Consider the following 53,743-nt stretch of genomic DNA (forward strand, 5'->3'; position numbering starts at 1 on the left):
TGGTGCTGGCGCCGGCCTCGGAGAGGTCCTGGCTCGGGGACGCGGTGGCCGTGCCCTGCTCGGTGGCGCCGGCCGGGGAGGAGGACGCCGGGGCGGAGGAGCCGCCGCCGCACGCGGTGAGCGCGAGGGCGGAGAACGCCGCGGTGAGGGTCAGGCTGAGCGGGCGGCGGAAGAGGCCGCCGGTCGTCGTCGACTGCATGATGTGCCTTTCACGAGGGGTGGCCCGCGGCATGCGCCGGCCGTTGCGTCGCCGACGTGGGCCCGTGGTGAGACGGCGCCTGCCCCCGTCGGCTGAAGGAGTCAGTCCCCAGGAGTGTAAACGCTTCCACTGTGATGCGCCACACAGAGGTGCACTCCCGCATGAACACGGGCATGCGGGAGTGGGGGCGGAGGTCAGGACCGGCTGAAACCGGAATGGAAGCGCTTCCACCACCGCGCCTGCCGTGCCGTACTCTGGTGCCACGCATCGACCCCGGCCCGCCGCCGTCGTGCACCCGCCCCGCCGCAGAACCCCATGAACCGGGAGGAGGACCGCCGATGGTCGGCATCAAGGACGTCGCCCGCATGGCCGGGGTCTCCACCGCCACCGCCTCCCGCGCCCTCACCGGCTCCGGCCCCGTGGCGGCCGCCACGCGCACCCGAGTCCAGGAGGCCGTCGCCACGCTCGGCTACGTGGCGGACTCCGCCGCTTCTTCGCTCGCCTCGGGCCGCACCCGCAACATCGGGCTGGTGACCCCCTCCGTCCACCGGTGGTTCTTCGCCGCCGTGCTCGAGGGCGCCGCGGACGAGCTCGTGCGGCACGGGTACGACCTCACGCTCTACGACGTCGGCCAGGACCCGGAACGTCGATCCACGGTCATCTCCGACCTGCTGCCCCGGCGGCGGCTGGACGCCCTGATCACCCTCTCGTTCCGGCTGAGCGTGTTCGAGTTCGCCGGACTCGAACGCCTCGGCCGGCCCGTGATCGCCATCGGTGGCCGCCTGCCGGCGGGCGAGACCCTGCCCGACTGGTTCACCGCGGTCCAGGTGGACCACGCCCGCGCCGCCCGGATGGCCACCGAGCACCTGCTGGAGCTCGGACACCGGGACATCGCCTACGTGGGCCGCGTGGACGAGGACATCGAGTTCCAGGTCAGCACCGAGCGCACCCGCGGGTTCCTGCACGCCCTCGCCGCCACCGGGGTGCGCACGCCGGCCGACTGGATGGTGCCCGCGGACTTCACCATCGGCGGCACCTACCACCAGGCGCGCGCCCTCCTCGCCGACCCGCGGCGCCGGCCGACGGCGGTCATGTGCATCTCGGACGAGATGGCCATGGGCACCTGGATGGCAGCCCACTCCCTGGGGCTGCGTGTGCCCGAGGACGTGTCCGTGATGGGCCTGGACGGCCACCCCGAGGCCGCCCGCCTGGGCATCAGCACCGTGGACCAGAACCCGCTCGAGCAGGGCCGCCGCGCCGTCCGCCTGGCGCTCGGCGCCCTCGACGGCGCCGCCCACCCCCACCGGATCATGCACCACCTGGCCCTGCGGCCGAGGGCGAGCACCGCGCCGCCGTAGACCGTCAGCCCCGACCCTCACCCACCCCTCTCCTTCACCTCGGACCGTCGGGCACGTACCTGCCCGTGAAAGGAACCCCACCATGGCCTCCGTGACCTTCCGCTCCGCCAGCCGCCAGTACCCCGGCTCCCCCCGCCCCGCCGTCGACTCCCTCGACCTGGAGATCGCCGACGGCGAGTTCCTCGTGCTCGTGGGCCCCTCCGGCTGCGGCAAGTCCACCTCCCTGCGCATGCTCGCCGGCCTCGAGGAGCTCTCCCACGGCAGCATCCTGATCGGCGACCGGGACGTCACCGACGTGGACCCCAAGGACCGGGACATCGCGATGGTGTTCCAGAACTACGCCCTGTACCCGCACATGACCGTGGCGGACAACATGGGCTTCGCCCTGAAGATCGCCGGCGTCCCCGCGGACGAGCGGCGCCGCCGCGTCGAGGACGCCGCGAAGCTGCTGGACCTGACCGAGTACCTGGACCGCAAGCCGAAGGCCCTCTCCGGGGGCCAGCGTCAGCGCGTGGCCATGGGCCGGGCGATCGTGCGCGACCCGCAGGTGTTCCTCATGGACGAGCCGCTCTCCAACCTGGACGCGAAGCTGCGCGTGCAGACCCGCGCCCAGATCGCCAACCTGACCCGCCGTCTGGGCACCACCACCGTGTACGTGACCCATGACCAGACCGAGGCCATGACCATGGGCGACCGGGTGGCGGTCCTCAAGGAGGGCCGCCTCCAGCAGGTGGACACGCCGCGCAACCTCTACGAGCGCCCGATGAACGTGTTCGTCGCCGGGTTCATCGGCTCCCCCGCCATGAACATCTTCCGCATGCCCGCCACGCACGAGGGCGTGCACTGGGGCGAGACGGTCATCCCCGTGCCGCGGGAGGATCTGGCCGACGCCGGCACGGCGGTGGACCTCGGCGTGCGCCCCGAGAACCTGGTGGTCAGCGACGACACCGCCGGCCTGCCCGTGGAGGTGGACACCGTGGAGGAGCTCGGGGCGGACGCGTACGTGTACGGTCACGCGACGATCGGCGGCGAGGAGCGGCTCATCACCCTGCGGACGGTGGGCTACACGGCGCCGGAGAAGGGGTCCGTGGTGCACGTGGTCCCGGACCCGGAGCGCGTGCACCTGTTCCACGCCGAGACCGGCGAGCGACTCAACCGCTGACGGCGGCGCGGGGCGCGCGACGGCGGCGGGCGGCGCCTGCCCTCAGCCCTGGCGCTCGGCCAGCTCCGCGAGCCGGTCGATCGACGCGCGGAGCTGCTCTTCGCCGGTCCGCAGCGCCTTCTGGACGCGTTTCGGGTCGGTGAGGGCGGTCCAGTCATAGGTGTGGGTGACGCGGCAGCCGCCCTCGTCGTCGCCCTCGACCTCCCACCGCCACAGCTGGCCGAACGGCTCCCCGCCGACCTCGGAGGGCTTCCAGGCGATGCGGCGGCCCTCCTCGAACTCGACCACGTGGTTCGCGCGGTCCACGCCCTTCTGCAGGGTCATGACGAACACGTCCCCGACGGCGGTCACCCGCTGCCCGGGGGCGGCCTCGGCCAGGTTGTCGTTGCCGTCCCACTCGGGCTGGCGGGAGGGGTCCGCGATCAGCTCGAAGACGACGCCGGCCGGCGCGTCGACGTGACGGGTCGCGGACACGACGCGGTCCTCAGGGGCGGGCAGGGCGGTCTCGTCGATGTGCTCCATGCCGTCACGCTAGACCTTCCCACACCGTCGTCGAGAGGGTCGGCGGACCGGGCCGGGTGCCCGGCCCGCCGACCCGGACTCACAGTCCGGCGGCATTGACGCCGTACTCGGCCTGGGAGGCGGAGTAGCCCTCGAACATGAGCTGGTCGATGAGACCGGCACGGGAGAACGCGGAGTGGCTCAGGTACGACTGGGCCTGCTTCGCGGCCTGCTCGTTGTAGTCGATGCCCAGGCCGTCGACGGCGGCCGTCGCGTCAGCATTCGAGTAGCCCTCGAACTCGAGCTGGTCGATCAGACCGGTCCGTGAGAACGCCGTGTGAGTCAGGTACGACTGGGCTTGCTTCACAGCCTGCGCCGCGTAGTCCACGTCCAGGCTGTCCACGGCCGCTGTGGCGTCGGCGTTCGAGAAACCCTCGAACTCGAGCTGATCGATCAGGCCGCTCCGGGAGAAGGCGGTGAAGCTCAGATACGACTGCGCCTGTCGCACGGCCTGCTGTCCCTCCGCTGACAGCCCGTCGCCACCCGCCGACGCGGCCGACTCCTCCTCGGCGGCCGCCACTTCGACTTCGGCCGATGCCTCCGCCTCACGCTCCGCTTCCGCCACGGCCTCGGCCTCGGCCTCGGCGGATCGGGACGCCTCGGCTGCGGCGGCCGCGGCGGACTTCTCGGCCTCCCTCGAGGCGGCAGCGGCACGGCTGGCCTCGGCCGCCTGCGAGGACTCCACGGCACGGCTGGCGCTCGCAACCGCAGACGACGAGCCGGCCGCGCGGGACGAGGAGGGCGCCGCGCCGTCGGAGACCCGGCCAGACGAGGACGCCCCACTCGAGGACGATGCGGCGGAGGGCGAGCCGGCGGACGACCCGGCTGCGGCGTCCCCATCGACGGAGCATCCGGTGAGCAGGGCGAGCGCGGCAAGGCCAGCGGTCAGGAGTGCGGTGGGGCGGGCAAGACGAGGACGGAGCATGGCGCTCTCCTTCGACGAGGGGAGGCGGTCGGCCTCCAGCGATAGGAAGCGAACACTCGGCGAGTGTTCACCATCCTCACAGTAACGACCCAGCGGACACGATAACGGTGTCCGCCCCGCGCAGGACATGGGCGCGGCCGTGATCCTGTGCGGTCTGGTCCTGGGTCTGGCGTCCACGCCGCGGTTCCTGTGCCGGGGCCGCGTGGCCCCTGACCTCAGATCAGGCCCGATGCGGTGAGCTTGGCCGCGGTCTCCTCGTTGGTCGGCTCCACCTGGTGGTCGCCGTCGGGGAACACGAGCACGGGGATGTCCTTCTGGCGCCGGGTGCGCAGGCAGTCGCGGCACCGGTCGGCGCCGTCGACGGTGAGAGCGGGGGCGGCCTGACTGATCCGGCCGTCGTGCTCAGGGGTGGGATGCTGGGGGCATGCCCGCCCAGCCCTCCCCCTCCGGCCACACCGTCCACCTGTCCACGTCGGGCGTGGACGCCCGCATCACCCCTGACGAGTTCGGCGGGTTCGTCCTGGAGATCGGCGGGGCCGTCCAGTCCCACGTGGACCTGGCCGACCCCGCGCGCATCCGCTACGAGTACCTGCGCCGCATGGCCCACGTGCTCGACGCAGCCTCCCCGACGGGCGCGCCGGTGCGGGTCCTGCACCTCGGCGCGGGCGCGCTGACCCTGCCGCGCTACCTCCAGGCGACCCGGCCCGGCTCGGAGCAGACGGTGGTCGACCTGGACCGGGAGCTCGTGTCCTTCGTGCTCGCCGAGCTGCCCCTGCCGGCGGGCACGGACCTCGTCTCCGTGGTCGCGGACGCGCGCCTGGCCGCCGTCGACCTCGCGATGGACGGGGAGCGGTTCGACGCCGTCGTGCTGGACATCGGCACCGGCGAGGAGGGCGCCGAGCACCTGCGCGGCGCCGTGTTCTACGGGGAGCTGCTCGAGCTGCTGACGGCGGGCGGGGTGCTGCTGGTGAACATCGGCGACGACGCCGGCCTGCGTTTCCTGGGCGCCGAGCTGGGCGCCCTCGAGGAGGCGGCCGCCGAGGCCGGGGTGCCCGGCCCGTGGACGCTCGCGGACCGGGGGATGCTGGAGCGCCTGGACTGGGGCAACGTCGTGCTGGCCGCGGGGGCGCCGCTGGGAGAGGCCGGTTGCACGGAACGCCTCGCCGCGGCGGGGCCGCATCCGGCGGCTGTGCTGGACCCGGCGGAGTCGGCCGCGCTGGCCTCCCGCATCCGTCGCGCCTGAGGGCGGGCGCGGTGCTCAGGGCCGGGGGTCCTCCGCACCGGGGCCCGTCTGCGGCCGGGGCCACGGGTGGCCCCGGCGCTCCTCCGCCCCCTCGTTGAATCGACGCAGGAGCCTGCTGAACTCGACGACGTCCTCCGCGGGCCAGGAGGCGACGATCTGCGCCACGTTGTCCGCGCGGGAGCTCAGCTCCGCGGCGAGGCGGGCGCGCCCCTCCTCCGTGGGGCGGTGCAGCCGGGCGGAGCCGCCGTCGGGGTCCGCCACCCGCTCGACGAGGCCGGCCTTCATGGCGGCGGCCACCTGCCGGTGGACGGTAGAGACGTCGAGGTCGAAGGCGTCGGCCAGCTCGGCGACGCTCATGGCCCCGCCCGCCTCCAGGCGGGCGAGCAGCACGGTGGCGCTGCGTTCCAGCGCGCTCGACCGGCCGTAGGGGGCCACCCCCTGCGTGGCCACCCGCAGCAGGAGCATGTGCTCGTACATGATCCCGCGGACCGGGTCGGCCCACGCCCCCTCAGATGATTGCATCATGCAAACAATGCTACCTTTTGCATCATGCAAATCGCCGAGCAGGAACGCATCGCCTCCCCCACTTTCGTCCTCGCCTGGGTGGTCTCCTTCCTCCAGTTCCTCGCGTTCTACGCCCTCGTCACCACCATGGCCGTGTACGCGGTCCGGCAGTTCGCCGCCTCGGACGCCGGGGCGGGGCTGGCCTCGAGCGCCTTCGTCATCGGCGCCACCCTCAGCCGCGTGGTCACCGGCCACGTGGTGGACCGCTTCGGCAAGCGCCGCGTCCTGGTGGTGGCCCTGGTCGCCGTCGCGCTGTCCTGCACGCTCTACCTCGTCGCCTCCTCGCTGCCGGCCCTCGTGGCGGTGCGCATGCTCCACGGCGCCAGCTACGCCTTCGCGAGCACCGCCGTCATGGCCCTGGCCCAGGCGGCCATCCCCGACGGGCGACGCGCGGAGGCCACCGGCCACCTCGCGCTGGGCACCACCCTGGCCACCGCGATCGGACCCGCCCTGGGGCTGTTCCTCGCCGGCTCCATCGGCTACGCGTGGCTGTTCCGGGTGACTCTGGGGATCACGGTGGTCAGCCTCGTGCTGGGCCTGCTGGTGCGCGAGGCACCCGCCGCTGCGGGTGTCGACGGCGAGCGCGCCGCCGGCGAGGTCCCCCTGGAGCACCCCGCCCCCGCGGTGGGCTTCCGCCTGCGCTCCGTGCTGCACCCGGCGGTGCTGCCGATCAGCGGCTTCATGCTGCTGGTGGGCCTGAGCTACGCCGGGATCCTCACCTACCTGAACGCCTACTCGGTGGAGCGCGGGCTCGCAGCCGGCGCCGGCCTCTTCTTCCTGGCCTACGCCGCGGCGATGCTCGTCATGCGCCTCACCCTGGGCACCCTGCAGGACCGCCGGGGGGACGACGCCGTCGTCTACCCCGCCCTCCTCTGCTTCACGGCCGCGCTCCTGGTGCTGGCCTTCGCCACGCGCGACTGGCAGGTGGTGCTGGCCGGGGCGCTGAGCGGCCTCGGCTACGGCACGCTCATGCCCGCGGCCCAGGCGATCGCCGTGAACGCGGTGCCCTCCCACCAGCTCGGCGCCGGCATCTCCACCCTCATGCTGTTCGCGGACGTGGGGCTGGGCCTGGGCCCCGTGCTCCTCGGCGGGCTCGTGGCCTCGGCCGGCTACGGCGCCATGTACGCGGCCCTGGCGGGTGTGCTGCTGATCGCCGCCGGGTACTACTTCGTGATGCACGGACGCCGACACGGACGGCGGGGGGCCGCGGCCCGCGCCTGAGGTCCCGCGCGGTGACGGCGGCCTGCCGCCGCGGGCGACGCTACCGGCGCCGCGCCGGCCACGACGCGAGCGTGACGGCGGCGAGGGCGCCCAGGGTGCCCAGCACCGTCGTCGTGGTGACCGTGGATCCGTCAGTGGGGGCCACCAGGTCCACCACGAGGGAGCCCAGGAGGTTGCCCGAGACCAGACCGAGGGTGGCGGCGAAGACGCCCAGGCGCGGGACGACCATGGCGCCCACCCCGATGAACACGCACCCCAGCGGGCCGCCGAGGTAGAGCCGCCAGTCGTGCGGCAGCGCGGGCAGGCCGTGGCCGGAGGCCAGGGCGATCCCGCCCCACACGATCCCGAGGAAGAGGACGCCGGCGGTGAAGTTGACCAGGGTCGCCGGGATGGCGGTGCCGTAGGCCGTGGTCTGACGGGCGTTGAACACCTGCTGTCCGGCGGTGGCCAGGCCGGCCAGCAGGGGCAGCAGGGCCAGCAGCGCCCAGCCGGGCCCGCCGCCGGCCTCGCCGAGCGAGGGCCACACCACGAGGGCGACCGCGGCCAGGGCGAGCGCGGCCCCCGTGACGCGCCGCGGCGTCAGGCGCTGCACCCCGGCGGGGCTGAGTCCGAGCCGGTCCACGACCATCCCGCCGACCACCTGCCCGGTGACCACGGCGACCGTGAACACGGCCACGCCGAGGGGACCGATCGTCGCGGACTGGGTGAGCACGAGGAGCCCGCCGATCACGCCCGCCACCGCATACCACGGGCGCACGGACCCCGCGGCGAGGGCCGGGCGGATGCGGGCCAGGCCCCGGCGGCCCCGCGGCGTCAGCACGCTCACGAGCACCATGACGACCAGGCCCGCCGCGAAGGAGCACAGCGCAGCGAGGACGGGGTCGCCCGTCAGGTGGGCGAGGCGGGAGTTGATGCGGCCCTGCAGCGGCATCACGGAGCCGGCGGCCACCGCGAGCGTGAACAGCAGGGCGGTCGCCCGCGGGGAGGGGGCGTCCGGGCGGGCGGCGGCGTCGGCCGGGCGGGGGCGGGAGGGTCCACGGCCGGCGGACGGGGCAGAGGATTCGGGTGGCATCCCCCCGTTCTACACCCCTAGGTTTACTGACCAGGGACGTTGATCGAAGAGCCACTGCATGAGATTCACCTCGACACTGGGTGATGGGATGGCGTGGGGATCAACATTCTGAGCGCCGTTGTCATCACGTACTGAATCGCCCCGGCGTCTCCGACCGGATGCTGTTTCACTAGGGGCTCGAGGGCTGTCGACCCCGGCGGCTGCGGATCCGGCGACGGGCTACCGGCATTTCCAGACCTGAGCACAACCCCGCAACGAACAAGGAGAACGTCATGTCACTGCGCCTGTCGCATACCACCTGGGATGCCCTCGACCCGTACGCCATCGCGGAGTTCTGGCGTCAACTGCTGGACTGGAGCATCACGGAGGCCGACACCTACAAGCCCGGATCAGACGAGTGCTACCTGACCAGCCCGCACGGGTACACAGTCCTCTTCTACCGCGTGCCCGACGCCAAGACCGTCAAGAACCGCGCACACATGGACCTCGCCCCCGAGGACTCCACGCGAGACGAACAGGTCGAACGCGCACTGGACCTCGGAGCAACCCTCGTCGACGACCGGCGCGAGGACCTCGGCTGGGCCGTCATGGCCGACCCGGAGGGAAACGAGTTCTGCATCCTCAGTGCATGACCCCACTGGCCGCGCCACTGAGGACAAGGCGCCGGAAGCCCCACACCGCTTCGGTGGCCTGAATTCGCTGTACGGATGAAGGGCACCTCAGCAAGACAGTGACGTGACCGTGGGTTCACGGTTCTCACTAGGCGGCCAGGCGCGCGTCGAGCCCGGCGCGCACCGCAGGCCATTCCTCGCGCACCACGCTGAAGTAGTCGACGTCGGCGATCGTCCCGTCCGCCGCCGGACGGAAGCGGCGCAGAGTGCCCTCGAACGTCGCCCCCAGGCGGGCGATGGCGGCGTGTGAACGGGCGTTGCGGTGGTCGCAGCGCAGGGCCACCCGCTCCAGCTCCCATTCCTCGAACGCGTGCCCGAACAGCAGCAGCTTGCAGCCGGGGTTCACGGAGGTGCCCCACACCCGACGGGCGTAGACCGTGTGCCCCACCTCCACCCGCAGCCCGGGCACCAGGTCATAGAGGCTCGTGCGCCCCACCAGCTCCCCGCCCTGCTCGACGGCGAAGGCGAAGGTGCCCTCCCGCTCGATCAGCTCGGCGAGGTGCGCGGACATGGCCACCCCGTCCACCGGCAGGGGCGCACTGTTCCCCGCCCACATGGCCGCGTCGACGAGCTCGCGCAGGGCGGGGCCGTCGTCGGGGGCGAGGGGGCGCAGGGTGAGGTCCCCGCGGGTGAGGACGATCTCGTGCTTCATGCACCCATCCTGTCAGCGGACTCGGGGTGATCTCCCGGCACGACGAGACCGAGCGCCACGGACGAGGGCGTCGCCCGGGCGACCGGCCGGCTCAGAGCGTGGCGGACCGGCGGGCGGAGGCCCTCATGGCCGCGGCCCGCTGCGCCACAGAGGCCTCCAGGGCGCCCGGCTGCAGGGCCGGGGCGAAATCGGCGGCCACCTCTCGGGCGACTCCCTCGAGGGCGGAGGCGTCCTGGGCGACCCAGGCGCGCAGCGTCAGGTGCTCCCGCATCCACGCCGTGAGCGTCTCCTCGGACTCCGGAGTCAGGGCGAAGCCCTCCCCCGCAGCACCCGGGCTGGTGCGCTCCACATCCAGGCCGAGCTCGCCCGCCAGCAGGGCGGCGAACGCCTGGCGCAGCGGTGAGACGCCGGTACGACCGGACTGGAAGGCGGCGCGCACCTCGCGGCACTGCAGGCTCTCGTCGGCCACGTCGACGGCGAGGACGTCACCGGCGGCGGGGGTGAGGCCCAGGGCGGCACGGGTTGACTCCTCGGCCACCACGGCCACGATGCCGGGCACTGCGGGGGCGGCGGTGAGGAACTCGGCGTACCGCATGCCCGGAGTGGCGGCGAGCACAGCGGCGGCCTCGGCGGTCAGGGACGGGGTGTCGGCGGCGGTGATGGTCATGGATCCAGGGTGAATCGCGATTCACCGAGACGGGGAGCGACGTCCACATTCTGAGATCTGCAGCCACAGGGTGAGACTCACGCCTGCCCCGACGTGCAGTACGCTGGCCCCGTGCAGATGCACGCGCAGCAGTGGTGGACCGCCTGAGGGCGGCCCCGATCATGCGCATCTGACACGACGAGCCGCTCGCCTGCCGGGCGGCTCGGTCATGAGCGGCTCGGCGGGCCCCATCCCAGGAGGACCCCCGATGACCCACCGCAACCCCGAGGACAACGCCCTGAAAGGCGCCGCCGAGCCCCGCACCCTCGCCGAGGCCTGCGACCTCGTCACCACCCCGGACCTGGACGTCTCCGCGGACGGCACGTTCGGCCAGTACGGCGGCGCCCATCTGCCCCCGCAGCTGGCCGGCCCCATGGCCGAGGTCGCCCGCGCGTACGCCGAGGCGCGCACCGACCCCGAGTTCTACGCCGAATACCGACGCCTGCTGCGCGACGCCGTCGGGCGCCCCTCCCCCCTGACCCCGCTGGACCGCCTCTCCGACGAGCTCGGCGGCGCACGGATCGTGCTCAAGCGCGAGGACCTGAACCACACGGGCGCCCACAAGATCAACCACACGATCGGCGAGGCGCTGCTCGCCAAGCGGATGGGCAAGCGCAGCCTGATCGCGGAGACCGGCGCCGGCCAGCACGGCGTGGCCCTGGCGACGGCGGCCGCGATGGTCGGCCTCGACTGCGAGATCCACATGGGCGCGATCGACGTGGCCAAGCAGCACCCCAACGTGGTGCGCATGCGCCTGCTCGGCACGAAGGTGGTCTCGGTGGAGCGCGAGGGCCGCTCCCTGAAGGAGGCCGTGGACTCGGCGTTCGAGGTGTACGCGGCGGACCCGGAGAAGTACCTGTTCGCCATCGGCTCCGTGGTGGGCCCGCACCCGTTCCCCACGATGATCCGCGACTTCCAGTCCGTGGTCGGCCGCGAGGCCCGCGCCCAGTTCCGGGAGCGGTTCGGGGCGCTGCCGAGCGCCGTCGTCGCCGCGGTGGGCGGCGGCTCCAACGCGATCGGCGCGTTCACCGCGTTCCTCGACGACGCCGACGTCGCGCTCGTGGGCGTCGAGCCCGGCGGCCGCTCCTCGGCCAGGGGCGAGCACGCGATGACCATGACCCAGGGCCGCGAGGGCGTCCTCCACGGCATGGCCACCCTCGTCCTCGCCGACGACGACGGCACCCCGGACCCCGTGCACTCGATCGCCTCGGGTCTGGACTACCCGGGCGTCGGCCCGCAGCACGCCCACTTCGCGCGCGTCGGCCGTGTCCGGTACGTGGCCGAGGACGACGCGGCCGTGCTCGACGCGTTCCAGCGGCTGACCCGGCTGGAGGGCGTCATCCCCACGCTCGAGTCCGCGCACGCCGTGGCGCACGCGATCCGCCTCGCCCCGCAGATGGGCCGGGACGCGCGGATCCTGGTCAACCTCTCCGGCCGCGGGGACAAGGACGTGGACTACGTGGCCGAGAAGCTCGGTCTCACAGGCGAGGCGGACGAGGTCGTGCGGTGAACTGAGGCGGCGGCCCGGCGTCGCCCCAGGTCAGCGCGGCGGTCCCCCGTGCGGGGGATGCACGGCACGGGCCCGGTAGAGAAACCCGTCCTGATCGTTGTGGGCCTCCAGTGCCTCGAACAAGAACTCCACCTCCTCGCCGACTGTGAGGCTGGACGGGACGGAGTCGAGCATGGGCAGGTGACTGAAATGGACCCAGCACCCCCCGGGCGTCGCCTCGCTGTCGATCACGCCCCAGCCGCCATCGCGATCCCACGTGACCACTCGTCCGAGACTTGCATTGCGGTTCATCGGTCATCTCCGTCAGTGGGCAGGGAGCGGGAGGGTGGCAGGCCTCGCCATGGATGCTGGAGTCAAGAGTGACCTATGCAGGCACGTCGCCGCGAGTCCGGCCGGCCAGGCCTCATCCGGGCACCCCCCGGATGTCTTGGCCGAGGCATTCTCCGCTCTGGCGCCGCGCGGGTCAGACCGGCGTCGTCCCCGGTCAGCGCGTAGCCTGGCTGCCGTGATGACCCTGATGTGGGGCGCGGTCGCCGCGTCCTCCCTGCTCGTGGGCGCCGTCCTGGCGACCCTGCGCCGCTGGCACATGGGCACGATCGGACTCGTGCTCGCCTTCGGCGCCGGCGCGCTGATCGCGTCCGTGTCCTTCGAACTCGCGGAGGCGGGCGTCCAGGCGGCCGGGCCCGCCGCCGTCGGCATCGGGCTGACGCTCGGCGCGGCCGCCTACTTCCTCGGCGACCGTGCGGTGGAGCGCTCCGCCGCGAGGTCCGGCGGCTCGTCCTCGGGCGCCGCACTGACCGTGGGCGCGCTGCTGGACGGCATCCCGGAGCAGCTCGTGCTGGGCATCGGGCTGGCCGCGGGCGAGGGCGTGTCCCTCGCGCTGCTCGTGGCGATCTTCATGTCCAACCTGCCCGAGTCCATCGCCGCCACGGCCGACTCCCTCGACGGCGGCAAGACGCGCCGCCACCTGCTGATCCAGTGGTCGCTCGTGACGGTGGTCTGCGCCCTGGCGACGTGGGGCGGCGGGCTGATCGCCGACGTCGCCTCCCCCGCCCTGACCGGCGGCATCCAGGGCTTCGCGGCCGGCGCCCTGCTGGTCATGCTGATCGACACGATGATCCCCGAGGCCCGTGAGAAGGGCGGGGAGAAGGCCGGGCTGCTCACCGTGGTCGGCTTCGCGCTCGGCGCGTTCCTGTCCCTGGTGGTGTGACCGCCCAGGGACAGGAACGGCCGGATCCGGTCACGGGGTGGGCATGCCGCCGGTCACCGGGATGGTCGCGCCCACCACATAGGAGGACTCCGGCGAGGCCAGGAACACGTAGGCCGGGGCGAGCTCGGTGGGCTGCCCGGCGCGGCCCAGCGGAGTGGACTGGCCGAACTCCGGCAGGGCCTCCGGCTTCTGGCCGCCGGAGGGCTGCAGCGGTGTCCAGATCGGACCGGGCGCCACGGCGTTCACGCGGATGCCCTTCGGGGCCAGCTGCTGGCCCAGGGACTTGGTGAAGGTGTTGATGGCGGCCTTGGTGGAGGAGTAGTCCACCAGCTGCTCCGGGGCCATGTAGGCGACCACGGAGGTGGTGTTGATGATCGTGGAGCCCGGCTTCAGGTGCGGCAGGGCGGCCTTGACCAGGCGGAACTGGGCCAGGATGTTGACGTCGAAGGTGGCCTCGAGCTGCTCGTCGTCGATGTCCTCGATCGAGTCCTGCGCCACCTGCTTGCCGCCGTTGTTCACCAGCACGTCCAGCCCGCCGAGCTTCTCCACCGCCTGGGCCACGAGGTCGGCGCAGAACGTCTTGTCGCGGAGGTCGCCGGGGATCCCGACGGCGGTGCGCCCCTCCGCCTGCAGGACCTCGAGGACGTGCTGGGCGTCCTTCTCCTCCTCGGGCAGGTAGGTGATCACGACGTCGGCGCCCTCGCGAGCGAACGCGATCGCGGTGGCCGCGCCGATGCCGGAGTCGCCGCCGGTGATGAGCGCCTTGCGGCCCTCGAGACGGCCGGTGCCGCGGTAGGACTTCTCACCCAGGTCGGCCTTCGGCGTCATCTCCGCGTCCAGGCCGGTGCCGGGCAGCGACTGCTCCGGCGGGCTGATCACGGGGTAGCGCTTCGTGGGGTCCTGCAGGGTGAGCTGGTCGGTGGTGGTGGTGTTCGCGTCGTCGTGCGCCACGGGATGCTCCTCATGGTCTCGGGGCGACGCGCGGTCTGCGCGCCGTCCTCCGAGCCTAGGGAGCAGCCCCCCGGCAGAGCCACGGCTGACCGCCGGGCCACCGGACGTGCCCCACCCGCTCCCCTGGATGACGAGCCCTGCGATATGGCCCCCAAACGCGTGGTTTAGGGGCCATATCGCAGGGCTCGTCGCGGGGTGCCGGGGCCGGGGCCGGGCGTCACAGCCCGCCGTGCACGACCTCCCCGCCCACGGCGGTGGCGACGACGTCGATCGCCGCGATCTGGTCGCTCGGCACCGCGCGCGGGTCCTCGCCGAGCACCGTGAAGTCCGCGAGCTGGCCTGCGGCGAGCCGTCCCTTGCGGCCGCCCCAGCCGGTCGCCTCCGCGGAGCCGACCGTGTAGGCGTGCAGGGCCTCGGCCACCGTGAGCCGCTCCGCGTCCGGGCCGTACTGCTCGCCGGTCTCGGTGCGGCGCAGCACGAAGTCCTGGATGACCTCCAGTGGGCGGCCACCGGCCACGGGGCGGTCCGAGCTGCCGGGCAGCACCAGGCCCGCGCGCAGCAGCCGCCCGGCCGGGTACGACAGCGCGGCCCGCTCCGGCCCGATCCGCTCCCGCACCGACCCGCCGAACGCGCTGATGAAGTTCGGCTGGGTGGCCATCACGACCTCCAGCTCGGCCATGCGGGCCACCTGATCGTCGCGGACCACCCCGCCGTGCTCCACGCGGTGCGGCATCACGGGGCGCCCGAACCGGCCCCGCGCCTCGGCGATCACGTCGAGGGCGAAGTCGAGGGCGGCGTCGCCGATCGCGTGCAGGGCCAGGGCCCAGCCGGCGGCCGCGGCACCGAGGCACGCCCGGCGCATCTCCCCCGCGTCCTGCTGCAGATACCCGCGGCCGTGGCCGTGGCCGCAGTAGTCCTCGGTCATCGCGGCGGTCTGGCCCAGCATCGACCCGTCCGTGAACACCTTCGCCGGCCCGATCTGCAGCCACTCGTCGCCCACCCCCGTGCGCACGCCGGCGTCGAGGGTGAGGTGCGTGCCGTCGTCGGGATGGCCGTCCACCGGGCGCAGCGCGTCCAGGGTGACCATCGTCTGGAAGCGGGTGCGCAGCAGCCCCGCGTCCCGGGCGCGCTGATACGCGCCGAACTCGAGCGGGCTGTGCCCGATCCACCCGCCGGCCACCCCCGCATCCGTCACCGAGGTGATGCCCTCCGCCGCGTACTCCTGCGAGGCCCGCGCCAGGCACGCGCCGATGTGCTCGTGGGACTCCGGCTGCAGCAGCCGGGTCACCAGGCTCATGGCGGTCTCCTCCAACAGACCGGTGGGCCGGCCCTCGGCGTCCGTGAGGATCCGCCCGCCCTCGGGCTGCTGCAGCACCTGCTCCCCCACACCGGCCAGGACCAGCACCACCCCGGACACCGTGACGGCGTGGCCCGTGTTGTGGCGGATGAGCACGGGGCGCCCGGAGGCGGCGGCATCGAGGCTGTCCCGGTCGGGCTGGGGTCCGGTGAGGTGGCCGGGGTCGAAGCCGGTGCACGTCACCCAGGCGCCGGGGTCGAGCTCGGCGGCGCGGGCGCGGACCCGGCGGTGGACCTCCTCCGCGGTGCGCGCGCCCTCGAGGTCCACGTCCAGCCGGGACTGGCCGAACCAGACGCTGTGCGCGTGGGCGTCGTTGAACCCGGCGAGGACGGTGCGCCCCCGTGCGTCGAGGCGTTCGCGTGCTGCGAGGCCGTCCAGCTCCTCGTCCACCCCGACGACGACGCCCCGCCACACCCCCAGCCGCGAGGCCGACGGGCGGGCGGGGTCGCCGGTGATGAGGCGGGCGTTCTCCACGATCAGGTCGAGCTGCATGGGGCGGGTCTCCTGGGGCGGGGCGACGGGGGATGGTTCGCGAGCGTAGCCGGGCCGGACTCAGGCGGGCAGGGCCGGGCTCAGGCGGGTCCGGCCGCCGCGTCCAGCGCCCGGGTGAGATCGGCGAGCAGCTCCGCCGTCGGCTCGACGCCCACGGACAGGCGCACGAAGCCAGCCGGGACGTCGTCGCCCCAGCGGGCGCGGCGCTCGGCCGCGGTGTGGGTGCCGCCGAAGCTCGTCTGCGCCACCACGTACGCGGCCGCCCCGATGAACCGCTCCGCCGCGGCCGCGTCCGCGAACTCCAGCCCGACGACGCCGCCCGCCGCCGTCATCTGGCGCGCGACGATCGCCGCGTCCGGGTGGTCCGGCAGCCCCGGGTAGGCCACCGCGCGCACGGCCGGGTGCCCGGCCGCGAGCTCGGCGACCGCGAGCGCTGACGCGCACATGCGGGCGAAGCGGACCTCGAGGGTCTCCAGACCGCGGTGGATCAGCCAGGCCTCGTGGGTGCCGAGGATCCCGCCGGCCAGGGTGCGCCAGCCGCGCACGCGCGTCATCAGCTCGGGGTCGCGGGACGCGACGTGCCCGCCGAGGGCGTCGGTGTGCCCGTTGAGGGCCTTCGTGTCCGAGGCGACGACGACGTCCGCGCCCAGGTCCAGCGGCCGCTGCCCCAGCGGGGTCAGGGAGGTGTTGTCCACGACGACGAGCGCCCCCTTCCCGTCCCGACGCCCGTTCGCGTGGGCGCGGGCGGCGACGTCGGCCAGGTCCGCGACGCGCAGCCCGGGGTTGGAGGGGGTCTCGACGAACACGAGGTCGTAGGCGGAGAGGTCGGCGTCCGCGAGGCCCGGCGTGGACACGAAGTCCACGTGGACGCCGGCGGGCACGAGGTGCTCGGCGGCGAGGGCGCGGGTGGCGCCGTAGCCGTCCGCGGGCAGCAGGGCACGATCGCCGGGGCGGAGCACGGGCAGCAGGGCGGCGGCGATGGCCGCCATCCCGGAGGGGACGACGGCGACGTCCGCGTCCTCGAGCACGCCGAGGGCGGCCTCGAGCGCGGCCCAGGTGGGCGTGCCCCAGCGGGCGTACTGGAAAGGCACGTCCGCGCCGGGGGCGGTGGGGGCGCCGTCCGGGTCCGCGCCGGGCAGGTGGAACGCGCTCGCGTGGACCAGCGGCGGGGAGATGGACTCCCCCGGGGCCATCCCGTGGGCGCGGTGGTGCAGGACGGTGCCGAAGGCGGGCGGCGGCGGGGCGGCGGACATGGCCCCGAGCGTAGTCCCGACCCCGGACGCGGCAGCGCGCCCCCTCCCTAGACTGGCGGACATGACCTCCGGCCCTCCCTCCCCCGCCCTGCCCGCCGGGCCCGCCGCCCACCTGCGCGGCGAGCACCTGACCGTCTCGCTCGGCGGGCACCGCGTGCTCACGGACGCCACGGTGCGGATCAACGCCGGCTCGCGGCTCGGGATCGTGGGTGAGAACGGGCGCGGCAAGACCACGCTGCTCCACGTGCTCACGGGCCGGATCACGCCCGACGTCGGCCGCGTGACGCGGGCGGGCACGCTCGCGTTCGTCCCGCAGGCGCTGCGGGCGCGGGCCGACGGGCGCTCCCGCACGGTGGGCGACCTGGTCCGCGACGCCCTCACGGGCCCGCACGCCGCACTCGAGGCCCTGGACGCCGCCGCGGCCGCCCTGGCCGAGGCCCCCGACGACGCCGGCGCCGGACACCGGTACTCCACCGCGCTGGAGCGGGCCCACCTCTACGACGCCTGGGACGCCGGCCGGCGCGTGGACATGGACCTCGAGGGGCTGCACGCGTGCACGGACCGCGAGCGCCCCCTCACATCGCTCTCGGTCGGCCAGCGCCACCGGGTGCGCCTGGCCGTCACCCTCGGCTCCCGGCCGGACCTGCTGCTGGACGAGCCGACCAACCACCTGGACGACGTCGCCCTGGACTTCCTCACCCGCCGGCTGGTGGAGCACCCGGGCGGGGTCGCCGTCGTCAGCCACGACCGCGCCCTGCTGCGCGCCGTGTGCACCGACATCGTGGACCTGGATCCCAGCCAGGACGGGCGGCCGCGGCGGTACTCCGGCGGGTACGCCGGCTGGGCGAAGGGGCGCCGCCGCGCCCGGGCCGCCTGGGAGCAGGAGTACGCCGAGCAGAACGCCGAGCGCGAGCGGCTGGAGCTGGCCGTGGAGGACGCGCGGGAGCAGATGCAGGGCTCGTGGCGGCCCCCGAAGGGCACCGGCAAGCACCAGCGCTCGAGCCGGTCGGCGGGGATCGTGCAGATGTTCAACCGGCGCTTCGACGAGCTGGAGGCGCACCGGATCACCGTGCCCGAGCCGCCCCTGCGCCTGGACTGGCCGTTCGCGGACAGGCCCGACGGCGACCCGCGGGACGGCGCGGACGCGGCGGCGGGCACGGCGGGCGGGCCGGGCACGGCGGGCGACGACGTCCTGCTCACCGCGGACGCCGTGCGCGTGGCCGGGCGGCTCGAGCAGCCGATGGGCGCGGCCCTCGTGCCGGGCGGCCGCGTGCTGGTGACGGGCCCGAACGGGGCCGGGAAGTCCACGCTGCTGCGCGTGCTCGCCGGGGACCTGGAGCCCACGAGCGGCTTCGTGACCGTGGGCGCCGACGTGCGCGTGCGCCTCGTGGCGCAGGAGACCCCCGCGTGGGACGAGGAGCGCACCGCCGCCGCCGTGTTCGAGGAGCACGTGCGCCGCGTCGGCGCGGACGAGGCCGGCGTCGACGACCTGGGCCGTCCCCTGCCGGCCCCCACGCTGCCCTCGCTCGGGCTGCTCACCGCCGAGGCCGCGGACACCCCGGTCGGACGCCTGTCCCAGGGGCAGCAGGCCCGTCTGCACCTGGCGATGGTGCTCATCGAGCGCCCCCACGTGCTGCTGCTGGACGAGCCGACGAACCACCTCTCCCCCGCGCTCGTGGACGAGATGACCGAGGCCCTGCAGGTCACGGAGCAGGCCGTCGTCGTGGTGACCCACGACCGGCAGATGCTCGCCGACCTCGCCGACTGGCCGCGCGTCGAGCTGCGGACCGACGCCGCGGCGGTGTGAGGCGGGCGGGGCCCCTGGCCACAGGCCCGGCCCGGCGGTCCGCCCTCAGAGGTGCGCCCGGCACAGCCGCCGCAGCGCCACGCGGGCCGGCAGTCGGTAGGCCAGGGCGACGACGGCGGGCCCGTGGACCGTCAGCCCCGCCCGGGTGCCGCGGGGGGTGGCGGTGAGGTCGTGCGTCATGGAGACCGCCGTCCCGGCCACCCGCACCGTCCACCGCCAGGTGCGGGCGTCGTCGTCGACCTCCTCGACCACGAACGGGACGCGCAGCCCCAGGGGCGCGTGGACCACGCCGCGAAGCCCGGCCCGCAGCCGGCGCCGTGGCGCCTCCACGGCGCGGATCTGCGGAGCCCACCGCGGCCACAGGCGCAGGTCGGCGTAGCGGGCCCAGGCCACGTCCACGGCGGCGGGCCCGGTCGTCGTCACGCGGCGGAACTGTCGGGGGCGGCGCGCGCGCCTCGCGCCGGCGGGGGTGCGGGTCCAGGGGGTCCGGATCATGGTGCCGAGCGTAGGGTCCGGACCGCCGGCCGGGACACGCCCGCCGGCCCGAGCGGCTCGGCCAGTGCACCGGGGGCGGCGTCGCGCTCCGGCAGGATGGGCGCATGACCCTCCCCACCCCCTCCGGCCGCTGGACGACGACGGCGCGGCCTGCCTTCGCCGTCGCCGCGGCCCTGTCCCTGGGCGGCAACCTGCTCTCACTGTGGATCGGCTCGTGGAAGTCCTCGGACCTGCCGGCCGACGCGGGCTACGCGGGCGTGCTCGAGGGCGGCTGGGAGCACATGCTCAACCAGCCCACGTACTTCACGTTCCTCTCGAACTTCCTGGTGGGGCTGACGTCCCTGCTGCTGGCGCTGCGCCTGCACCGGCCGGGCACGCTGTTCCGGGTGCTGCGGGTGACGGGGGTGGTGTGCATCGTGATCACGGGCGTGGTGTTCAACGTGCTGCTGCGGGACGCCGACCCGATGACCGCCGTCGAGCGGTTCAACGACACCCTGCAGCACATCGTCACGCCGATCCTCACCCCGGTGCTGTGGGCGGTCTTCGGGCCGCGGCGGCAGATCACGTGGCGGGTGGTGTGGTTGTCCACGCTCATCCCGCTCGCCTGGCTGGCGTTCACGCTGCTGCGCGGGCCGTGGCTGGACTGGTACCCGTACACGATCCTGGACGTCCCGCGGCTGGGCTACGACGGCGTCGCCGTCTACGTGGTGGCGATCCTCGTGTTCTTCGTGGCGGTCGCCGCCCTGCTGCGGGTGGCCGACGGCCTGCTGGCGCGGGCCGGCGTCGGGGTGGGGGCGGGCGCCGAGGCGGAGGCCCGGGTGGAGGCCCGTCCCTCCCCCTGACCCCGCCTCAGTCCGACGCCGCGCGGCCCACCTGCACCGCCCACGCGCGGACGAGCGCCTCGGCGACCTCCGGCTGGTCCAGGTGCACGTTGTGGCCGGCGGCGTCGAGCGCCGCGTAGGTGGCGCGCGGGTAATGCTCCAGGAGCGCGGCCTGGTCCCGGTAGCCGACGAGGTGGTCCTCCCGGCCGGTGAGGATCAGGGCGGGCCCCTCGAACGGCGGCGCGGCCTCCTCCGGCACGGCGTCCAGGACGTAGCGCGCGGACAGGCGCTTCAGCGCCTCCTCGTCCACGGCGCGGACGCCCGGCAGCGCGTGCTCGCGGAACCGCTCCCACGTGTCCCGCGTCAGCCGCGGGGACATCTCGAGGAACGGGGCGGCGTCGTCGGGGTCGAGGGTAGACATGAAGGCGTCGTCGCGCTCGCGCACCACCAGGTCGGTGCGGGTGCGCCGGTCCTCGTCCGGGTCGACGACGGGCGCGAGCAGCCCCAGCCCCAACACCTGCGCGCCGAACTCGGCCGCCACGTGCCGGGCGAGCAGGCCGCCGAGGGAGTTGCCGAGCACCGCGAACGGCCGCTCGCCGACCTCCGCGCGGATCCAGTCCACGAGCCAGGCGGCGAGCTCGGGGAGGCCGCCGTCGTCCTGGAGGGCCGAGGTCCGGCCGAAGCCCGGCAGGTCCACGTAGATCCGCTCGACCTCCCCGGCCTCGGCGAGGGCGTCGTCGAGCGGCAGCAGCAGCCGGTGGTCCACGCTGTTGCCGTGCACCGCGATCAGCGGGACGCCGGAGCCGCGGCGGACGACGTGGGGGTTCTCGGGGGTGTGCTCGGATGTGTGCTCGGTCATGGGTCCGAGCGTAGGGCTGAGCGCGCGGTGCCGCCCTCTCCCCGCTGCCCCCTCCCCACCGCTTTGCGGGCCGAATGCGACGCTCCCGTGCCCGATTCAGGGGCTCATCCGTCGGATTCGGCCCACAAAGTGCTCGGCCGGGCCGCCCGGTGCCGGCCGGTCACCAGAGCAGCTGGTCCCCGCGGATCTGCGTCTGGAGTCCGTCGATGCGCCCGAGCACGGAGACCTGCAGCAGGGCCGGCCAGGCGTGCACCACGAGCCCCAGGGCCACCGCGACCACGCCCCAGACCGGATGCCCGACGGCCGCCAGCGCCACGCCCGCCACCGCGTGCAGACCCGCGGAGGCGGCGTGGCTGACGAGGGAGCCCACGGCGGCGGTGCGGATGCGCCGCAGGTCGGCCCGGCCGGTGATGCGGCGGCTGATGGCCGCGTTCCAGCCGACGGCGCCCAGCTGCCGGGAGAGCCAGTCGGTGCGGACCCGGCGGGCGAGATCGCGCCAGCGCGTGTCCCGCCTCCACGGCCGGTCCACGAGCTGCCGCGAGGGCTCCCCGTAGAACGGGCCGAACCCGAAGGTCCCCACCGTGAGCACGCCGACGAACAGCCCCGGCGCCGTCGGCGCCATCAGCACGAAGGCGGACATCAGGGCGGCGACGGTGAGGGCCAGACCGGCGAGCGAGCGGGGAGTCATCACCGCGGACGCTAGCGCACCGGGCCCGCACCCCGGGCGATCCCCTCGAGCCGCCGCACGTGCGCGGCCCACCGCTCGGCGTCCCAGCCGGGCAGGTTGTCCCCGGGGCCGCGCAGGCCGGCCTGCCCGTCGATCCCCTCGCGCAGGATGTCGGCGTGGCCGGCATGGCGGGCCGCGTCGAGGGCCACGTGGGAGAGGATCTGCGCCAGAGTCACCTCGGCCAGGTGCGCGGGCCACCAGGGGACCCGCCCCCGCGCGTCGAGGACGAGGGCCTCGATGGTCGCGTCCGCGTGCGCGAAGCATCGCCGCGCGTAGTCGAGGACGTCCTCGAGGGTCTCGTCCTCGGCGGCGAACAGGTCCGCGCCGTCCTCCTCGCCCACCCCCGGCGCGTCCCAGGGCAGGGGGATGCCGGCGGGGCGGCCGAAGACCTCGCCGAAGTACTCGAGCTCGCACGTGGCCGCGTGCTTGAGCAGGCCCAGCAGGTTGGTGCCGGTGGGGGTGCGGGGCAGGCGGACCTCCCGCTCGGGCAGGCCGTCCAGCTTCGCGAAGAGGGCGTCGCGCTGCCGGCGCAGCCCCTGATGGAGGATCTCCTTGTGGTCCATGGGGTGAGCCTGCCGGGATTCAGGCCGCGCGGACGGCCCTGGCCCGTGGCCCGACGTCGTCGCGGACGTCCGGCGCCCCGGGCCGCCGTCGTCGGTCCTCAGCCCTCCCGGCGCGGGACCACGGTGATGGCCCGGGTGTCCGGGGCGGTGTCCGCGACGTGGTCCATGGCGCGGTCGAGGTCGCCGGTCTGCTGGTACGCCGCGTGGATCTGTTCCCACAGGCGGGCGTTGCGGACGCCGATCGCGCGCGGATCCAGCACGGGTTCCTGGCCGGCGCGGCGCTGACGGTCGTAGTCCTTGAGCAGCCGGATGGCCACGGGGCTCAGCAGGATGAGCGCCACGATGTTCACCCACGTGTAGAGGCCGACGCCGAAGTCCGCGAGGGACCACACGAACGCGGAGGTCTGCACGGACCCGAACACCATGGAGCCGGCCAGCAGCAGCCGGGCGATCGCGATGACCGCGCGCTGCGCCGTCTTGTTGGGGATGAGGTAGGCGACGTTCGTCTCCGCGTAGAACGCGAAGGAGAGCAGGGTGGTGAAGGAGAACAGGAAGACGGCGATCGCCACGAAGGACGGTCCGAAGGCGGGCAGTGCCTCGTCGATGGCGATCTGGACCCATGCCGGGCCCTCCTCGACGCCGGGCACGTGCTCCGCGAGGAGGCTCTCCTCGTCCGGGCCCAGCACGTTGAAGCTGTTCGTGGCGAGGATCATCAGGCCGGTCATGGTGCAGACGAACAGGGTGTCCACGTAGGCGGAGAACGCCTGGGCCAGGCCCTGCTTCACGGGGTGGGAGACGTGGGCGGCCGCCGAGGCCTGGGCGCCCGAGCCGGTGCCGATCTCGGTGGAGTACACGGCACGGCGCACGCCCCACGCGACGGCGGCGCCGAGGATGCCGCCGTAGACCGAGTCCAGGGCCAGCGCGCTGGAGAAGATCAGCCCGAACATCGCGGGGACCTGCTGCCACATCAGCCCGACGACGAGCAGCCCCACCAGGATGTACGCGCCGGCCATGAACGGGACCACGAGGCCCACCGTGCGGCCCAGGCGGTGCATGCCGCCGAACACGATCACGCAGAACAGCACGGCCATCCCGAGTCCCACCCACAGCGGGTCCCAGCCCCACGCCTCGGTCGTGGCGGCGGTGACGGCGTTGGCCTGGATCTGCGGGCCGGTGAAGACCGTGGCGAATACGGTGGCCGCGGCATACGCGACCGCCAGCCACCGCCAGTTCCGGCCGAGCCCCTCGAGGATGTAGTACGCGGGCCCGCCGCGGTACTCCCCGCGGACCTTGTGCTTGTAGAGCTGTGCGAGCGAGCTCTCCACGAGCGCCACGGGGGCGCCGAGGATCGCCGTCACCCACATCCAGAACAGCGCGCCCGGGCCGCCCAGGTAGATCGCGGCCGCGACGCCCGCGATGTTGCCGACCCCGATGCGCCCGCCCAGGGCCATGGCGAACGACTGGAACGAGCTGATCCCCGCCGACGACGATCCTCCCCTGGCCAGCTGACCCACCATGTCCGTGAGCAGCCGCACCTGGGGAGCCGCCATGCGGATCGTGAAGTACAGGCCCAGGGCGAGGAGCCCGACGACCATGGGCAGGCTCCACATGATCGAGTTGGCGGCGGCGACGAACTGCTCCATGGTCACTTCCCAGGTCGTGGACAGGATCCGTGCACTCCATCACATTCGGGCCACCCCGGGCACCCCTGAGCCTCCCGGGGGTCTGCGCGGGACCGGCAGGGTCGGCCGGCCAGACACGCCGCGCCGTCCCTGCACCCCCGCCTCCCTCGAACCAGGAGAAAGTGGTCGCCTCACGAGGCGTGAGGCGACCACTTCCTCTGATTCGGCGTCGAGGGCAGTCCTCAGACCAGGCCCTTCTCCTTCAGCCACTCCCCCGCGACCTCTCGCGGCTGCTTCTTCTGCCCGCCCGAGTTCTCGGCGTTCATGGCCATGAGGTCCTCGGTGGTGAGGACCTTCTGCACGGACTCCACGGCCTCGCGGATCTGGTCCGTGACCCTGTCCTTGGCCATGAGCGGGACGATGTTCTGCGGGGTCACCATGCCCTCGGGGTCCTCGAGCATCACGAAGCCGTTCTCCTCGATGGCCGGGGTGGTGGAGAAGATGTTCGCCAGGTCCACGTCCCCGTCCTTGAGGGCCTTGACGGTCAGCGGGCCGCCGCCGTCGCTGATGGGGGTGAACTCCATCCTGTCCGCGGGCACGCCATAGACGGACTCCACGCGGGCGAGGCCGGCGCCGTAGTCGCGCTGGCTCATCTCCGGCGGGCCGCCCACGCGGAGGGTGCCGTCGTAGTCCTTCAGGTCCGCGTAGGAGGAGATACCGTGCTGCTTGGCCCAGTCGCCGGCCGCGCACCAGGCGTCCTTGTTCTCCGCCTTCGCCTCGGCCAGGACCTCGAGGTCGTCCGGGAGGGCCTTCTGCAGGGCGGCGAACACCTCTTCGGACGTCTTCGCCTTCGCCTGCTTGTCATAGAAGGCCAGGAGGTTGCCGGTGTACTCGCCGATCAGGTCGATGGACCCGTCCTTGAGGGCACCGAGGTAGACCTCGCGGGAGCCGATCTGCATCTTCCGCTCCACGGTGAGGCCCTTGGCCTCGAGGACCTGGGCGTAGAGCTCGCCGATGATCTCGGACTCCGGGAAGTTCGCCGAGCCCACGCGGACGGTCCCGCCGGAGCCGGAGCCTCCCGAGCCCTGCCCGCCGCCGTCGGAGGAGAGCGGGTCCCCGCCGCAGGCGGCCAGCAGGGGCGCGCCGGCGAGCAGGCCGATCACGGCGCGGCGCCGCACCAGCCGGTTCGGGGCGGCGGACGGGTTCGCTCCCGCCCGGGGATTCAAGGTGTGGTCGGTGGCAGCCATGGCAGCCGTCCTTTCGTGGGTCAGCCGCGGGCCCTCAGCCCAGCGGGGGTCAGGATGCGCTGCACCAGCAGCAGGAGGCCGTCGCACAGCAGGGCGAGCACGGCGATCAGCACGGCGCCGGCGAGCATGGTCACGTAGTCCTGCACGGCGAGCGCGTCGAAGAGGTAGCGGCCGAGCCCGCCGAGGCCGAGGTAGGAGGCCACGGAGGTCGTGGCGATCACCTGCAGGGTGGCGGACCGCAGTCCGCCGACGGCCATGGGCAGGGCGATCGGCAGCTCCACCTGGCCGATGAGCTGGCCGGTGGAGTGGCCGTTGGCGCGGGCAGCGTGGACCACCTCGCGGGGCACGGCCTGCAGTCCGGCGTAGGTGCCGGCCAGCAGGGGCGGGATCGCGAGGATCACCAGCACCATCACGGTGGGGATCAGCGCCTCCCGCAGCCTGATGTCCAGGACGATCGCGAGGAAGGTCAGCAGGCCGAGGGTCGGCAGGGCGCGCAGGGCGGAGGACAGCGCCACCACCACGCGCCGGCCCCGTCCGGTGTGGCCGATCCACACGCCCACCGGGAACGCGATGGCCGCGGCGATCGCCAGGGCGAGCACCGAGTAGCCGAGATGCTCGAGCACGCGGGCGGGCACGCCGTTCGGGCCCGCCCAGTGGGCGGGGTCGGCGAACCAGGAGAAGAGGGAGCTGATCATCGGCGACCCTCCTGCACCGCGAGGTCGGGCACGGTGGCGAGTGCCGTCGTCGTGGTGTCCTGTGAGGAACGACGACGGCCGCTCGCCTTCCGGACCTTCGCGCGCCTCGTCCACGGCATGAGGAGAGCGGCGAGGGCTACCAGGACGAGGTCGAAGACGACGGCGAGGATCACCGTGCCGACGATGCCGACGACGATCTCGGTGACGAAACTGCGGGCGTACCCCTCGGTGAAGAGGGTGCCGAGGGACTGCACGCCGATCAGCGCACCGACAGAGACGAGGGACAGGGTGGAGGCGCTGACCACGCGGGTGCCGGCCAGGAGGGACTCGCCGGCCAGCGGCAGCTCCACCCGCCAGAACCGCTGCCAGGCGCTGTGGCCCTGGGCGGTGGCGGCGGTGAGGAGTTCGTCGTCCACGGCGTCGAAGGCCTCGGAGGCGCTTCGGGTCAGCAGGGCCACCCCGTAGAGGGTGAGGGCGATGACCACGTTGAGCGGGTCTAGGATCTTGGTGCCCACCAGGCCCGGGAGGATCACGAACACGGCGAGCGAGGGGATGGCGTAGAGCAGGCTGGAGCCGCCCACGATCAGCCTCCGACCCCAGCCGGTGGCGTTGGCCAGGCGGCCCAGGGGCACGGAGATCAGGAGGCTGAGCAGGACCACCGGGGAGGCGAGGGCGATGTGCCGCCAGGTCAGGGACAGGATGAAGTCCAGGTTGGCGCTGATCCAGGTCACGGCTGCACCAGCGTCCCGGCGACGCGGCCGGAGGCGTCCACCACGATGGGGGTGCCGGTGCGGTCCTCCACGTGGAGCTCGCGGCGGGCGCCGCCCACGAAGGAGCGGACGAAGTCGTCGGCGGGGCGCAGCAGGATGTCCTCGCCGGTGCCGTGCTGGGCCACGCGGGCGCCCTCGCGGAGGACCAGGACCTCGTCTCCAAGGAGGACGGCCTCGTCCACATCGTGGGTGACGAACAGGACGGTCTTGGACAGCTCGCGCTGGATGCGCAGCATCTCGGCCTGCAGGTCCGCGCGGACCACCGGGTCCACGGCGGAGAACGGCTCGTCCATGAGCAGGACGTCCGGGTCCGGGGCGAGGGCGCGGGCCACGCCCACACGCTGGCGCTGGCCGCCGGAGAGCTGGGAGGGGTATCGGGAGGCGACGGCCGCGGGCAGGCCGACGAGCTCGAGCAGCTCGTGCGCGTGGTCCCGGTCCTGGCGGGAGATCCGGCCGGTCAGGCGCGGCACGGTGAGCACGTTGTCCAGCACGGTGCGGTGCGGCAGCAGGCCGGCGTTCTGCATGACGTAGCCGATGCCGCGGCGCAGCTTCACGGGGTCCAGGGAGGCGACGTCACGGCCCTCGATGAGCACGCGGCCACCGGTGGGGTCTACCATCCGGTTCACCATCTGCAGGAGCGTGGTCTTGCCGCAGCCGGAGGAGCCCAGCAGCACGGTGGTGGTGTGCGGGGGGACCTCGAGGGAGAAGTCCTCCACGGCACGGGTACCGTCCGGGAAGGTCTTCTCCACATGCTCGAAGCGGATCATGCGGTGGTGCTCCCTGAGGACTCGACAGGCGTGGACGCAGACGCCGCGCTCTTCAAGTGCGAGGCCTGATCGGCCAGCGTAGACCCCAGGTCAGGCCGGGTCGAGGGGCCGGGGCCGCAGAGGTGCGGAAAAGGTCATGGAGCCGGTGCGGAGGGTCGTCGGCATCGGGGTTTCCCGACGACGGCACTCGCCTCCGCATGTCAGGCCGTCGGGTCGAGGACGGAGATGTCAACAAGAACTCATCCGCACTCACACCTGGACAACGGTTTCGGCGACGGCACTCCCACTTCGACGTATGCACCGAGCGCGAGCCGCCGGGCCACACCGAGCCCACTGCGCTCCCGAGGCCGGGACGGACCGGACGCCGTAGAAGCGCAGCGCCTTCGTGCTCAGTCCGGTGGCGAGGGCGAACTCGCCGACGGTCATCAGGGGACTCGTGGGGCGACCTTTCTCTCAGGTGACCCCAGCGTGGGCGTTCCCCCAAGGGGAGGGTCAAGCGTCGCCCAGCCTGCTCGAGACCGACGGCCTCAGACCTCCAGCAGCACCTTGATCTCGCGGCGCTCGTCCATGGCCCGGTACGCCTCGGCGGCGTCGTCGAGCGGCATGCGCGCGGTGAACACACGGCCGGGCTGGATCTCCCCGGACTGGATGCGCTCGATCAGCTCGGGCAGGAAGCGGCGGACGGGGGCGGGCCCGCCCTCGAGGTGGATCTCGCGGGCGAAGAGGTCGGAGCCGTCGAGGGTCTGGTCGTGGGAGACGCCCACGAACCCGACGTACCCGCCGGGGCGCACCGAGGCCAGGGCCTGGTCCATGGAGCCCTGCGTGCCGACGGCCTCGCACACCCCGTGCGCACCGTAGCCGCCGGTGAGCTCGCGCACCTGGGCGGCACCCTCCTCGCCGCGCTCCGCGATCACGACGTCCGCGCCGAACTCCCGGGCGAGCGCGGCCCGATCCTCATGGCGGGAGAACACGATGACCTGCTCAGCGCCGAGGGTCTTGGCGGCCAGGACGGCGCACAGGCCGACGGCGCCGTCGCCGACCACGGCGATGGTCTTGCCGGGACCCGCCTGCGCGGCCACGGCGGCGTACCAGCCGGTGCCGAGCACATCCGAGGCGGCGAGGTAGTCGGCCAGCCGGTCCGGGTCCGAGGGCTCGCCCCCGGGCACCTTCACGAGGGAGCCGTCGGCGAGCTCGACGCGCATGTACTGCGCCTGGCTGCCCGTGTACTCACCGGCGTTGACGCAGCGGGACTGGTAGCCGGCCTGGCAGATCTCGCACGTGTTGTCCGAGAGCATGAAGGAGCCGATCACGAAGTCACCGACCTCGAGGGTGGCGACGTCCTCGCCCTTCTCCACGATCGTGCCGACGTACTCGTGGCCCATGCGCCGGTGGTCGACGTCGTTGTGGCCGCGGTAGGGCCACAGGTCAGAGCCGCACACGCACGCGGCGGCCAGCTTCAGGACCACGTCCGTGGGCTGGGCGACGCGCGGGGTGTCCACCTCCTCGACGACGACGTCGCCGGGCGCGCGCATGACGACGGCCTTCATCGTCTCGGGGATGGCGGGGGTCTGTGCGGTCATGGTCTGTCCTCCGGTCTGGCCCGGCGGTCCGGGCGGCGGTGTGCGGGGACCAGTCTTGCGCCCCTGGGCTGTGAAGACGACACATCGGCGTCGCAGGCGGGGCCGGTGGATGGCCGCGCGCCAGCGACATCACCGCCGGGCAGAACCGCGGTGATGTCGCTGGGGTGAGGTCGGCCGACACACCCCGCTCGGCTTACAGCGAACGAGCACCGCCGGGCGTTACGCTGTGGTTCCCATCACATCCGACTCCCCTCGGAGGCCCGTCGTGACCCTCACCCTGCCCGCCCGTCTCGAGCGCACCGCCGCCGAGCATCCGCACTCCACCGCCCTGATCCTCGGCGAGAACCGCATGACGTACGCGGAGCTGCAGGACCGGTCCCAGCGTCTGGCCGGGCTCATGCGGCAGGAGGGCATCGGCCCCGGGGACCGCGTGGCGCTCATGGTGCCGAACATCCCGGCGTTCCCGGTGGTGTTCTTCGCGGCCCTGCAGCTGGGCGCCGTCGTCGTCCCCATGAACCCGCTGTTCAAGCGCCGCGAGATCGAGTACTACCTGGAGGACTCGGGCGCGTCGATGCTGTGGTCCGTGCCGTCCGAGGAAGCCGTGGAGGGCGCCCGCGAGCGCGGTGTGCCGCTGCGCACCCTCGGCGAGGACGGCCTCGCCCCGCACCTCGCGGAGAGCCCCGGCCCGGTGACCGAGACCGTCGAGCGGGGCCTCGAGGACGACGCCGTCATCCTCTACACCTCCGGCACCACCGGCCGCCCCAAGGGGGCCCAGCTGACCCACCGGAACATGGGCACCAACGCGGACACCGCGGCGGAGACGCTGATCCAGCTCCAGCACGGGGAGACCGTGCTCGGCTGCCTGCCGCTGTTCCACGTCTTCGGCCTCACGTGCGCGCTCATGACGCCCGTGACGATGGGCGCCAGCCTGGCGTTGATCCCCCGCTTCGATCCCGCCGTGGCAGCGCAGACCGTCCGGGAGCGCGCGGTGGACGTGTTCATCGGCGTGCCCACCATGTACGGGGCCGTGCTGGCCGCGGCCAAGGACCATCCGGAGGACCTGGCCAGCCTGCGCCTGGGCGTCTCCGGCGGATCCGCCCTGCCCGTGGAGCTGCTGCGACGCTTCGAGGCCACCTTCGACTGCGAGATCCTCGAGGGCTACGGCCTGTCCGAGACCTCCCCGGTGGCGTGCTTCAACCATCCGGGTGAGGAGCATCAGCCGGGCTCGATCGGACGCGCCGTCCGCGGGTGCGAACTGCAGCTGGTGACGCCGGACGGGGCCGTCGTGCCCGAGGGCGACGAGGAGACCCTGGGCGAGGTGTGGATCCGCGGGGAGAACGTGATGAAGGGCTACTGGGGCAAGCCGGAGGCCACCGCCCAGGCCATCACCGAGGACGGCTGGTTCCGCTCCGGCGACCTCGCCCGGCGCGATGCCGCGGGCAACTACTACATCGTGGACCGCACGAAGGACATGATCCTGCGCGGCGGGCTCAACGTGTACCCGCGCGAGATCGAGGAGGTGCTCTACGAGCACCCGGCCGTCGCGGAGGCCGCCGTGGTGGGGGTGCCCCACCCGGAGCTCGGCCAGGAGGTCGCCGCGCACGTGGTGCTCGCCCCCGGCGCGCACGCCACGGAGGAGGAGCTGATCCAGCACGTGAAGTCCCAGGTGGCCCCCTACAAGTACCCGCGCACCGTGAGCGTGCGGGACGGGCTGCCCAAGACCGCCACCGGCAAGATCCTCAAGCGGGAACTGACGCCGGCGGAGTGATCTCGGGATGACCGCCCGGGCCCGCGTGTGGGCCGAGGTGCTCGCGGAGGCGGGCGCCGCCGTCGCGCCGGACCCGGTGCGTGACATCCCGCTCGACGAGGCCGGGCGCGCCGACCTGGCGGTCCCCGTGGACCGGGCGCTGCGCGTGGCGCCGCCGGCCGGCGTCGACGGCGCCTCCCCCTGGTGGCTGCTGGAGACGGACGTGCCCCAAGACGACGACGGCGGCGTCCTGCCGGTGATTCGGGTGGCGGTCGGCGCCCCGGGGCAGGTGCACGCGGTGCTCCCGGACTGGGGGTGCGACGCCTGCGACCCCGGGTCGGATGAGCTGCTCGAGGCCGTGGACCAGGCGGTCGTGCGCGCGGTCGGGGGGGTGAGCCTGCGGGGCCGTCATGGGCTGCGGCGCCGGGACTGGCACGTGCACTGGCGCGCGGACGGCACGGCCGAAGGGCAGGGGCACGTGCCGGGATGGCCGTTCGAGGCGCTCAAGGATGCCTGCCGGGACCTGGCCGCCGGCGGCCGTCCGAGGCTGCCGCACGGGACCGAGGCGACTGTGCGGGCGGGGTGGTTCCCGGAGGCGTGAGGGGGCGGCGGTGGCCCAGGCCGTTCAGAACAGTGCCGCCACCCCCCGAGCGGCGAGCGGGATGAGCCGCACGGCCCGCACCACGGTGAACGCGGTGACCACCGAGACGAGCGCCCACTCCCGCCAGGACCCGGTCCGGCCGAGCAGGGGAAGCCGGAACCGTCCGGAGGACTGCCACCACCACAGTCGCGCGGGAGGCTCGGGGCTGAGCGGCCAGAGCAGGGCCACCCCGTTGTTGGTGAGGGCGTCGCCGAGGATGTGCACGCTCACGCCGACGGCCACGGAGGCGGGGATCCACCACAGCCCGTCGCTGAGGACGGTCGCCGACACCGCGACCAGGATGCCGAGTGCCCACGCGGCCCTCCATCCCCGGTTCGGGAGCAGTCGGAGGGCCTTGGCGGCCACGGCCGCCAGGAACGCGGCGATGACTCCCTGCCCCGGCGTGTAGACGTGCCCCGCGATCGGCACCTGGATGGAGGCGGCCGCCGTCGCGATGGCGGTGAACGTCGCGATCCCCACCAGCGAGTGCGTGCCGCGCCGATGTCCGCCGGCCACGTGGCGGATGCCGCGGCTCATCCACTCGGTCACGGGCGGCAGGGCGTGGACGACGGTGGCGCGGGGGTGGTCCCAGTCGCTGATCATGGCCGCGCCGGCGGTGGTCACGGCGCCGAGCAGCTGGAGTTCGGCGGGCAGGTGCAGCACGGCGATCGGCGACTGCCAGTGCGTGAGCGCCAGCCAGGCCGCGGCGCCGGTGGCCGCGTGGGACGGGCCCATCATGGGTGGGGTCCTCTCGTTCGCAGGACCGGGCCGCGTCACCGCGCCTGCGCGGGCCGGCGGGCGGCCCGCGGGGAAGGAAGAGGACCAGGGTGGCAGGCGGGGTGGACACGGTAAGGAGGCCGCCGCGGCCGGAGCGGGTCGAGGCGGATGCCCGGCCGAGGGGCGGCCGCCCGGCCCCTCACCCCGTCATCGCCAGCACCAGCGGGGCCAGCAGGGCGGTGAGCACGCCGGAGCAGGCCATGGCGAGGGCGGAGAACGCACCGGTCTTCGGCCCCTCGGCGAGGGCGCGGGCGGTGCCGATGCCGTGGGAGCTCACGCCGATGGCCAGGCCGCGCACGCGGGGGTCGCGCACGCGCAGCCGGTCGAGCACCCAGGGGGCGAACACGGCGCCGAGCACGCCGGTGAGCACGGGGAGCACGGCGGCGAGGGAGACGATCCCGCCGCCGGCGTCGGCCACCGCCATGGCGATCGGCGTCGTCGCGGACTTGGGGGCGAACGTGGCGGCCAGCGCGGCGTCCCCGCCCATCAGTCGCACGATCAGCACGGCGCTCACCATGGCGGTCAGCGAGCCGGCGGTGACCCCGACGGCGATCGGCAGCATCAGCTTCCGGATGTCAGGGCCGGCACGGTACAGGGGGACGGCGAGGGCCACGGTGGCGGGACCGAGCAGGAAGGTGAGGTAGCTGCCGCCGATCATGTAGGTCTCGTAGTCGATGCCGGTCAGGGCCAGGAACGCGGCCACCAGCACGATCGTCACGAGCACGGGCGTGAGCAGGGCGGTCTGCCGGGCGGCGAGCCACAGGCGGCGGGCGAGCACGGCGACGGCGAGGGTCAGCGCGATGCCGAACAGCGGTGTGTGCAGGAGCGCGTCCCAGGCCTCGGCGAGGGAGTCGGTGAGTTCGGCGGCGTTCACTGTGCGTCCTCCTTGTCCGTGAGGCGGCGGGCGAGCGGGGCGGCGACGCCGGCCGTGACCACCAGCCCCAGCAGCCAGGGCACCACGAAGCCGACCAGCATCAGCGCCCGGTGTTCCCCGATGAGGCCCAGCACCGCGACGACGCCGACACCCGCCGGGACGAACAGCAGCGGCAGGTGCTGGAGCAGGTGATGGCTCGCCGTCATCACCGGCGCGTCCTCGGCCGGCCGGCGCCACGCGAGCAGGCCGAGCAGCAGGAGCATGCCCAGCACGGCCCCGGGGATCGGCAGGTGCAGCGTGTCGGCCACGAGCGTGCCCGCCAGTTGGCAGAGCAGCAGGATCAGCAGGCCCTCGATCATCGGGGTTCACCCGCCTCGGACGGGCCCGCGGTCGGCAGGCCGGGGATGACGACGCCGGTCCCCGCGGCGTCGAGGTGCGCCTGCAGGGCGCGCTGGGCGTCTGCGGCGCGCCCGGCGGCCAGCTGCGCGCAGATCTCGGCGTGCCCATCGAGAAGGCGGCGGGCGGCGTCGACGGATCCGCCGGTGGCGGCGTGGATGAGGCGGGCCAGGCGGGGAGCGAAGGTGCGCACGACCTCGTCGAAGGCGGCATTGCCGCACGTGGCGATCACGTCCCGGTGGAAGCGCACGTCCAGCGCGGAGAACGCCGCGAGGTCGCCGGCGTCCAGGGCGGCGCGCTGCTGCTCCAGGTTGGCGGTGAGCGTGGCGACGAGGGGCCCGACGGCGTCGGGCCGCGCGGCGACCGTGGCGAGGGCGGTGGACTCGAGGAGGCCGCGCAGGGCCGTGAGGTCGGCCACGCTCTGCGGCGTGAGGGCCTGCACGGCCGCGCCCTTCTTGGGGAGGAGCCGCACCAGGCCCCAGCGCTCGAGCTGGAGGAGGGCCTCCCGGGCCGGCGTCCGGGAGATGCCGGCCTCCGTGGAGAGCTGGACTTCGGTGAGCATCTCCCCCGCGGCGATCTCACCGCGGACGATGCGCCAGGCGACGTCGTGGGCCAGGCGGCCGGCAGCCGTGGCACGACTGCCCCATAAGGGGTCGGAGAGTGGAGTCATGCGGGCCAGAATAATCGGATGCATGCATGGATGTATGCATTGTGTCGGACTCAGAAGAGGTCCGGGTGGGGAGGGGCCCATGATGCTGGCGCCCACCCTCACCCCATGACCGTCGCCATCACCCGTCTCGACCCCGTCGGCGCGGACCGCGCGGAGCTCATTGCGCTGCTCACCGGCAGCGTGGCCCTTCCCTATGCGCCCCCACGTCACCCGGCCGGTGGCGAAGGAGGCCATCGAGGACGGCGGCAGGCACCACACGATGCTGGGTCACCAGCTCCCGATGTAGTCCTCCGAGCCGAGGAGACCCTGGGTGTCCGCCCAGGCTCCCCAGCGGTCGAGGAGGAGGGGGATGGCCTGGTCCTCCCACCAGGGCAGATGGACGAGGCCCTGACTCATGCCTCCGCGGTTGAACCGCTCCACGTTGACCTTGTCCTCGTCGTAAGGCTCGGCCCCCTCAAGGGAGCGATTGAGCGCATCGTGCAGGAGCCGGCCGAGTTCATACTCACTGGTGGGCATGGGGGTGTCGTCGAGCCGTTCAGCGAGCTCCTCCCAGAGACCGACGCTTCCCCGCAGCCCGTACTGGCGGGGGCGGCGGCGGAACAAGTAGCCGACGGTCGCGCGCGCCGACGAATGGACTTCCACCACGTCCACACCGCGCTTCGCCTGCTCCGCCAGGGCCGTGCGGGCCTTCCGGATGCGCTGACGGAGCAGCTGTGCTTCGGGGCTGGTGCCGCCGTAGGTGAGGTTCAACGGCGGGGTATGTGTGTCGATTACAGGCTTCTCAATGCCCCCGAGCGGTGTCACTTCCGCGAACCCGGCGGGTGCCTGCCACACGCGGACGGCGAGGTGACGCTGCATCCAGGTGGTCAGCTGCTCGCCGCTCTCCGGGGTGAGGGTGAATCGACCTGCGGAGGCGACGGCGACCGGCTCCAGGTCCAGCCGATCCACCAGGAGTGCGGCCAGGGTGCGGCGCAGAGTGGAGTGCGCGGTGCCGCCGTCCGCGAAATGCTTGCGTTCCAGGCGGGCCCGCAGGCTGCCCTCGGCCTTGCCGATGTAAAGCACATCGCTTCGACTGACAGACGTGTCCAATCGCAGCTCGGCTCGCGCCGCGTCAGGATCCTGCGCGACAACCGCGTACAGCCCGGTCGAATCCGGCACGACCTCGCCGCCACCCCCGCCGATGACCACACCGCCGTCCTCGACGCGTGCGAACAGCTGGGCGCCGTTCTGGAGAGCATGGGAAGCGGCCGCGATGAGCCCCGCCTTGGTGGTCATGCCAATGTCCTCTCTTCGTCCGGGACATCTACCCCGGCTACGCCTCGAGCCTACGGAGGGCCCTGGACACGGTAGGCGCCCTGGCGATAGATCGCTGAGCCCTTACCGCGCCAAGATCCACCGGTCCTCTGGGCCGAAATTGTGGAGGTCGTCGCAGACGAAGCCGCGTAGCCACGGGACGTGGTCCACGACGCGCCGGTACAGGCCGCGGTGCACGCCGGACTCGTCGCCGATTAGCTGCTCAGCGGACACGTTCATCTCGACGCCAACCGCGCGCAGGAGGGCGGGGCTTCACGCCTCGTCGGGCGCCCGGTCCTCCGCGTCGGCGATGACGTCCTCCAGAGCTTGCAGGTGGGGCTCGGCGTCATCCCCGGCACCCAGGTCGGCCAGCGCGAGGCGGAGGGCCTCGAGCAGCTCGCCGGCCTCCGGGTCCGCGGCGGCGGAACTCCAGCTCTCCCGCCAGGGCTCCTGGGTGGCGTCCTGCTGCTCCAAGAAGATGAGCCGCTCGACGTCGTCGGCCGGGATCTCGAGTTCCTTACCCCACGCCTGCATGGTCTCCACGTACGTCGCGTACTTGCGGGGGTAGGTCCAGCCGCCGCCGATCCGGACGTCGACGTCCTTTGCATGCTCGGCGAACCAGGCGCGCACCACGGAGTCGAGGACGGGGGCGATGTCGGACTCCCGGTGGGCCTTGGTGAGGAAGTAGAGGTACTTGGTGCCGAAGGCCGCGCCGAGGTGCTTGAGGCAGCCGGCCCCGCTCTTGCGCTGCTGCCGGATGTGCTCGAAGGCCGCGGGCCCGCCCTGCTCGAGGGTGATGCGGGTGACGTCGGCGAGCTGCTCCTCGAACCCGGGCTGCGCCATGATGCGCTCCACCCGGGAGGGGCCGTAGCCGACCCGTCCGTACCCCCACACCATCGCGGCGATGAAGGCGTCCCTCTGCATGGCGCGGTCCTCGGCGGTCACCTTCGCGGCGTAGCCGGTGACGACGGCGCGGGTCAGCGGCTCGCGTTCGAGCCAGGCGGGCAGGCCGGGCACGTGGGCCGTCCAGTGATCGAAGGACCAACGCGTGGGCTCGTCGGCGGGCCTGCCGGCGGCAGCCCACGCATCGAATGAGCGCTGGAGGGCAGGGGGTACGGCGGCAGCGGGGATACTCGTCATGGCCACAGCGTAGGCCCAGCGCCGGAACGGGAGGCATGTGCCTTCAGTTCCGGCCCGGCCCGCCGCTTCCCTCCGCGATGGCGGTCAGACGGTCCACGTGGGCGGCCCAGCGGTCGGCGTCCCACGGGGGCAGGTTGTTCCCCGGGGCGCGCAGGCCGGCCTGCCCGTCGATCTGCTCCCGCAGGATGTCCGCATGGCCGGCATGCCGGGCCCCGTCCAGGGCGACGTGCGCCATGATCTGCGCGAGCGTGACCTCCGCCTTGTCGTCAGGCCACCACGCCACCCGCCCAGGGGCGTCGGCGCCGAGAGCCGTGATGGTCGCGTCCGCGTGGGCGAAGCAGCGGCGGGCGAACTCGAGGACGTCCTCGAGGGACTCACCCTCGGCGGCGAACATGTCCACGTTGTCCTCCTCCGGCTGCCCCGCCGCCGCCCAGGGCAGCTGCACCTCGGCGGGGCGGCCGAACGTCTCGCCGAAGTACTCCAGCTCGATGACGGCGGCGTGCTTGACCAGTCCCAGCAGGTTGGTGCCGGTGGGAGTGCGCGGCAGGCGGGCGTCGCGCTCGCTGAGGCCCTCGAGCTTGTGCAGGAGGGCCGCACGCTGGCGGCGCAGCCCGTCGTGGAGGATCTGCTTGTGGTCCATGGGGTGATCCTGCCCCAGATCGATCAGGCCGCGAACCCCCGCACGAGCTCGGCCACCCGCTCCGGCACTTCCAGGTGCACGTCGTGCCCCGCGCCGGGCACCTGCACGTGCCGCACATCCGGGCGCCGCCGCCGCATCCCGTCCAGCTCTCCGGCGGGCACGTACCCGTTCTCCCCGGTGATCAGCAGGGTTGGCGCGGTGATCCGCTCCCATTCCTCCCACCGGGGCCGCTCGTGGACGGGCTGCAGGGCGGCCTCCAGCACGTCGACGTCGAAGCGTGGCACCCAGCCGGCGTCCGTTTCCTCGAGCCCCTCGGCCCACACCCGGGCGGCAGGTCCGCCGCCGAGGTGGGCGACGGCGTCGTCCACGGTGACGAAGGGGATGGGCCAGGCGCGAAACCAGTCGATAACGCCGGCGGTGGCCTCGGGCCCCTCCCCGCCGACGCCGCCCTCGATCAACACGAGTCGCCCCACACGCGCCGGATGGGCGGCCGCGGCGAGCAGGGCGGTGTGCGCGCCCATGGACTGGCCCACCAAGGTGAACCGCTCCAGGCCCAACGCCTCGGCCACGGCGACGACGTCGCCCACGTGGGCCGTGCGGCTCAGGTCCGCGGGGCGCCGCGTGCTGGAGCCGTGGGCGCGCTGGTCGAACGCGACGACCCGGCAGGCCCCGGCCAGCCGCTCGGCGACCTGCGCCCACTCCCCCGCGTACCCGGCCAGGCCATGCAGGAGGAGGAGCGCGGGCCCGGTGCCGCCGGAATCGAAGACATGCAGGCGGGTGCCGTCCTCCCTGGTGACGGGGCCCGCGGACCTACGGCCCAGACCTGACATGCGATTCACCCCTCCGCCTCACACGCGGCACGCCGCTCCGGTGCTGTCGGCAGCGCTTCGGCCATCTGTCGGAAGAAATTGTGCCGCTCCGTCCGCTCAGCTACGGCCTCCCCACGGTTCTCGTACACGGCGGTGAGGCGGGAACGACGTCCGCCCTCCCCCATGAAGATCAGCCAGTGCCGGGCGGGCTCCTTCGGGAACTTCCCTACGTGGTGCTGCTCCCGCGTGTAGGCGAGCACGCGTTCCGGCGTGGCTGCCGCCCGCGATGGCAGCCCCGACTCCTTGTAGGTGTGACGGATGGCCAGGACGTCGTGCGGGTCGAGGCCGGCGGCGGCGAGGACCGCACCGAGGGAGAGGACGGGACTGCCGGTCTGCATAATGGCTTCATGGGCCAGCCATCCTGGTGCGCCCTCGACCTCACCAGAGGAACCAGATGAGCCTTTCAGAACTTATCCACGCCGTCAGCGCCGCTCTCGGGTTCGAAGACGGGCACGTGCTGACACAGGGCGGACAGAAAATCGTCCTCAAGGGGACCCTCAGCGGCGCGCCGGCCGTCGCGAAGATCGTGCCTTTGCCCCAAGGACCCAACGGTGACATCACACTGCGTCGGGCGCACCGTGAGGTCGAGCTGCTTTCGGCAGTGGAGTCCGACCGGGTCGTAAAAGTTCTAACGGATGCCGTCGAAATTGAGGATCCAACCAATGCAGTGTGCTGGGCTGAGCAGTAGGGACTGCTGAAGGTTCGGTTGACACCTGATCTGTGGGGACATGAGGTCCCCGCTGGAAGGATGTCGACATGCCTGCAGCACACCCCAAGGAGTTCCGTGACGACGTGGTCGCGGTCGCCCGTCGTGGCGAGGCCCCGATCGCTCAGCTCGCCAAGGACTTCGGGATCTCCGAGTCCTGCCTACGCAACTGGCTCCATCAGGCCGATGTCGAGGACGGCCACCGTCCCGGCGTGACCAAGACCGAGAACGAGGAGCTGCGCGAGGCGCGGAAGAAGATCCGCTTGCTGGAGCAGGAGAACGAGGTCCTGCGCCGCGCCGCGGCGTACCTGTCGCAGGCGAACTTGAGGCTGGGTCAGAGCCCAAAATGACCTACCCGCTGGTCCGTGACCTTGCCGTCGACGGGATCCCCGTGACGGTGACCTGCCGGGTGCTGAAGTTCTCGACCCAGGCGTTCTATGCCTGGTGCGCCGACCCGGTCAGCGAGCGGGACCTGGTCGACGCCTACGCGATGAACGCCGCGTTCGAGGTCCACCGTGACGACCCTGGGTTCGGGTACCGGTTCATCGCCGACGAGCTCGCCGCGGCCGGGCACGAGATCTCGGAGCGGCGGGTATGGAAGATCTGCTCCCAAGCACAGATCGTCTCCGCCCACGCCCGCACTCGTGGCCGGTGGAAGAAGCCGGGCCCGCCCGTGCACGACGACCTCGTCGAGCGGGACTTCACCGCGACAGGCCCGAACCGGTTGTGGCTGACCGACATCACCGAGCACGCCACCGCCGAGGGGAAGCTGTACCTGTGCGCGGTCAAGGACGTGTGGTCGCGCCGGATCGTCGGCTACTCGATCGACGACCGGATGCCGGCCGCCCTCGCGGTTGACGCCCTCGAGATGGCCGTCGCCCGCCGCGGCCCGGGCGAGGTCACCGGCTGCGTGGTGCACGCCGATAGGGGCAGCCAGTTCCGTGCTCGGCCCTACGTCACCGCCTTGCACCGGGCCGGACTGGTCGGGTCGATGGGACGGGTGGCCTCCAGCGCGGACAACGCCGCGATGGAGTCCTTCTTCGCCCTCCTGCAGAAGAACGTCCTGAACAGCCGCCGGTGGAGCAGCCGCGCTGAGCTGCGGCTGGCGATCGTCACCTGGATCGAACGGACCTACCACCGCCGACGCCGGCAGCGCGCCCTTGGAAAGACGACACCGGTCGAGTTTGAGACCATCTACTGGCCGACGAAAGCGGCCTGAACCACCACACCCGAAGTGTCAACCGAACCTTCAGCAGTCCCGTACCTGGAGGGACACGACCTAAGCGCCTCACTGGACCACGCCTGGGGCGAGGCGGAGGTCTGGCCATTCCTGCATGACATGGCCGAAGCGCTGGCCGCCTGCCACGATCTAGAGGTCGTCCACCGAGATCTTTCCCCCGCCAACGTCAGATGCATGCCCGACGGTCACTTCGTGCTCATGGACCCTGGGCTAGCGAAGCATCTGGAGAAGTCCGCTCTCACAGGAAGCTTCCAACCCGGCACGCCGGGGTTCCGTTCTCCCGAACATGTGCAGGGCGGCGAGCCAGTCCCCTCTAGCGACATTTTCGCTTTGGGGGTCCTCGCCTACTACGCACTCAGCCATCAGTTCCCCATCGACCCGCACGTTGCCCAAACTGACTACGACCACGCACTCATCACGCAACAAGCGCCCAGCATCTCGACGGTCGTCCCCGGGCTCTCCGTTGAACTTGCCCGGGTTGTGGACCGCTGTCTGAGCCGCCAACCCGCTCGGCGGTATCTCGACGGAACCGAGCTCCTGTCCGAGCTCATCGAGATGGGAGCCAATCGATGAGCGGCGTCCTGATCCATGACGGCCGACGGATCGGCCATCGAAAATGGTCCGTAGAGGCGGTCACCGACGGTGCTGCCGATGGTGTCGTGCTGAATCCCTTCGCCTCACCGCGTGTCTCCGAACCTCGGCACCCGAGCGCGTCTGACTTGGCGAAGGCGGTCCGCGGCGTCCACGGCGAGGTCATCTTCGACGCTCTAACCCATGCTTTGGCCTTGCCCTCGACTAATAAGCGTGACTTCTACGATGCTTGGGAGCTCTGGGGTCCGGACGGGCCCACGACACTTGAGAACCAAGCGCAGCAAATTGTCCACGTCGAGCGCGTGTTCGAGCGTCAGACTGACATCCGAGCTCCTCGCCTGGCCCCCACCCTCCAGCTGAAATCGCCGCAATCGCCCGATGCGTACAAGGTGATGGGAATCGCGCGCGTAGCGCGAGGCATCGCCGCCGACTGCTGGCAATCGCTGGTCGGCACACGCGCGTTCTGGTCCGCTGGCGAGCAACTCGATGCATATGTCGGACGCCTGGCTGCGCTCCGTGCACCCGTCTGGATGATCACCGTTGCGAACGAAGCCGTGATTGACCACGTCCCTGACCTCACAGCCACCGAGGCATTCGCCGGGCTTTGCCGAACTGTCCACTCGCTATCGATGCGGTCACGAGTGATCATTTCCTACGGCGACTACGCCGCCCTGCCTGCCGTGGCCGCTGGCGCGGACACCGTAGGCAGTGGCTGGGACCGCGGCCAACGGACGTTTGATCCACAGACGTTCCGCGTCGATTCCAACCCGGGCATTCGCATTCCGGCTTCGTACGTGACCCAGGGCGGACTGAACTCGGTCCTTCGGCGAGACACCGCCGATGCGATCGAACGCTGGGACCCGACACGGGCGCGTGCAATCCGTGGAGACTCGATGCCGCCAAGCGACCAGGCACAGCGGATGCATCACCTCAAACAGCTCCGATCTGCGGTTACGCAAGTCGACGCTCCCGGCACCGACCGAAGTGCGCGGGTGAATATCCTCCGGGACCGGTACCGCAGAGCGAAGACGGACTATGACGACCTTATTGCGGCGCTTCCGCGTATCGTTCGAGACTCCGACAAGACTGCTTGGGCCTCGAACCCCGCGGCCGTTTTGGAGTCCTATGCCAGCTCAGAAGAGCTCTGACTCGGCCATAAGCCTTGCCCAATGCTCGGACAAAGCAAGGCGGAGCCCCTCGTTTGGCCGGCCGATTCGCGGTCGGACGACCCAGCGGCCATCAACCCCGAGGCCAACCCCGAGCGCAGAGCATCGCGCTCTGAGTTCGCCGAGGTCGCGGGGAGGCCTGAGTAGTACGACGGCGGCTGCATCGCACCATGTGGAGTAGCGCAGTGCCTGGCTGAGGCCTTTCTGCCAGTCACTAACCTTTGCCTCGAGGGCGTAAGAGCGCCCGATCGGTTCGAGTCCCGGCGCCCTTCTAAAGCCAGACCCGCAGGCTTCGACGTGGCCGCTTGCGGCCAGTCTTCGTGCCCTCCGGACGACCTGCTCGTCGCTCATGCCCAGCCGCTTGCCTACGCTTCGGGCCGAGCGCGTCTGGTTGGCCGACAGAGCTGCCACCACGGCGCAGTCTGTTTCATTGCGAAGGAAGGGTTGGGGCATCGAGAGTCTCTTGCGGAGCCCGTCCTGCCAGCGCGTGACGGCCACGATGTCAGCCACGCCCCGTCCGCCCGGAAACTCGCGAGTGATCGTCACCCCGCGGCTCGCGCTGGGGAGGTTCATCGCCAGCGTCAGCAAGTCACCGTCAAGGGACTTCTCGACGGTCGGCTCGAACCGCCGACCTGGCCTGGGGTCCGCAGACAGCTCAAGCGCCATGGGCGGGTCGCTGGTCTCCCCATCTCCGGCGGCCATGAGGGTCAAAGACATGCTTGCCAGAGTATCCCGCCTTATGGTCACCCTGGACCTGCCCGAGAGTCGACCAGAGACCCCCGAACCGTGAAATCTGTACTGACCGGACACGTTGATCGCCGCCCGCACTATTCCCCTCGCCCCGAGTCTCAGCAAGCGGATCCACTCGGTTCATGGGGAGCCGTCCGGGTTCCACCGCCATGGGTGTCAAGCGCTCTACGGCGTGTCGCGGTATGCGGCATATTCGCGCGTTTGTGCAATCTTCACTGCATCTCGACACCGGGCCAGCCAGTTCAATGTTTTCAGAACCCGCCCGGGCCACCACCGGCATCACTCGCCAGGTTCGAGAACCGCGAATAGTGCCCCTGGAACCCCACCACAATGGTCTTCGTGGGCCCGTTCCTATGCTTCGCCACGATCAGGTCCGCCTCACCGGCGCGCGGGGACTCCTTGTCGTACACGTCCTCGCGGTGGAGCAGGATCACCATGTCCGCGTCCTGCTCGATCGAGCCGGACTCGCGCAGGTCGGACACCTGCGGCCGCTTGTCCGTCCTCTGCTCACTGCCACGGTTCAACTGGCTCAACGCGATCACCGGCACGTCGAGCTCCTTGGCCAGCAGCTTGAGGGCACGGGAGAACTCGGCGACCTCCTGCTGGCGGGACTCGACCTTCTTGCCCGAGCTCATGAGCTGCAGGTAGTCCAGCACCACCATCTTGAGGTTGTTCTTCTGCTTGAGCCGCCGGCACTTGGCGCGGATCTCCATCATGGTCATGTTCGGGGAGTCGTCGATGAAGAACGGCGCCTCGTTCAGCCGCCCCACGGTCGCGGCGATCTTGGACCACTGGTCGTCCCGGATGGTGCCCTTGCGCAGGTCCTGCAGCGCGATCGTCGCCTCGGCACTCAAAAGCCTCATCGCGATCTCGTTCTTGCCCATCTCGAGGCTGAAGAACACGGTGGCCATGTTGTGGTGGATGGCCGCGGCCCGCGCGAAGTCCAGCGCGAGCGTGGACTTGCCGACGGCGGGGCGCGCCGCGATCACGATCATCTGCCCGCCGTGCAGGCCCTGCGTCAGCTCGTCGAAGTCGTAGAAGTCGGTGGGGACGCCCGTCAGGCCCTCCCCCTGGTTGCCGGCCGCCTCGATCTCATCGACGGCGTGCTCCATGATCTCCGCGAGGCGCACGTAGTCCTCGGACTGGCGGTTCTCCGCCACCTTGTAGATCTCGGACTGCGCCTCGTTGACGATCTCCTCGACCTCGCCGTCGCCCTGATACCCCAGCTGGGTGATCTTGGTGCCGGCGGTGACGAGGCGCCGCAGGACGGCCTTCTCCGCCACGATCTCCGCGTAGAAGCTCGCGTTGGCGGCGGTGGGCACGGACTGGATCAGCTCGTGCAGCACGGCCGGGCCGCCGACGCGGCTGAGCTCCTGGCGCTTGTTCAGCAGGTCCGCCACGGTGACGGCGTCCGCTGGCTCACCGCGGCCGTAGAGGTCGATGATCGCCTCGTAGATCATCTCGTGGCTGGGCCGGTAGAAGTCGTGGCCGCGCAGCAGCTCCACCACGTCCGCGATCGCGTCCTTGGAGAGCATCATGCCGCCCAGCACCGAGCGCTCCGCCTCCAGATCCTGGGGCGGCAGGAAGCGTTCAGAGGAACGGCCGCCGTCGTAGGAGCCCGAGTCTCCGTAGTTCTCAGTCAACGTCCGGAGACTCCCTTCCCACAGCCCGCACGACGGCGGCCCTCGCCGGTCTTCCCGGCCCTGATTCCTCTGTTGTCACCGCCCGTGCCGCCGCACCCTCCTGCAGGCGGACGGTGCGACGGTCCCCGGGGCGACGGTCCGAGCGGATGCGCGCCTGTCAGTGGTCACCTGCGGCCAATACCCGCCCTCGCGTTGGGGATACCACGCGACACTACGCGCGCCGTGGAGGCTGGGCAACCGTGTTTTCCACAACCTTTGTGGACAACATGTGGATTCGGCGGCGTGTCGTGTGGATCCCCTGGGGACCACGCTGGGGACAACTGCGTGGGCACACCCACAATCCCGTCCTGACCTGGGGCGATGCGATCCCCAGAGCTGTGGATGAAGATTCCCTGACGCTCCGTGGCCCCATCGATCCGACTTGACAGCACCCCCGTTTGCGCCCTTATTACACGGTCTGGTACATGCCTATCCACACCGTCATCCACACTCTCCACACCTGTGGACAACTCCTGTGGACAAAGTGCCCGGATCTGGGGACGGCGAAGTTGACAGCCTCTGCCCGCGGCCCCGGGGCCTCCCCGTGCCCACCTCTCCCGGCCGCCCCGGACCGCCCGGCACCGATGACTCACGCACGTCAGTGACCCGCCCCAGAGTCATTGGACGGAACACGAGCACGGTGCTTGGGTGGAACCCGTCGTCGTGTCGTCCGCCACAGTGAGGAGTCCGCCGTGCCCCCGGCCACCACCGCACCCTCCCCGGCCTCGCTCCCCCTCGACGGTGTCCTCGTCGCCGACTTCTCCCGCGTCCTCGCCGGCCCGCTCGCCACCATGACGCTGGCGGACCTCGGGGCGCGCGTCATCAAGGTGGAGCACCCCGAGCGCGGCGACGACACCCGCGGCTGGGCCCCGCCCCGCTCGGCGACGGGCGCCACCTACTTCGAGTCCGTGAACCGCAACAAGGAGTCGGTCGGCTGGGACCTGAAGGACCCCGAGGACCAGCGGCGGGCCGCCGCCCTGGCCGCCCGGGCCGACGTCGTGGTCCACAACCTCAAGCCCGGCACCATGGAGCGCCTCGGCCTGGGCTACGACGACGTCGCGCGGGAGAACCCGTCCGTGGTCTACGCCGCCGTCTCCGGCTTCGGCGACCGCGAGGGCCGGGACCTGCCCGGCTACGACTTCATCGTCCAGGCCGCGGGCGGGCTCATGAGCATCACCGGCGAACCGGACGCCCCGATGAAGGCGGGCGTCGCCCTGGTGGACGTGCTCACGGCCAAGGACCTCACCGCCGGCGTGCTCGCCGCCCTGCTGCGCCGCGAGCGCACCGGGGAGGGCGCGCACCTGCGGCTGAACCTGCTCTCCTCGCTGCAGGGGGCGCTCGCCAACCAGGGCCAGGCATGGCTCGGCGCCGACGTCGTCCCGCGGCGGATGGGCAACGACCACCCCTCGATCGCCCCCTATCAGCTGCTGGCGTGCCGGGACGCGCCGCTCGCCGTCGCCATCGGCAACGACGCGCAGTTCCGCACCTTCGCCGCGGCCCTCGGCGTCCCCGAACTCGCCGAGGACCCGCGCTTCGCCACGAACACAGACCGCGTCGAGCACCGCGAGGAGCTGCGCACCGCCCTGGAGGACGCGCTCTCGGCGCAGACGGCGGCCCACTGGCGGGACGTGCTGCAGGCCGAGCGGCTCCCGGCCGGCCTCGTGTCCAGCGTCGCCGAGGGCGTCGAGCTGGCCGAGTCCCTCGGCCTCGAGCCGACCGTCGAGGTCCAGGACCGCTCCGGCGCCCCCGCCGGCCGGCAGTTCCGCCACCCGGTGCAGTGGGACCCGCCCGTCGCGCACCCGTGCAACGCGCCGCCCGCGCTCGGCGCGGACACCGCGGCCGTCAACACCTGGCTCGACGCCCGCTGACCACCCCGCAGAGAGGACCCCCGCCATGACCACCCCGTTCCACGCCGAAGCCGACTCGTTCCTCGGCCGCGCCGACGTCGTCGGCCTGGACTCCCTGTTCTCCGCCGAGGAGAAGGCCGTCGCGCTGCAGGTGCGCGGCTTCGTGGACGAGCACATCCGCCCGCACATCGCCCGCTGGTACGACGACGCGGTGTTCCCGCGCGAGATCGTCCCCGAGCTGGGCCGTCTCGGCGTGCTCGGGATGCCCTACGAGGGCCACGGCATGCCCGGCCGCTCGGCGGTGGAGTACGGCCTCGCCGCCCAGGAGCTCGAGGCCGGCGACTCCGGCCTGCGCACCTTCGTCTCCGTGCAGGGCTCGCTCGCGATGGGCGCGATCCACAAGCACGGCTCCGAGGAGCAGAAGGTGCAGTGGCTGCCGCGCATGACCACCGGCGAGGCGGTCGGCTGCTTCGGCCTCACCGAGCCGGGCGCCGGCTCGGACCCGGCCTCCATGACGACGACGGCCCGCCAGGAGCCCGGCGGCGACTGGGTGCTCGACGGGGTCAAGCGCTGGATCGGGCTGGCCACGCTGGCCGACGTCGCGATCATCTGGGCGCAGACCGGCGAGCCCGGCGACGGGCGCGGGGTGCGCGGCTTCGTGGTCCCCACGGACACCCCCGGATTCCGCGCCGAGGCGATCACGCAGAAGCTGTCCATGCGGGCCTCGGTGCAGTGCGAGATCCACCTCGACGGCGTGCGCCTGCCCGCCTCCGCGATGCTGCCGGCCGACTCCGCCGTCGGGCTCAAGGGCCCCTTCCAGTGCCTCAACGAGGCCCGCTACGGGATCATCTGGGGCGCGATGGGCGCCGCCCGCGACTCCTTCGACGCCGTCCTCGACTACGCGGTGCAGCGGCAGCAGTTCGGGGTGCCGCTGGCCTCCCACCAGCTGACGCAGGCCAAGCTCGCGGACATGGCCGTGGCCATCGGGAAGGGCTACCTGCTGGCGCACCAGATCGGTCGCGCCAAGGACGCCGGCCCGCTCACCCCCGCCATGATCTCCGCCGGCAAGCTGGACAACTGCCGCGTGGCCATCGGCATCGCCCGGGAGGCCCGCGAGATGCTCGGCGGCAACGGCATCACCCTGGACCACTCGCCGCTGCGGCACGCGAACAACCTCGAGTCCGTGCGCACCTACGAGGGCACGGACGAGGTCCACCAGCTCACGCTCGGCCGGCACCTCACGGGCATCGGCGCGTTCGCCCCGGCCCGCTGAGCCCCGCGCCCGGGCTCAGGCGTCGTCGGCGGGCGCCTCGGGCGCCGGGGCCTCCTCGGCGACGGAGGCGAGGATCGGGGTGGCCGGCAGCTTCCGCACGCGCTTGGGGCGGCGGGCGCGGGCGGGGATGAGGGCGCGCATGTTCTCGGTCTTGCCGAAGCAGAGCAGCCGGTCGCCCTCCTCGAGGACCTTGGTGTCCGCGGGGTTGGGGAACACGCAGGTGCCGCGGTGCAGGGTGAGCACCTGCAGGTCCTTCGCGAGCAGCCCGGAGTCCTCGATGGACTGGCCCACCCAGCCGGAGCCGGCGTGCACGGTGATCTCACCGACGCCGTACCCGGTGGACACGGCCAGGCGCTGGCGCACGTCGATGTCCGGGAAGCCGGCCTGGTCCGCCACGTAGTCGATGATCGCGCCGGCCACGTCCAGGTCCGTGGCGGCCTCGATGCCCTGCAGCCCCGGGGAGGAGTTCACCTCCATGACCAGCGGGCCGTGCTCGCCCTCGAGCATGTCCACGCCGGCCACGCGCAGGCCCATGATGTGGGCGGCGCGCACGGCGGTCTCCGCGTACTCGGGCGAGAGCTCGACGCGCTCCACGGTGCCGCCGCGGTGCACGTTGGAGCGGAACTCGTCCCCCTGGGCCCGGCGGCGCATCGCGGCCACCACGCGGTCCCCCACCACGAGCGCGCGGATGTCCGTGCCCTTGGACTCCTCCACGAACCGCTGGATGAGCACCTGCTGGTTGGTGCCGTGCAGCGTCTCGATGATCGCCTCGGCCACCTTCTTGGTCGGCGCCAGGATCACGCCGATGCCCTGGGTGCCCTCGAGCAGCTTGATCACCACGGGCGCCCCGCCCACCATGTCGATCGCCGTGGAGACCTCGCCGCGGTTGCGCACGAACACGGTGGCGGGCATGTCGATCTCGTGGCGGGAGAGGATCTGCGTGGCCCGCAGCTTGTCCCGCGAGTTCATGATCCCGGCGGCCGTGTTGGGCGTGTAGACGTCCATCTGCTCGAACTGGCGCACCACGGCGGTGCCGAAGTAGGTCACCGAGTTGCCGATGCGCGGCAGCACGGCGTCGTAGCCGGAGAGGGGGCGGCCGCGGAACATCAGATCGGGCTCGTCCGAGCTGAGGTCGATGCCGAAGCGCAGGGTGTCCAGGACCTTCACCTGGTGGCCGCGCTCGAGCGCCGCGGTCTTGAGGCGCTGCGTCGAGTAGGCGCGCAGGGAACGGGAGAGGATGGCGAGCTTCATGACCGCTTTCCTGGGAGGATGAGGGGCGTGTCTGAATCTAAGCACACGGCCCCGGCCCCCCACGGCGTGCCCCCCACCGACGACGGCGCCGCTCGCCCGGGGCTGGTGGGCTGGCGCGAATGGGTCGGCCTGCCCGCCGCCCACACCCCCTGGATCAAGGCCAAGATCGACACCGGCGCCCGCACCTCGGCGCTCCACGCCTTCGGCATCGAGCGGTTCGCCCGCGACGGCGCCGCGTGGGTCCGGTTCGAGGTGCACCCGTGGCAGACCTCGGCGGCGGACGCGCGGACGGCCGAGCTGCCGGTGGCCGACCTGCGCACGGTCCGCTCCTCGAACGGCGAGGCGCAGGAGCGCGTCGTCGTCGTGATGCCGCTGACCCTGGCCGGCCGCACGATCGAGGCGGAGGTGACCCTGACCCACCGGGACGAGATGGGCTTCCGCATGCTCGTGGGGCGCACCGCGCTGGCCGCCGGCGGCCTCCTCGTGGACCCCGCCGCCTCGTACGTGGGCGGGCAGCCGCCGCGCGGCGTGCGCCGCCGGAACCGGGGACGCGCGTGAGCCGTCGCCCCGCCCGCGCCCCCTTCGCGTTCGGCGGGGTCGAGGTGCCGGCCGGCCGCCGCCATGAGCTGTCCCTGCCGATCTCCCAGCTCGTCACGGGCGCGGACGTCACCCTGCCCGTGCACGTGCTGCACGGCCGCGAGGACGGGCCCACCGTGTGGGTCTCCGCCGCGATCCACGGGGACGAGGTGGCCGGCATCGAGATCGTCCGCCGCGTCCTGGAGCGCCTGCAGCCCACGCACCTGCGCGGCACCCTGCTGGCTGTGCCCATCGTCAACGTGCTCGGCGTGATGGCCGGGGACCGCTATCTGCCGGACCGCCGCGACCTGAACCGCTCCTTCCCCGGCTCCGCCCGGGGCTCGCTCGCCTCGCGCATCGCGCACCTGATGATGACCGAGGTGATCGGCCGCTGCACCGTGGGCATCGACCTGCACACCGGCGCGGACCGCCGCTCCAACCTGCCGCAGATCCGGTGCGACCTGGAGGACCCCCAGACCCGCGCGCTCGCCGAGGCGTTCGGCGCGCCCGTGCTCTTCCACGCCCGCCTGCGGGACGGCTCCCTGCGCGCCGCGGCCCGCGAGGCCGGCGCCCGCGTGCTGCTCTACGAGGCCGGTGAGGCCTGGCGCTTCGACGAGTACGCGATCGCCCCCGGCGTGGACGGGGTCCTGCGCGTGCTCGCGGCCCTGGACATGGTGGACCCCGCGGACGTCGGGCTCACCGAGCCCGGGCCGGACGCCGTCGTCGACGCCCCCGGTCCGCTGCCCGGCGAGGTCCCCGAGGAGCGGACCACGGACGTGCCCGAGGCGACCGACGCCACCGGCGAGGACACGGAGGCCGTGCACCCCGACGTCGTCGACGGCGAGCAGGACGCCCCCTACCTGGTGTGGCAGTCCACGTGGGTGCGCGCCCGCGCGGACGGCCTCGTGCACCTGGACGTCTCCCTCGGCGAACGCGTGAGGGCCGGGGACCGCATCGGCGCGCTCTACAACTCGTTCGGCCGCCGCCTGGCGCACGTGAAGGCCGAGCTGACCGGCGTGGTCATCGGCCGCACCGAGGCACCCCTGGTGCACCGCGGCGACGCCCTCGTGCACATCGGGGGATGGGACACATGAGCACCCCCACGACGACGGCGGTCCCCGGCCCCGCTCAGGCCGGGGACGGGCGCCGGGCGATGGCCCGGCCGCCCTGCACGAGCCGGTAGTAGAGCAGCAGCGCCACCCCGACCCCGCCGGAGAGCAGGTACATCACCGGGATCCCGACGGCGGCCACCACCGCGCCGAGCACCATGGGGCCGAGGCCGGTGCCGAGGTCCAGGAGCAGGAAGAACGTGCCCGTGGCGACGCCGATCTCGGTGGGCCGGACCACCTTGATCGCGATGGTCTGGAACACGCTCACCACGGGCCCGTAGGTCAGCCCCAGCAGAGCGCCGGCCACGAGCATGCCCGCCGGCTCCCGCCACAGCGCCAGCACCGCGTAGGAGACGGCCATGCCCGCGAGGATCGGGTAGACGACGGCGTTGTCCCCGTGCCGGTCGTGCAGCACGCCCAGGACGGCGCGGCCCACGATGGTGCCCGCGGCGAAGAGCAGGAAGAACAGGCTCGGCACCATCGCCGGGTAGCCCTGCTGCTGCGCGAACGTGGCCATGAACGCGAGGATGCCGCCGTACATGAACCCGGAGGCAAGGGCCACGCCCGCCGCCGGCGCCACCTCCGCGGAGAACACGTCCGCCCGGTGCAGCCGGAACCGGCCCGTCAGCGGCGGCTCGGGCACGCGCACGAACAGGGCGACCAGCAGGGCCATGCCCGTGAAGCCGATGCACGCCCGGAACAGGGCGTCGTAGCCGACGGCGGTGCTCAGCTGCAGCGCCACCATCGGCCCGACGGCGCCCGCGAGCGTCATGGACGTGGAGAACCAGCCGGTGCCCTCGGAGCGGCGCACGGGCGGGACGATCCGCTGCACGGCCGTGGCCAGCACGGTGCCGGCCGCGCCGAAGCACATGCCGTTGAGCAGGCGGACCGCGGTCAGCGCGGCCAGGGAGTCCGCCCAGAGGTACGCCGCCGTCGTGAGGACGTAGCAGGCCAAGGCGACGAGCAGGACCCGCCGCCGCCCCCACGCGAAGGTGGCGGGCGTCGTCGTCATGCGGGTGAGTACCGCGCCCAGCACGAACGCCCCCACCACGACGCCGGCCTCTGCGTCCGACGCGCCGAAGGACGTGACGGCGTAGAGCGCCATGGCGGTCATGAGCGTGTAGAAGATCATCGCCACGAACAGGTAGGTGGCGCTGACGAGGATGAACGGGCGCGTCCACAGCGGCGGGCGCGGGGCCGCCGTCGAGCCGGCGGGGTCGGAGGGCGGTGGGGCGGAGGGCATGGCCTCCATGTTCCCCCACGGCACGAGGCCCCGGCCCGCTCGTGAAGAGCGGACCGGGGCCTCGGGTGCGCGCCGCAGGCGCGACGGGCTCAGAAGCGGATGATCACTTCTTGGCCTTGGCGGCCACGACCTGCAGCTGGACGGTCGCGATGACGTCCTCGTGCAGGCGGACCTGGGCCTCGTGGTTGCCCACGGACTTGATGTGCGCCGGCAGGGTGATCGAGCGCTTGTCCACGGAGCCGAGGCCGGCGGCCTCGATCGCCTCGGCGACGTCGGCGGTCTGGACGGCGCCGAACAGGCGACCCTCCGCACCGGCGGTGCGCTCGAGCTTCACGGTGGCGGACTGGAGCTGCGCGGCCTGGGCCTGCGCGTCCTCCAGGTTCGCCACGGCGCGGGCCGCGCGGGCCTTCTGCAGGGACTCGACCTGCTTCTCCCCGCCCTTGGTCCACACGGTGGCGAAACCGCGCGGGAGCAGGTAGTTGCGGGCGTACCCGTTCTTGACCTCGACCACGTCACCGGAGGTGCCGAGACCGGCCACTTCCTGGGTCAGGATGAGCTTTGCCATCTGGGTGTTCCTTCCTTCGCTCGCTCGATCAGCCGCGGCCGGCGCCGGCGTAGGGCAGCAGGGCCACCTCGCGGGCGTTCTTGACGGCCTGGGCGATCTTGCGCTGCTCCTGGACGGTCACGCCGGTCACGCGACGGGCACGGATCTTCCCGCGGTCGGAGATGAACTTGCGCAGCAAGGCCACGTCCTTGTAGTCGATCTCGGTGATCTTGGCGGCCTTGAGCGGGTTGGACTTCGGTTTGGGCTTGCGGAGTTCAGCCTTCGCCATCGTGGTGCTCCTTCAGAGTTCTCTGGAGCCCGCAGAACGGTTCTGCGGGATGGGATCACGCGGCGTCCCGTGCGGGGCACGGGGCCGTGTGCAGTGCGGCCCGGCGGTGCCGGGTCGCGGGTGGGATGGGCCGCCGGGGCGGCCCTCCGGGCAAGGTGCGCCCGGACGGAGAGGTCCGTGGTGTTCCGTGTCCGTCGCGGCCGCGGGGGCCGCGCCCGGTCAGTGCAGGATCAGAACGGGGGCTCGTTGGAGGACGGGGTGTCCCATCCGCCGCCACCGCCGCCGGACCAGGGGTCCTGCGGTGCGGCCTGGCCGCCGCCCTGCTGCTGGCCGCCCCAGCCGCCGCCCTGCTGGGCGCCGCCGAAGCCGCCGTCGTTGTTCCCCCCGAAGCCGCCGCCGGCCGGGGCGCCGCCGAAGCCGCCCCCCTGCTGGCCGCCGCCGAAGCCACCGCCGCCGCCACCGCCGCGCTGGGCGCGGGTGACCTTGGCCGTGGCGAACCGCAGCGCCGGGCCGACCTCGTCCACGTCCAGCTCCCAGCTGGTGCGACGGTTGCCGTCCCGGTCGTCGTAGGAGCGCGCCCTGAGGCGGCCCTGCACGATCACGCGCATGCCCTTGGTCAGCGACTCCGCCACGTTCTCCGCGGCCTCGCGCCAGACCGAGCAGCGCAGGAACAGCGCTTCGCCGTCCTTCCACTCGTTGGTCTGGCGGTCGAACGTGCGGGGCGTGGACGCGACGGTGAAGTTCGCGACGGCCGCGCCGTTCGGGGTGAAGCGCAGCTCCGGGTCGGCGGTGAGGTTGCCGACCACGGTGATGACGGTCTCGCCTGCCATGGTCACTCCTGTCTTCGGGGGTTCTGCCGGTCAGTGACCGGATCCGGGGATCCGGGACTGCTCAGCGGGGTTCCGGTGGGGGCGTCGGGGACTGATCCGATGCTCTCAGACCCTCCGGACACGGTACGAGGATCACTCAGCGGTGATCTTCTGCTCCTCCGGACGGATGATCTTGGTGCGCAGGATCGTCTCGTTGAGGTTCAGCAGACGGTCCAGCTCCTGGGTGGCGGCCGGCTCCGACTGGAAGTTGACGACCACGTAGATGGCCTCGGACTTCTTCTGGATCTCGTAGGCGGTCTTGCGGCGACCCCACACGTCGATGTTGTCGACGGTGCCGCCGGCGTTCGTGACGACCTCGAGGTACTTCTTCAGGGTCGGCTCCACGGTGCGCTCGTCGACCTCAGGGTCGATCAGCACCATCAGCTCATAAGCACGCATGCGAACCCACCTCCTCTGGGCTTGCGGCCGCGGTCTCTCCGCGGCAGGAGGTTCTGCGTTCTCCCCTTACGCATGCATCCGCACTCTTCGGCGGCACGCAGG

At 72.6% G+C, this 53,743-nt stretch carries 57 protein-coding genes and 1 pseudogene (1 of these 58 only partly in view); 19 read left to right on the top strand and 39 right to left on the bottom strand.

The window, feature by feature from the left end; genetic code table 11:
• Window positions 1–199 carry the start of a sugar ABC transporter substrate-binding protein gene (locus AC0VX4_RS11185; RefSeq protein ID WP_044659341.1) on the bottom strand. It extends 1,124 nt beyond the left edge of the window, so only the first 199 of its 1,323 coding nucleotides appear in the window; the start codon lies at window positions 197–199; its stop codon lies off the left edge, out of view.
• 338 nt (window positions 200–537) lie between these two features.
• Here AC0VX4_RS11185 and AC0VX4_RS11190 point away from each other — a divergent pair, with 338 nt between their 5' ends.
• Together AC0VX4_RS11190 and AC0VX4_RS11195 are read left to right on the top strand one after the other, a co-directional pair.
• On the top strand, window positions 538–1,557 hold the full coding sequence (locus tag AC0VX4_RS11190) for a LacI family DNA-binding transcriptional regulator (protein ID WP_049158353.1): 1,020 nt from the start codon (window positions 538–540) through the stop codon (window positions 1,555–1,557).
• Window positions 1,558–1,639: 82 nt separating this feature from the next.
• Window positions 1,640–2,719, top strand: coding sequence for an ABC transporter ATP-binding protein (locus AC0VX4_RS11195; protein WP_136940586.1), 1,080 nt, complete (start codon window positions 1,640–1,642; stop codon window positions 2,717–2,719).
• A gap of 42 nt (window positions 2,720–2,761) precedes the next feature.
• Here the strand turns inward: AC0VX4_RS11195 and AC0VX4_RS11200 are convergent, their stop codons facing one another.
• Together AC0VX4_RS11200 and AC0VX4_RS11205 are read right to left on the bottom strand one after the other, a co-directional pair.
• Window positions 2,762–3,241, bottom strand: a complete 480-nt coding sequence (locus AC0VX4_RS11200) for an SRPBCC family protein (protein ID WP_049158918.1) — start codon at window positions 3,239–3,241, stop codon at window positions 2,762–2,764.
• A gap of 79 nt (window positions 3,242–3,320) precedes the next feature.
• Window positions 3,321–4,205, bottom strand: a complete 885-nt coding sequence (locus tag AC0VX4_RS11205; RefSeq protein WP_145033365.1) for an Ltp family lipoprotein — start codon at window positions 4,203–4,205, stop codon at window positions 3,321–3,323.
• Between the two features lie 424 nt (window positions 4,206–4,629).
• On the opposite strand from AC0VX4_RS11205, the gene AC0VX4_RS11210 reads away from it, so the two are divergent.
• Entirely contained in the window at window positions 4,630–5,448 is an 819-nt protein-coding gene (locus AC0VX4_RS11210; RefSeq protein ID WP_002855478.1) for a spermidine synthase, read from the top strand.
• A gap of 15 nt (window positions 5,449–5,463) precedes the next feature.
• On the opposite strand, the gene AC0VX4_RS11215 is transcribed toward AC0VX4_RS11210, so the two are convergent.
• The gene (locus tag AC0VX4_RS11215; RefSeq protein WP_002855479.1) at window positions 5,464–5,973 is read right to left on the bottom strand and encodes a MarR family winged helix-turn-helix transcriptional regulator; all 510 of its coding nucleotides are present in this window, start codon (window positions 5,971–5,973) and stop codon (window positions 5,464–5,466) included.
• Window positions 5,974–5,997: 24 nt separating this feature from the next.
• On the opposite strand from AC0VX4_RS11215, the gene AC0VX4_RS11220 reads away from it, so the two are divergent.
• The gene (locus AC0VX4_RS11220; protein WP_002855480.1) at window positions 5,998–7,233 is read left to right on the top strand and encodes an MFS transporter; all 1,236 of its coding nucleotides are present in this window, start codon (window positions 5,998–6,000) and stop codon (window positions 7,231–7,233) included.
• Window positions 7,234–7,273: 40 nt separating this feature from the next.
• On the opposite strand, the gene AC0VX4_RS11225 is transcribed toward AC0VX4_RS11220, so the two are convergent.
• Entirely contained in the window at window positions 7,274–8,305 is a 1,032-nt protein-coding gene (locus tag AC0VX4_RS11225; protein ID WP_475464396.1) for a DMT family transporter, read from the bottom strand.
• 272 nt (window positions 8,306–8,577) lie between these two features.
• On the opposite strand from AC0VX4_RS11225, the gene AC0VX4_RS11230 reads away from it, so the two are divergent.
• Window positions 8,578–8,937: a VOC family protein gene (locus tag AC0VX4_RS11230; RefSeq protein ID WP_049159199.1), complete on the top strand. Its 360-nt coding sequence runs from the start codon at window positions 8,578–8,580 to the stop codon at window positions 8,935–8,937.
• Between the two features lie 127 nt (window positions 8,938–9,064).
• Here the strand turns inward: AC0VX4_RS11230 and AC0VX4_RS11235 are convergent, their stop codons facing one another.
• Both AC0VX4_RS11235 and AC0VX4_RS11240 read right to left on the bottom strand, forming a co-directional pair.
• Window positions 9,065–9,628, bottom strand: a complete 564-nt coding sequence (locus AC0VX4_RS11235) for a GNAT family N-acetyltransferase (protein WP_475464397.1) — start codon at window positions 9,626–9,628, stop codon at window positions 9,065–9,067.
• 91 nt (window positions 9,629–9,719) lie between these two features.
• Window positions 9,720–10,295, bottom strand: coding sequence for a hypothetical protein (locus AC0VX4_RS11240; RefSeq protein WP_475464398.1), 576 nt, complete (start codon window positions 10,293–10,295; stop codon window positions 9,720–9,722).
• A 247-nt stretch (window positions 10,296–10,542) separates the two neighbouring features.
• Here AC0VX4_RS11240 and trpB point away from each other — a divergent pair, with 247 nt between their 5' ends.
• Window positions 10,543–11,844 (top strand): tryptophan synthase subunit beta, encoded by a 1,302-nt coding sequence (gene trpB, locus AC0VX4_RS11245; RefSeq protein ID WP_475464399.1) that lies wholly within the window; start codon window positions 10,543–10,545, stop codon window positions 11,842–11,844.
• Between the two features lie 30 nt (window positions 11,845–11,874).
• On the opposite strand, the gene AC0VX4_RS11250 is transcribed toward trpB, so the two are convergent.
• Entirely contained in the window at window positions 11,875–12,135 is a 261-nt protein-coding gene (locus AC0VX4_RS11250; protein WP_410992252.1) for a cold shock domain-containing protein, read from the bottom strand.
• A 217-nt stretch (window positions 12,136–12,352) separates the two neighbouring features.
• Here AC0VX4_RS11250 and AC0VX4_RS11255 point away from each other — a divergent pair, with 217 nt between their 5' ends.
• Entirely contained in the window at window positions 12,353–13,054 is a 702-nt protein-coding gene (locus AC0VX4_RS11255; protein WP_049159747.1) for a ZIP family metal transporter, read from the top strand.
• A 30-nt stretch (window positions 13,055–13,084) separates the two neighbouring features.
• Here AC0VX4_RS11255 and AC0VX4_RS11260 read toward each other — a convergent pair whose 3' ends face one another.
• The 3 genes from AC0VX4_RS11260 to AC0VX4_RS11270 all read right to left on the bottom strand — a co-directional run bounded on the left by AC0VX4_RS11260 (window position 13,085) and on the right by AC0VX4_RS11270 (window position 17,107).
• On the bottom strand, window positions 13,085–14,005 hold the full coding sequence (locus AC0VX4_RS11260; RefSeq protein WP_475464400.1) for an SDR family oxidoreductase: 921 nt from the start codon (window positions 14,003–14,005) through the stop codon (window positions 13,085–13,087).
• 217 nt (window positions 14,006–14,222) lie between these two features.
• The gene (locus AC0VX4_RS11265) at window positions 14,223–15,854 is read right to left on the bottom strand and encodes an amidohydrolase (protein WP_060774836.1); all 1,632 of its coding nucleotides are present in this window, start codon (window positions 15,852–15,854) and stop codon (window positions 14,223–14,225) included.
• 80 nt (window positions 15,855–15,934) lie between these two features.
• Window positions 15,935–17,107 (bottom strand): cystathionine gamma-lyase, encoded by a 1,173-nt coding sequence (locus AC0VX4_RS11270; RefSeq protein WP_060774837.1) that lies wholly within the window; start codon window positions 17,105–17,107, stop codon window positions 15,935–15,937.
• Between the two features lie 61 nt (window positions 17,108–17,168).
• Here AC0VX4_RS11270 and AC0VX4_RS11275 point away from each other — a divergent pair, with 61 nt between their 5' ends.
• A complete protein-coding gene (locus AC0VX4_RS11275; protein ID WP_475464401.1) occupies window positions 17,169–18,914 on the top strand; it encodes an ABC-F family ATP-binding cassette domain-containing protein in 1,746 nt (581 codons plus the stop codon).
• A gap of 45 nt (window positions 18,915–18,959) precedes the next feature.
• Here the strand turns inward: AC0VX4_RS11275 and AC0VX4_RS11280 are convergent, their stop codons facing one another.
• Entirely contained in the window at window positions 18,960–19,409 is a 450-nt protein-coding gene (locus AC0VX4_RS11280) for an SRPBCC family protein (protein ID WP_020627043.1), read from the bottom strand.
• Window positions 19,410–19,513: 104 nt separating this feature from the next.
• Here AC0VX4_RS11280 and AC0VX4_RS11285 point away from each other — a divergent pair, with 104 nt between their 5' ends.
• A complete protein-coding gene (locus AC0VX4_RS11285; protein WP_020627044.1) occupies window positions 19,514–20,251 on the top strand; it encodes a Pr6Pr family membrane protein in 738 nt (245 codons plus the stop codon).
• Between the two features lie 7 nt (window positions 20,252–20,258).
• On the opposite strand, the gene AC0VX4_RS11290 is transcribed toward AC0VX4_RS11285, so the two are convergent.
• The 9 genes from AC0VX4_RS11290 to AC0VX4_RS11330 form a co-directional block, all read right to left on the bottom strand.
• Complete coding sequence (locus AC0VX4_RS11290) at window positions 20,259–21,089, bottom strand: alpha/beta fold hydrolase (RefSeq protein WP_020627045.1); 831 nt, start codon at window positions 21,087–21,089, stop codon at window positions 20,259–20,261.
• A gap of 160 nt (window positions 21,090–21,249) precedes the next feature.
• Window positions 21,250–21,777: a hypothetical protein gene (locus AC0VX4_RS11295; protein ID WP_036315583.1), complete on the bottom strand. Its 528-nt coding sequence runs from the start codon at window positions 21,775–21,777 to the stop codon at window positions 21,250–21,252.
• Window positions 21,778–21,788: 11 nt separating this feature from the next.
• On the bottom strand, window positions 21,789–22,379 hold the full coding sequence (locus AC0VX4_RS11300) for a DinB family protein (protein WP_010079843.1): 591 nt from the start codon (window positions 22,377–22,379) through the stop codon (window positions 21,789–21,791).
• A 98-nt stretch (window positions 22,380–22,477) separates the two neighbouring features.
• Window positions 22,478–24,022, bottom strand: a complete 1,545-nt coding sequence (locus tag AC0VX4_RS11305) for an alanine/glycine:cation symporter family protein (RefSeq protein WP_475464402.1) — start codon at window positions 24,020–24,022, stop codon at window positions 22,478–22,480.
• Between the two features lie 221 nt (window positions 24,023–24,243).
• Entirely contained in the window at window positions 24,244–25,248 is a 1,005-nt protein-coding gene (locus tag AC0VX4_RS11310) for an ABC transporter substrate-binding protein (RefSeq protein WP_060774839.1), read from the bottom strand.
• Between the two features lie 20 nt (window positions 25,249–25,268).
• Window positions 25,269–25,943: an ABC transporter permease gene (locus AC0VX4_RS11315; RefSeq protein ID WP_049159725.1), complete on the bottom strand. Its 675-nt coding sequence runs from the start codon at window positions 25,941–25,943 to the stop codon at window positions 25,269–25,271.
• Window positions 25,940–26,674: an ABC transporter permease gene (locus AC0VX4_RS11320; RefSeq protein ID WP_049159722.1), complete on the bottom strand. Its 735-nt coding sequence runs from the start codon at window positions 26,672–26,674 to the stop codon at window positions 25,940–25,942. The genes AC0VX4_RS11315 and AC0VX4_RS11320 overlap by 4 nt, the downstream gene beginning before the upstream one ends.
• Window positions 26,671–27,480, bottom strand: coding sequence for an ABC transporter ATP-binding protein (locus tag AC0VX4_RS11325; protein ID WP_060774840.1), 810 nt, complete (start codon window positions 27,478–27,480; stop codon window positions 26,671–26,673). The genes AC0VX4_RS11320 and AC0VX4_RS11325 overlap by 4 nt, the downstream gene beginning before the upstream one ends.
• Window positions 27,481–28,007: 527 nt before the next feature.
• Window positions 28,008–29,060, bottom strand: a complete 1,053-nt coding sequence (locus tag AC0VX4_RS11330; RefSeq protein ID WP_240008948.1) for a zinc-binding dehydrogenase — start codon at window positions 29,058–29,060, stop codon at window positions 28,008–28,010.
• 265 nt (window positions 29,061–29,325) lie between these two features.
• On the opposite strand from AC0VX4_RS11330, the gene AC0VX4_RS11335 reads away from it, so the two are divergent.
• Window positions 29,326–30,828: a long-chain-fatty-acid--CoA ligase gene (locus tag AC0VX4_RS11335; protein ID WP_475464403.1), complete on the top strand. Its 1,503-nt coding sequence runs from the start codon at window positions 29,326–29,328 to the stop codon at window positions 30,826–30,828.
• A gap of 7 nt (window positions 30,829–30,835) precedes the next feature.
• The gene (locus tag AC0VX4_RS11340) at window positions 30,836–31,408 is read left to right on the top strand and encodes a DUF6226 family protein (protein WP_475464404.1); all 573 of its coding nucleotides are present in this window, start codon (window positions 30,836–30,838) and stop codon (window positions 31,406–31,408) included.
• 24 nt (window positions 31,409–31,432) lie between these two features.
• Here AC0VX4_RS11340 and AC0VX4_RS11345 read toward each other — a convergent pair whose 3' ends face one another.
• The 10 genes from AC0VX4_RS11345 to AC0VX4_RS11390 all read right to left on the bottom strand — a co-directional run bounded on the left by AC0VX4_RS11345 (window position 31,433) and on the right by AC0VX4_RS11390 (window position 38,444).
• Window positions 31,433–32,185, bottom strand: a complete 753-nt coding sequence (locus tag AC0VX4_RS11345) for a metal-dependent hydrolase (protein ID WP_475464405.1) — start codon at window positions 32,183–32,185, stop codon at window positions 31,433–31,435.
• Window positions 32,186–32,363: 178 nt separating this feature from the next.
• Window positions 32,364–33,098: an LrgB family protein gene (locus tag AC0VX4_RS11350; RefSeq protein WP_475464406.1), complete on the bottom strand. Its 735-nt coding sequence runs from the start codon at window positions 33,096–33,098 to the stop codon at window positions 32,364–32,366.
• Complete coding sequence (locus AC0VX4_RS11355; protein ID WP_002855541.1) at window positions 33,095–33,457, bottom strand: CidA/LrgA family protein; 363 nt, start codon at window positions 33,455–33,457, stop codon at window positions 33,095–33,097. Before AC0VX4_RS11355 ends, AC0VX4_RS11350 begins: the two co-directional genes overlap by 4 nt.
• On the bottom strand, window positions 33,454–34,164 hold the full coding sequence (locus AC0VX4_RS11360; protein WP_475464407.1) for a GntR family transcriptional regulator: 711 nt from the start codon (window positions 34,162–34,164) through the stop codon (window positions 33,454–33,456). The genes AC0VX4_RS11355 and AC0VX4_RS11360 overlap by 4 nt, the downstream gene beginning before the upstream one ends.
• Before the next feature lie 267 nt (window positions 34,165–34,431).
• Window positions 34,432–35,439, bottom strand: coding sequence for a GIY-YIG nuclease family protein (locus AC0VX4_RS11365; protein WP_475464408.1), 1,008 nt, complete (start codon window positions 35,437–35,439; stop codon window positions 34,432–34,434).
• A gap of 102 nt (window positions 35,440–35,541) precedes the next feature.
• A complete protein-coding gene (locus tag AC0VX4_RS11370) occupies window positions 35,542–35,691 on the bottom strand; it encodes a hypothetical protein (protein WP_344761107.1) in 150 nt (49 codons plus the stop codon).
• 39 nt (window positions 35,692–35,730) lie between these two features.
• Window positions 35,731–36,597, bottom strand: coding sequence for an 8-oxoguanine DNA glycosylase OGG fold protein (locus tag AC0VX4_RS11375; protein WP_475464409.1), 867 nt, complete (start codon window positions 36,595–36,597; stop codon window positions 35,731–35,733).
• A gap of 43 nt (window positions 36,598–36,640) precedes the next feature.
• Window positions 36,641–37,237, bottom strand: coding sequence for a DinB family protein (locus AC0VX4_RS11380; protein ID WP_396831621.1), 597 nt, complete (start codon window positions 37,235–37,237; stop codon window positions 36,641–36,643).
• A gap of 23 nt (window positions 37,238–37,260) precedes the next feature.
• Window positions 37,261–38,067 (bottom strand): alpha/beta fold hydrolase, encoded by an 807-nt coding sequence (locus AC0VX4_RS11385; RefSeq protein ID WP_475464410.1) that lies wholly within the window; start codon window positions 38,065–38,067, stop codon window positions 37,261–37,263.
• Between the two features lie 5 nt (window positions 38,068–38,072).
• On the bottom strand, window positions 38,073–38,444 hold the full coding sequence (locus AC0VX4_RS11390) for a hypothetical protein (protein ID WP_241179112.1): 372 nt from the start codon (window positions 38,442–38,444) through the stop codon (window positions 38,073–38,075).
• Window positions 38,445–38,500: 56 nt separating this feature from the next.
• On the opposite strand from AC0VX4_RS11390, the gene AC0VX4_RS11395 reads away from it, so the two are divergent.
• The 4 genes and pseudogenes from AC0VX4_RS11395 to AC0VX4_RS11410 all read left to right on the top strand — a co-directional run bounded on the left by AC0VX4_RS11395 (window position 38,501) and on the right by AC0VX4_RS11410 (window position 41,791).
• On the top strand, window positions 38,501–38,794 hold the full coding sequence (locus AC0VX4_RS11395; protein ID WP_475464411.1) for a hypothetical protein: 294 nt from the start codon (window positions 38,501–38,503) through the stop codon (window positions 38,792–38,794).
• Between the two features lie 68 nt (window positions 38,795–38,862).
• Window positions 38,863–40,031, top strand: a pseudogene (locus tag AC0VX4_RS11400) (IS3 family transposase).
• A gap of 15 nt (window positions 40,032–40,046) precedes the next feature.
• Window positions 40,047–40,625 (top strand): serine/threonine protein kinase, encoded by a 579-nt coding sequence (locus tag AC0VX4_RS11405; protein ID WP_475464412.1) that lies wholly within the window; start codon window positions 40,047–40,049, stop codon window positions 40,623–40,625.
• The gene (locus AC0VX4_RS11410; protein WP_206395774.1) at window positions 40,622–41,791 is read left to right on the top strand and encodes a hypothetical protein; all 1,170 of its coding nucleotides are present in this window, start codon (window positions 40,622–40,624) and stop codon (window positions 41,789–41,791) included. Before AC0VX4_RS11405 ends, AC0VX4_RS11410 begins: the two co-directional genes overlap by 4 nt.
• Here AC0VX4_RS11410 and AC0VX4_RS11415 read toward each other — a convergent pair.
• On the bottom strand, window positions 41,777–42,526 hold the full coding sequence (locus AC0VX4_RS11415; RefSeq protein ID WP_206395773.1) for an AsnC family protein: 750 nt from the start codon (window positions 42,524–42,526) through the stop codon (window positions 41,777–41,779). The two genes, AC0VX4_RS11410 and AC0VX4_RS11415, sit on opposite strands and share 15 nt — an antisense overlap.
• A 284-nt stretch (window positions 42,527–42,810) precedes the next feature.
• Window positions 42,811–44,202, bottom strand: a complete 1,392-nt coding sequence (gene dnaB, locus AC0VX4_RS11420; protein ID WP_044659833.1) for a replicative DNA helicase — start codon at window positions 44,200–44,202, stop codon at window positions 42,811–42,813.
• A gap of 731 nt (window positions 44,203–44,933) precedes the next feature.
• On the opposite strand from dnaB, the gene AC0VX4_RS11425 reads away from it, so the two are divergent.
• Both AC0VX4_RS11425 and AC0VX4_RS11430 read left to right on the top strand, forming a co-directional pair.
• Complete coding sequence (locus tag AC0VX4_RS11425) at window positions 44,934–46,109, top strand: CaiB/BaiF CoA transferase family protein (protein ID WP_323662996.1); 1,176 nt, start codon at window positions 44,934–44,936, stop codon at window positions 46,107–46,109.
• 25 nt (window positions 46,110–46,134) lie between these two features.
• On the top strand, window positions 46,135–47,361 hold the full coding sequence (locus tag AC0VX4_RS11430; protein WP_475464413.1) for an acyl-CoA dehydrogenase family protein: 1,227 nt from the start codon (window positions 46,135–46,137) through the stop codon (window positions 47,359–47,361).
• 15 nt (window positions 47,362–47,376) lie between these two features.
• On the opposite strand, the gene rimK is transcribed toward AC0VX4_RS11430, so the two are convergent.
• A complete protein-coding gene (gene rimK, locus AC0VX4_RS11435; protein ID WP_123243984.1) occupies window positions 47,377–48,612 on the bottom strand; it encodes a 30S ribosomal protein S6--L-glutamate ligase in 1,236 nt (411 codons plus the stop codon).
• A gap of 27 nt (window positions 48,613–48,639) precedes the next feature.
• Here rimK and AC0VX4_RS11440 point away from each other — a divergent pair, with 27 nt between their 5' ends.
• Together AC0VX4_RS11440 and AC0VX4_RS11445 are read left to right on the top strand one after the other, a co-directional pair.
• Window positions 48,640–49,170, top strand: a complete 531-nt coding sequence (locus AC0VX4_RS11440) for an ATP-dependent zinc protease family protein (RefSeq protein WP_063188563.1) — start codon at window positions 48,640–48,642, stop codon at window positions 49,168–49,170.
• The gene (locus AC0VX4_RS11445) at window positions 49,167–50,282 is read left to right on the top strand and encodes a succinylglutamate desuccinylase/aspartoacylase family protein (RefSeq protein ID WP_063188560.1); all 1,116 of its coding nucleotides are present in this window, start codon (window positions 49,167–49,169) and stop codon (window positions 50,280–50,282) included. The genes AC0VX4_RS11440 and AC0VX4_RS11445 overlap by 4 nt, the downstream gene beginning before the upstream one ends.
• A 34-nt stretch (window positions 50,283–50,316) precedes the next feature.
• Here AC0VX4_RS11445 and AC0VX4_RS11450 read toward each other — a convergent pair whose 3' ends face one another.
• From AC0VX4_RS11450 to rpsF, 5 genes are all read right to left on the bottom strand, one after another.
• The gene (locus tag AC0VX4_RS11450; RefSeq protein ID WP_475464414.1) at window positions 50,317–51,540 is read right to left on the bottom strand and encodes an MFS transporter; all 1,224 of its coding nucleotides are present in this window, start codon (window positions 51,538–51,540) and stop codon (window positions 50,317–50,319) included.
• Window positions 51,541–51,643: 103 nt separating this feature from the next.
• Window positions 51,644–52,105 (bottom strand): 50S ribosomal protein L9, encoded by a 462-nt coding sequence (gene rplI, locus AC0VX4_RS11455; protein WP_002857787.1) that lies wholly within the window; start codon window positions 52,103–52,105, stop codon window positions 51,644–51,646.
• Window positions 52,106–52,133: 28 nt separating this feature from the next.
• Window positions 52,134–52,373, bottom strand: coding sequence for a 30S ribosomal protein S18 (rpsR, locus tag AC0VX4_RS11460; protein ID WP_002857788.1), 240 nt, complete (start codon window positions 52,371–52,373; stop codon window positions 52,134–52,136).
• A gap of 230 nt (window positions 52,374–52,603) precedes the next feature.
• Window positions 52,604–53,203 carry a single-stranded DNA-binding protein gene (locus AC0VX4_RS11465; RefSeq protein ID WP_002857789.1) on the bottom strand — a complete coding sequence of 200 codons (600 nt, stop codon included), beginning with the start codon at window positions 53,201–53,203 and terminating at the stop codon, window positions 52,604–52,606.
• Between the two features lie 132 nt (window positions 53,204–53,335).
• Window positions 53,336–53,641 carry a 30S ribosomal protein S6 gene (rpsF, locus tag AC0VX4_RS11470; RefSeq protein ID WP_002857790.1) on the bottom strand — a complete coding sequence of 102 codons (306 nt, stop codon included), beginning with the start codon at window positions 53,639–53,641 and terminating at the stop codon, window positions 53,336–53,338.
• Window positions 53,642–53,743: the final 102 nt, after the last annotated feature.

Source organism: Micrococcus sp. 63XJN7_8_ISO-PGPR-S23-253 (genome assembly GCF_056173425.1).

What these genes read in the sequence shown, in the direction of transcription:
- AC0VX4_RS11190 (WP_049158353.1), top strand. Translation starts at nt 538, where the DNA reads ATGGTCGGCATCAAGGACGTCGCCCGCATGGCCGGGGTCTCCACCGCC.
- AC0VX4_RS11195 (WP_136940586.1), top strand. Translation starts at nt 1,640, where the DNA reads ATGGCCTCCGTGACCTTCCGCTCCGCCAGCCGCCAGTACCCCGGCTCC.
- AC0VX4_RS11200 (WP_049158918.1), bottom strand. Translation starts at nt 3,241, where the DNA reads ATGGAGCACATCGACGAGACCGCCCTGCCCGCCCCTGAGGACCGCGTC.
- AC0VX4_RS11205 (WP_145033365.1), bottom strand. Translation starts at nt 4,205, where the DNA reads ATGCTCCGTCCTCGTCTTGCCCGCCCCACCGCACTCCTGACCGCTGGC.
- AC0VX4_RS11210 (WP_002855478.1), top strand. Translation starts at nt 4,630, where the DNA reads ATGCCCGCCCAGCCCTCCCCCTCCGGCCACACCGTCCACCTGTCCACG.
- AC0VX4_RS11215 (WP_002855479.1), bottom strand. Translation starts at nt 5,973, where the DNA reads ATGATGCAATCATCTGAGGGGGCGTGGGCCGACCCGGTCCGCGGGATC.
- AC0VX4_RS11220 (WP_002855480.1), top strand. Translation starts at nt 5,998, where the DNA reads ATGCAAATCGCCGAGCAGGAACGCATCGCCTCCCCCACTTTCGTCCTC.
- AC0VX4_RS11225 (WP_475464396.1), bottom strand. Translation starts at nt 8,305, where the DNA reads ATGCCACCCGAATCCTCTGCCCCGTCCGCCGGCCGTGGACCCTCCCGC.
- AC0VX4_RS11230 (WP_049159199.1), top strand. Translation starts at nt 8,578, where the DNA reads ATGTCACTGCGCCTGTCGCATACCACCTGGGATGCCCTCGACCCGTAC.
- AC0VX4_RS11235 (WP_475464397.1), bottom strand. Translation starts at nt 9,628, where the DNA reads ATGAAGCACGAGATCGTCCTCACCCGCGGGGACCTCACCCTGCGCCCC.
- AC0VX4_RS11240 (WP_475464398.1), bottom strand. Translation starts at nt 10,295, where the DNA reads ATGACCATCACCGCCGCCGACACCCCGTCCCTGACCGCCGAGGCCGCC.
- trpB (WP_475464399.1), top strand. Translation starts at nt 10,543, where the DNA reads ATGACCCACCGCAACCCCGAGGACAACGCCCTGAAAGGCGCCGCCGAG.
- AC0VX4_RS11250 (WP_410992252.1), bottom strand. Translation starts at nt 12,135, where the DNA reads ATGAACCGCAATGCAAGTCTCGGACGAGTGGTCACGTGGGATCGCGAT.
- AC0VX4_RS11255 (WP_049159747.1), top strand. Translation starts at nt 12,353, where the DNA reads ATGACCCTGATGTGGGGCGCGGTCGCCGCGTCCTCCCTGCTCGTGGGC.
- AC0VX4_RS11265 (WP_060774836.1), bottom strand. Translation starts at nt 15,854, where the DNA reads ATGCAGCTCGACCTGATCGTGGAGAACGCCCGCCTCATCACCGGCGAC.
- AC0VX4_RS11270 (WP_060774837.1), bottom strand. Translation starts at nt 17,107, where the DNA reads ATGTCCGCCGCCCCGCCGCCGCCCGCCTTCGGCACCGTCCTGCACCAC.
- AC0VX4_RS11275 (WP_475464401.1), top strand. Translation starts at nt 17,169, where the DNA reads ATGACCTCCGGCCCTCCCTCCCCCGCCCTGCCCGCCGGGCCCGCCGCC.
- AC0VX4_RS11280 (WP_020627043.1), bottom strand. Translation starts at nt 19,409, where the DNA reads ATGATCCGGACCCCCTGGACCCGCACCCCCGCCGGCGCGAGGCGCGCG.
- AC0VX4_RS11285 (WP_020627044.1), top strand. Translation starts at nt 19,514, where the DNA reads ATGACCCTCCCCACCCCCTCCGGCCGCTGGACGACGACGGCGCGGCCT.
- AC0VX4_RS11290 (WP_020627045.1), bottom strand. Translation starts at nt 21,089, where the DNA reads ATGACCGAGCACACATCCGAGCACACCCCCGAGAACCCCCACGTCGTC.
- AC0VX4_RS11295 (WP_036315583.1), bottom strand. Translation starts at nt 21,777, where the DNA reads ATGACTCCCCGCTCGCTCGCCGGTCTGGCCCTCACCGTCGCCGCCCTG.
- AC0VX4_RS11300 (WP_010079843.1), bottom strand. Translation starts at nt 22,379, where the DNA reads ATGGACCACAAGGAGATCCTCCATCAGGGGCTGCGCCGGCAGCGCGAC.
- AC0VX4_RS11305 (WP_475464402.1), bottom strand. Translation starts at nt 24,022, where the DNA reads ATGGAGCAGTTCGTCGCCGCCGCCAACTCGATCATGTGGAGCCTGCCC.
- AC0VX4_RS11310 (WP_060774839.1), bottom strand. Translation starts at nt 25,248, where the DNA reads ATGGCTGCCACCGACCACACCTTGAATCCCCGGGCGGGAGCGAACCCG.
- AC0VX4_RS11315 (WP_049159725.1), bottom strand. Translation starts at nt 25,943, where the DNA reads ATGATCAGCTCCCTCTTCTCCTGGTTCGCCGACCCCGCCCACTGGGCG.
- AC0VX4_RS11325 (WP_060774840.1), bottom strand. Translation starts at nt 27,480, where the DNA reads ATGATCCGCTTCGAGCATGTGGAGAAGACCTTCCCGGACGGTACCCGT.
- AC0VX4_RS11330 (WP_240008948.1), bottom strand. Translation starts at nt 29,060, where the DNA reads ATGACCGCACAGACCCCCGCCATCCCCGAGACGATGAAGGCCGTCGTC.
- AC0VX4_RS11340 (WP_475464404.1), top strand. Translation starts at nt 30,836, where the DNA reads ATGACCGCCCGGGCCCGCGTGTGGGCCGAGGTGCTCGCGGAGGCGGGC.
- AC0VX4_RS11345 (WP_475464405.1), bottom strand. Translation starts at nt 32,185, where the DNA reads ATGATGGGCCCGTCCCACGCGGCCACCGGCGCCGCGGCCTGGCTGGCG.
- AC0VX4_RS11355 (WP_002855541.1), bottom strand. Translation starts at nt 33,457, where the DNA reads ATGATCGAGGGCCTGCTGATCCTGCTGCTCTGCCAACTGGCGGGCACG.
- AC0VX4_RS11360 (WP_475464407.1), bottom strand. Translation starts at nt 34,164, where the DNA reads ATGACTCCACTCTCCGACCCCTTATGGGGCAGTCGTGCCACGGCTGCC.
- AC0VX4_RS11365 (WP_475464408.1), bottom strand. Translation starts at nt 35,439, where the DNA reads ATGACCACCAAGGCGGGGCTCATCGCGGCCGCTTCCCATGCTCTCCAG.
- AC0VX4_RS11375 (WP_475464409.1), bottom strand. Translation starts at nt 36,597, where the DNA reads ATGACGAGTATCCCCGCTGCCGCCGTACCCCCTGCCCTCCAGCGCTCA.
- AC0VX4_RS11380 (WP_396831621.1), bottom strand. Translation starts at nt 37,237, where the DNA reads ATGGACCACAAGCAGATCCTCCACGACGGGCTGCGCCGCCAGCGTGCG.
- AC0VX4_RS11385 (WP_475464410.1), bottom strand. Translation starts at nt 38,067, where the DNA reads ATGTCAGGTCTGGGCCGTAGGTCCGCGGGCCCCGTCACCAGGGAGGAC.
- AC0VX4_RS11390 (WP_241179112.1), bottom strand. Translation starts at nt 38,444, where the DNA reads ATGCAGACCGGCAGTCCCGTCCTCTCCCTCGGTGCGGTCCTCGCCGCC.
- AC0VX4_RS11395 (WP_475464411.1), top strand. Translation starts at nt 38,501, where the DNA reads ATGAGCCTTTCAGAACTTATCCACGCCGTCAGCGCCGCTCTCGGGTTC.
- AC0VX4_RS11410 (WP_206395774.1), top strand. Translation starts at nt 40,622, where the DNA reads ATGAGCGGCGTCCTGATCCATGACGGCCGACGGATCGGCCATCGAAAA.
- AC0VX4_RS11415 (WP_206395773.1), bottom strand. Translation starts at nt 42,526, where the DNA reads ATGTCTTTGACCCTCATGGCCGCCGGAGATGGGGAGACCAGCGACCCG.
- AC0VX4_RS11430 (WP_475464413.1), top strand. Translation starts at nt 46,135, where the DNA reads ATGACCACCCCGTTCCACGCCGAAGCCGACTCGTTCCTCGGCCGCGCC.
- rimK (WP_123243984.1), bottom strand. Translation starts at nt 48,612, where the DNA reads ATGAAGCTCGCCATCCTCTCCCGTTCCCTGCGCGCCTACTCGACGCAG.
- AC0VX4_RS11450 (WP_475464414.1), bottom strand. Translation starts at nt 51,540, where the DNA reads ATGCCCTCCGCCCCACCGCCCTCCGACCCCGCCGGCTCGACGGCGGCC.
- rplI (WP_002857787.1), bottom strand. Translation starts at nt 52,105, where the DNA reads ATGGCAAAGCTCATCCTGACCCAGGAAGTGGCCGGTCTCGGCACCTCC.
- rpsR (WP_002857788.1), bottom strand. Translation starts at nt 52,373, where the DNA reads ATGGCGAAGGCTGAACTCCGCAAGCCCAAACCGAAGTCCAACCCGCTC.
- AC0VX4_RS11465 (WP_002857789.1), bottom strand. Translation starts at nt 53,203, where the DNA reads ATGGCAGGCGAGACCGTCATCACCGTGGTCGGCAACCTCACCGCCGAC.
- rpsF (WP_002857790.1), bottom strand. Translation starts at nt 53,641, where the DNA reads ATGCGTGCTTATGAGCTGATGGTGCTGATCGACCCTGAGGTCGACGAG.